This is a genomic window from Ruminococcus sp. OA3 (assembly GCF_022440845.1).
In the GTDB taxonomy this organism is placed as follows: Bacteria; Bacillota; Clostridia; order Lachnospirales; family Lachnospiraceae; genus Ruminococcus_G.
This window is the reverse complement of record NZ_JAKNTO010000001.1, coordinates 1,151,818-1,209,488: the sequence shown is the minus strand read 5'-3', so window position 1 is coordinate 1,209,488 and position 57,671 is coordinate 1,151,818. Positions and strand designations below refer to the sequence as shown.

Here is a 57,671-nt window from a genome sequence, read left to right as displayed (position 1 = left end):
CTGAACACCGATGTCCTTTTTCGCTTCGTATGAGATTATTGTTCTCGACCCTGTCCCTGTTGTGTTCACGGGAAGGCCGAAAGGTATCTGGGATTTTTAAAAATGTGAGCAGCATAGACAAAAAGCTTTTAGAAACCTGTGATCAGCATTACCCCGGAGAAGTCGCATTCTTTGCAGTCAGCGCAGAATACCGGGGAAAAGGAATCGGCAAAGCGCTCTTCGGCCGTCTGACAGAATATATGAAAAGAGAGGGGATTCATACCTTTTACCTGTTTACTGATACGAGCTGCAACTATCAGTTTTATGAGCATCAGGGCATGGTACGAAAATGCCAGAAGAAGTCTTCCTTTACAGTCAATGGGTGGAAGCAGGATATGCAGTTCTTCCTTTATGAATATCAATAAAGTTAAGCATAGGATCACCTGAGCTGATGGTCTTCTACTCATTTTTCTGTGCCTTTTCTTCTTCATCAAATTTCGCCCACAAAATGCGATTGATCACGAAAATAATGCCCAGTATGCCCGCCTCCAGTAACGCAAACGGACTCTGCAGGAACAGCACCAGCTTCCCGGCAAACGGAATATGCATCACGTACGTTCCCAGGATGTCTTCCCGGTAGGTCGCATAGTCGTCATAGCGGTCGGCTCCCTCCGCCTGAGTGTAGTACCGCTCCCTGCCGGTTTCATCAACTTCTTTTTTCCGGTAATAATGTGTGAACACCGAGTCCTCGCCGAGGCGGTCCACGCGAAACGAGATGATAGTCCCCTCCTGTATCTCCTGGCCATCCCCGATATTTTTGGCAACCACAAGAGAGCCCACGGGAATCGTCGGCACCATACTGTCAGTCAGAATCACGAAGGACTGATACCCGACTGCATTTTTCAATTGCTCCGGAAAGAATTTCATTCCGATTATGTAGGCGACCAATGTCACTGCGATGATTGCAGTGAGGATGTTGCCTGTGATTTTCAGGGCTTTTTTCATTTGGGTTCTCCATGGATATATAATATAAACTTTACAACTTTTTAAAGAAAAAATACCATCCGGGGATGGTATTTTTTTCTTTACCGTATGCCGTTCTGTTAATTTTACGGCGTTGTCTGTTTAGATAATTTCCCTGTAACTTCAACCGTTAAAGGTGACCCAGCCTTTGCCAGAGCTGTTGCTGCCGCCATATTAGCTGTATCACTCTTTGGGGTTATGGTCAATTTATACACATTGGTTCCTTCAACTACTTTATCCGTTGTTCCCTCAAGAGGAGCCGTGCCATCTCCGGTGCTCTCTAACGTAATATCAAAATTACCGGTTACATCAGCATCTCCGTTCTTAATAGCACTGTTCAAATCCAACTGTAAAGTATCTCCACTCGTTACATCATCAACATTAACATTGAATGTAACATTCTGAGTGTATACCGGTGCTGCATCGTATTCTTTTTCCTCAGTAAATTCTCCCATTGCAACTGCCTGTACCTCAATCGGTTTCGCCAATGTCAACGCTCCATTCGAAGTCGCCGTCAGCGAATCCCACACCGCAAACGATCCCACCGTCGTCACAACAACCGCTGCCACTGTCAGCAGACTCAATAAACCTTTTTTTCCAAGTTTCTTAAACATACTAATTCCTCCTTATTCATGACAATAAACGTCTCATTTAATTTATTCTCATTATAACCAGGGAATCTGGTTTTGGATAATGCTTATTCCTGATGCCTCTGTGATAAATAAATGTTATCACCAGTTCTTTAATCACTGTAGTTCTCCATGATAATTTCCAGAAATTCCTCCGCCTGGACAGACAGAATTTCTTTTTTGCGTTTCACCCACAACAGTTTTTTCGTGATATCGCAGTCTTCGACACGGCAGCTTCCGATATGGCCCTTGTGAAGTTCCTCTATCTGCCATTTGCAGCCGAATATAAACGAGTCCGTGCGCTTTATCATATTGACAATGGCATGGTAATTGTTGATCACGATCGTCTTTTTGAAATCCATCAGCCGGATACTGCCCAGCATAATCATCTGGTTGATATTTGAGAAATAATCAGAAGGCAGATGAATATATGCATATGGCAGCAGTTCCTGGGGTTTTATGCTCTCCCTGGCATACAGAGGATTTTGCTGGCTCACATGGACGTACAATGGACTCTCTGCAATTTCTGAGGCTGCCAGCCCTTTGATATCCAGGATCTTTTTTACCGCCGGAAACTGTCGCGAATTCACAACGATAATCCCGATTTCCGATTCCAGTTTTGAAACATGCTCCAGTACCCGTTCCGAAGACGTCTCAAAAATCGAGATATTCGCATGCAGGGTATGCATATTTTCATGGAAGTTCAGCATAATTTCATCTTTCAGGATGATATTCCCCACAGAAAGCGCCAGTTTATTCTGCATGTATTCCCGTTCGTTTCTTTTCAGCGCCTCAATCTCATGAAGCTGACTGATCACTGACTGCGCATAGTAATACAGGCTTTCCCCGGTCGTCGTCAGGCTGACACCGTGGTTAGACCGGATCAGAAGCTGCTCCCCCATCTCCTCTTCCAGGTTCTGCATCGCTCTGGTCAAATTGGGCTGTGTCACATACAGCATGTCCGCTGCTTTCCGCATGCTCTTTTGCTCCACAATTTCTACAAAATACTGTAAATATTTCAGTTCCATTATGATGTCCTTTTTCACTGTTTTAAGATATTTTATTAAGTATACCATATGAATCTGGAATGGTGTAAAATAGTGTTGAACTTTATGTAAGAAAAATTAACCATTCAACATGAGGAGAAATATATGGCATGGTATAAAAAAATAGAACAGCGCGCGGCACAGTTACAGCCCGATCTGGAAATTCTCAGAATGGACTTACACCGTCACCCTGAACTGGGTTGGGAAGAGCGGCGTACGTGTAAAAAGATAGCCGGACTGCTGTCCGGATGGGGATATGATGTGATATCCGGTGCAGCGGTGAGCGGCCATGAGACCGGCGTTATCGGCATCCTTCGGTGCGGTGCGGGACCTGTCACTGCGCTCCGCTTCGACATCGACGCCCTCCCGGTCTCTGAAGTAGAGAAACCTGGACACCTTCCGTTTCTCAATGGCTTCCAGTCACAGAACCACGGCGTTATGCACGCCTGCGGACACGACGGACACACTGCCATTGGACTTGGCTGTGCACAGCTGCTGTCCGAAATCCGGACGCAGCTGCACGGCACGCTGAAGCTTATCTTTCAGCCTGCGGAAGAGGGTGCCCGCGGCGCATACCCTATTACACAGAGGGGTTGGCTCGATGATGCCGATTATTTTCTGGCGGGACATATTATCGGGCATGAGCTGGCACGGGGTGAGGATGCCAATGTCATCCCCGGCGTCTCGTCTTCCCTCGCCACCACAAAAGCAGACGCCGTATTCCATGGGGTCTCGGCACATGCCGCTCATCCGGAACTCGGATGTGATGTGATTCCTGCAATTTCTGCTGCCGTGTGTGCCATGCACGCTTTCAAGGGTCCCGGGTTCATTCACACCGGAACCATTCACGCAGGAAGCGGGCGCAACATCATCGCGGATTTCGGAAAGCTTGAACTGGAAACCCGCGCACAGACAACGCAGCAGAACGAACATCTGGAAACCAGGATGCGTTCAGCCCTTCAGGCGGCCGCTGAAAAATACGGCGTTACCTGTGAAACAGATATTCTGGGAAGGGCGCCTTCCCTGGTGAGTACCCCGCAGTTCTCCGAGTTTCTACAAAAGCTCTATTCGGAAGAACTTACACTGGTAAAGCCTGCCTCTTTTTCCTGCACAGCGTTTCCCGCCAGTGAGGATGCGGCTCATATGATGAACCGTGTAAAATCTCATGGCGGACAGGCAGCTTTCCTGCTATTTCCAGCCCGCCTCGCCTCAGGGTTACATAATTCTGACTTCGACTTTCCGATGGAGCTGCTCTCAGTCGGTACAGCCGCATTTACGTCCGCGGTTTACGCAGTTATGCATCCATAGCGCAGCTGGCTCCCCTGTTCTTCGAAGAACGTCCTGGGCATCCACGGCCCGGGGTTCTGAGAGGTCTGTCCCATCCAATATAATTTCGTACAGTGCGACAGACTGTGATAATAAATTACATTGGTTTCCTCTGGATTGATTGCTAAAATTTAATTCATGGTTTGCCCTTCTTTATTCATATAGAATCAGGCCAAAGTGATTCTGCATTTCGCCTTTTTCCCTGAGCGTATGTATTTCTAATCCATTTGCATGGACAGTTGCAAACACATCGATACCGCAAGCCTCCATGGATGGAACTGTTTCTCCCGGAAACCTGCAGTGATCCATATTACATTTTGTACATTTCCTGCACCCGCCGTCTCCAAATGCAATTACTTTATAGTAACCGTCCAAAAACATTTCCTTTGCAAGGTCTACTGCTGCCGGCGTCACTGTATCCACTTCATGTGTGCGAAATAAAATAGCCTTTGAATAGGAATCCAGTATATCCTGTGTTTCCTTATAAGTCGGCGCATTAGGCGGGCAGCATAGATTCTTCCCATATGCCTGGCACCCATATCGGCACTTATAGACTGTCCAGGGTGCTGTAACTACGGAACCCGCCTCAATCACAATAGCCAGGTCCGACCCTCTGCTTTTTAATAATTCTATGTATTTTTTCATATGCTTACTTTCTTAAACCCCCTTTCCAGTCAGTTCACTTCGTCAATAATATTCAATAGAAAAAAATCACAATCTTTATAAGGGTAATCGAATTGAACCGGCAAATCTTCTCTGCTGATTTTTTTAAATCCTGCCTTATCATAAAATATATGTGCGCGGATGGTATTTTTCGGTGTATCAAGCACAAGTTTTTTTATATGATTTTTTTTAGCAAACAAAAGTAATTCAGCATATAGTTTCAGCCCTAAATGATATGGTTCTCCACGATATTCCGGATACAAAAAAAACTTTTTCATTACCCCGATACCATTTCTACAGTTCATCAATCCGATACTTCCAATTACGTTCCCATTATCTTTTGCTACCCAGAAACATCCTCCTGATTCCAAATATTTTTCTCGTATGCAAAGCAGTTCTGGCTGATCATCTACACTGACAATTGGCCTGGTCCCATCATTTTGACATTGAAGAACCAATTTAATGACTTCTTCTTTATCTGTTTCTTCATATAATTTGATTTCAATCATAGCATTATCCCCCTCATTAACACCCTTTTCATATCTGTTCTTCTCTGCTATAATAACAGATGATAATACTTCTAACAATTTGGAATGTTAAAAGTATTAATTAAATTCTATTGAACAATCTACAGGAGAATATATGGAGCTCAGATATTTAAATACATTTCGCACCATCGTGGCGGAAGGCAGTTTTACAAAAGCGGCTAAAAAGCTGAACTATACACAGTCTACGATTACATTTCAAATCGGACAGTTAGAAAATGAACTCTCAACAAAACTATTTGAAAAAATCGGCAGACGTATGTTGCTGACGAAAGCGGGGGAACAGTTAATTCCATATATTGATGAGGTCCTTACATCCGTTGATAAAATGCGTTGTTTTGGTACCGGTACAGCAGAGTATCAGGGGGATTTACATATTGGGGTGGGCGAAACGCTTCTCTGCTATCAGCTGCCGCATATCTTAAAAGAATTTCACAGGAAAGCCCCCAAAATCAGATTGTTTCTCCAGTCTATGAACTGTTGTGATATCCGTGATCAGTTATTAAACGGAACAATTGATCTTGGTATTTTTTATGAAGATATCGGTGGTTTTGGCGCTAATCTCACCACTTATCCCCTGGGCTGCTATCCTGTGTCTCTCATCGCTTCACCGGATACCGCAAAAACATATCCGGACTTCATTACACCAAACCAAAATATACCTTTGCCGTTTATCATTAATGAGCCAACCTGTATTTTCCGTCAGATATTTGAGCAATACCTTCGGGAAAAATACATTTTATTGGATTATACAATCGAGTTATGGAGTATTCCTACAATAAAAAACCTGCTCAAAAACAATATGGGGATTTCTTTTCTCCCCGAATTTGCAGTTGAAGAAGAATTACAGAAAGGCGAACTCGCAAAGATACCAACAGATTTGGCTGACCCGCATATTTCCGCTGTGTGTGGTCACCACAAAAACAAATGGATCAGCCCCGCAATGGAATTGTTTATTCAGCTTATTCAAAAACGGTAAGGTCTGTCTCTTTTTCTTTTATGCGTTCGTGCAGAGCTGTTGCAGGTGCAATATACGAGGCAAACTCCTGCTCTGTGACACAAACCGGAGTATCCGGGAAACCTCAGCAGATAAAGTTGTTCTTCAGGCAGATCGTGGGAAAACTTTGAAGGATTCCCGGAAAAGGAGCACTTTTAAAAGCAAAAGAGGTACCTCCTACGGCGTAGGAGATACCTCTTTTTGGTTGTCACGCTGAACCTACTACAATGCGGTTCCGTCTCGCCAGAGCTATTTCTATATGAAACCGCTCTACGCATGCACAGATTTTATCCGCACAAGATATGATCCAGGCCTCTTTACTGCTGGGAAGAGGACCCAGTGGAAACATATGAGTCAGAATCGCCTTTTGCTCTTTTTCACTGACCTCAAAATGCTCCTGACTTTTTTTTGCAGCAGCTTTGGGATGATGGAATACCTGAGCTTCCCCTGATTCCGATTTTCTGTCAAAATCAAACAGGCAGAAATCATGCAGCATACCTGCACGCGCTGCCGCCCTGGCGTCGCATCCCGTCTTTTTCGCTATTACCCATGAAATATAAGAAACATTTATACTGTGCATCAACCTTGTTGTATTCTTATGCTGTATATATCTGGACAACTTTTTAAACTCGCTGTCTTTCAGGATACATTCCACATCTTCCAAAAACTCTGCGTCAATATCTTCCGAGACTGTTATGTCCATTGGAATCACCCGCTTTCTATATTGGATACTTATATTATGAATTCATAATACAGGTTTGGCAAGTGATTTTATGAAAATAATTAAACTGGTTGTATCTCATCAAAACGTGATATCAGAAAGTCCTTCATATCTCCCTTTTCTTTTCCCAACGCAAGCGCAAGCTCTGCATACAGATTGTCTTCCGCTATATGGAAGTATTTCTCATCCATCACCGTAATTTTCTTTCCCTGAGCCAGACGTTCCTGCTGTCTCAGATACAGCGCCTTTATAATCCTGACCCACTGCCTGCAGTCACAGCTTCTGACTGCCTCTTTATACTGACCTTCCCGCACCTTATCCTGCGGAACCCAGAGCTGTTCAATATCCGGAATTTCATCCACCAGTTTCAGGGCTTCCTTCTCCGTAAGTGCCTTTCTCACAGTGATTTTCTGATTATCAACAGGTGAATAGACCCTGCTGTCCACAGCACTCAAAGGAATCAATACGTAATACAGTTTTTTACTGTCTGTGCCCTGCATATCAAGGTGTGTAACTGCGTCCACCTGACATATTCCATTATGACCGTGTATGATATATTCACCTTTTTTAAACATTTGTTACCTCCTTCGGCATTGCAAGAAACCTTGTTCCTTTTTTAGTATAACAGAATTTTGCCCACTTTGTAAGAAGATTTTACCAATTTCCATTATTTTTGTAACTTTTGTGCATAAACCGGTCTTTATACCTTGTACATTTTTAAAGCCGGCTGCCGCGTATCCTTACGGTTTCACGCGGCAGCCGGCTTTTCTAAACCGATCTGTTATGACTGAAATTCAGCTATATTTTCCTTATTCGCAGGCTCAAATGGGATCCAGATAATGTATGGGGATATTCCCGTTTCATCCAGTTCTTTATCTATACCCTCATTGAATCTATGGTCCCTTTCCAGATTTATCGCTGCCTCAACTGCGGTCTGTGCCTGGCCCTCCACATCCTGGAATACACTCATCAACATCTCGCCTGACGCGATCGCCTCTTTTGCATCTGCAAGCAGGTCAATGCCGACCACCGGTATACTTTCCGGATTTATATCCAGGTTTTCCATAGCCTGTATCGTGCCAAGAGCCATCGCATCATTATTCGCAATGATACAATCGATATCTTTAGTGCTCTGAAGCACCGCCGTCATTTTTTCCTGTGCAGTCTGTCTGCTGAAACCGCATTCCTGTGCCTTTGCAGCTTCTACAGTCCGTATCCCCTGATCTGCAAGTGCCTTCAAAGCCCCTTCGGAACGCTGTTTGGTGTGTTCCATTCCGCCGGTTCCCTGAACCATCAGATAACGCACCTGTGTTTTGCCGAGTGCCTTAAAATATTCAGCAAGAGCTATCCCCTGATAGTAACCGGATTCACGTTCATCAGAGCCCACATAGACTACATTCTCATTTAACAGGCTGCTGTCCTGCGGCATTCTGTTGACAAACACAACTTTCGTATCCCCTGCGGCGCTTACAATCTCATTCGCAAGCTCATTTCTTGTCAGATTCACGATCAGTACTTCTGCCCCGCTCTCACAGGCCATTCTGACGCAGTCCAGCTGTTTTTCATTGTTGTCTCCCGCGTCATAACATTTGAGGTCGTATCCCTTATCAGCCGCCGCTTTGACTGCGGCATCCTCAAACTCCGATAACCACTCATCCCGCTGCGCCATAAGCAGTGCGATCGTCTGCTTATAAGGCTCCTGTCCCGACTTGGCGGAAACCTTTGCGGTTCCGTATCCCGCACCAAATCCCAGAGTGATCATTACCACCATTACCAGCACCATACTTTTCTTCAACATACTAACGCCTCCCTTTTCTTAAAAAAATCTTACGATTTATGGTTGTATATTCTTTAGCTCTGACATTATTATACGTCTGGCAGAGCTCCGTTTGAATGGGAGAACTTGTTGATTTGAACCCTTATTTCGCTGATAAATTGGTTTTCCATCATATTCCATATGAACTTTTTTGCGATTTCTATAAAACGTTTAAGTTTTTCGTGTCCTTTTATTTCGATATTCAGACGGAGACATCCCGGCATACTTAGAAAAAAGCCTTGAAAAATGACCTGCATCCTCAAAGCCTACTCGTTCTGCAATATCTGTCACACTAATTTTCGTATCCATAAGAAGACTCTGCGCTTCACCGATGCGCCGTCTGATAATATACTGTTTCAATGTATACCCTGTCTGCTCCTTAAACAAATGTGCAAGATAATATGAACTGATATGAAACTCCCTGCCCAGAATTTCCAGCGTCAGATCTTCACTGTAATGCCGCCCAATATAATCTTCCACCTCGATACACAGGGAACGTTCTTTCGGTATTGTCTGTTCCTGGCGTTCCCCGATCATCTGGTAAATTAAAGACATACAGGAGAGCATCAGGTTCTGACAGAATTCCTGGTCTCCGGGCTGCATGTTTCCGGCATGGCGGTCCATCATTTTCATCAGTGTACAGATGTCCTGGAACTGGACCGGCTGATGAAAAACGGGGCATTGACGTTCATCGATCAGGTGATTGGAGGGCAGCCCCGGCATATGCAGATTGGTTATGGCAAAACAGAGGGTCTGATATCCCTGCCATGTCTTGGGGACTTCCTCATGCACCGTATTACTGTTGCAAAGTATAATATCTCCTTCACAGACTTCATACTGGTGATATCCCAGAGTATACAATCCTCTCCCTTTGTGGATCAGCAACACCTCAAAGCAGTCGCTGTGCTGATGCATCAGGTGAAGATGACCGCTTTCCATCCATTCATTGTCATTGATATGCATCAGATGCGGAACATCCGGCGGCAGCATCCGCCTCTCCTCTTCATTGTACACAATATGTTTCATCATTTCCGCCATAGACGTTTTAACCTTCCTTTTCCAACTGAACACTTCCCCCGAAAATTCTCTGACGGATAGCCGTCTGAGACAGTGAAAACACCAAGAACAGAAGACACAATATCAGGCCATCGGCCGTGATAGCCGCTGCAAGACCCACACGTTCCCCGATAGCTCCGATCATATAGGGAACCAGTGAATTGCCGATATAACTGAATAAGAATGCAATCGAAATGGTGGTTCCGCTGTCATATCTTTCATCATCCACCAGCTTTGATGCGGTGAGCGGCCAGATACCCGACATACTGAGCCCCAACACAACTGCAGCCACACACACAGCCGGACCCTGAAGATGTACAATGGCAAGCACACAGGCTGCACTTATGGGAATCATACTCATCACAATAACTGCAGGCCGGATTCTCCTGGTCAGTTTCGCGCAGACCAGCCTGCCGACAAATACACCGCCCCAGATAGTTCCCGTTACAGCGGAAGCCTCCAGCGAGGCAAAGCCCAGGCTTTCCGTCAGATATGTCACCAGCCAGCTGCAGATTGCCGTTTCGGCTCCCGCGTACAGAAACAGACAGAGAAATGTCGGCTGAAAGCTTTTATTCTTCAACAGCCCTCTCATCTCACGAAATCCCCCTGAACCAGAACATGGAAGTACCGGAAACTTAACGCCCAGTATATAGATCGTAGCTGCCAGCGATACCGCAGCAAACGACAGGTAGCTCATCCTCCAGGAAACCCCCAGGGCAAGCACGATACCAGACCACAATAAGCCTGCCAGTGCACCAAAACCACAGAATGCCTGCACCCCGCTCACCGCGGAGGCCGTATCTCCGACGGCTATATCGGCAGGTATGGAAACTGCAGTCACCTGCATGATCAGGGTCGCAAATCCCAGCAGAAACAATGCGGTACATACTGCCCAGAATGACGGGGCCGCCCCGATAATACCGCAAAGGACCGTCATGCATACCAGACTGCCGTAAAACACTATGACTTTTCCGAATCGTCCCACCAGCCATCCGCTGACGGTGCACGCTGCAAAATTACCGGCAAAAAAAGCCAGGAACATCCCCCCGCTTTTCTGTAGCCCTATTCCGAATTCCCTGCCAATCGAGACCAGCAGAGGTGCAAGAATATTGGTACAAAGGCTATATAAAAATGCGGCCAGTTTGCACGCACTCAGGACACGTTTATTTTCCATTATGAGTCCTCCTTCTTTCATCTTATACTCATTATAAAACAGAAGGCTTTTCCGGCGATATGGAAAACTTTGTGTATTTTCAATACGTTTTTATCGCATTCTGCCGCCTCTCCCGGCTGAATATGGACTTTCTTGCGAAAACACCCGGATTTCAGTTCCCGTTGAAATGTACCGTAATCTGGCAGACTTCTGCGATCGTGCCCACTCTCATATTCGGACCAAACAGCCCGACTCCCGATGTGACGATATTATGCATCTTCCCCTTTTGCAGGTACCCGCAGGCGTTTTCCCACATCAGTTCAATCGTAAGGTTTCCGGGAAACATCTGTCCATCATGTGTATGCCCGCACAGATCCAGATCCACCCCGGCATCTGCCAGTTCCTGAAGTTCCTTTGGCTCATGGTCCATCACGATGATAGGTTTGGAATGATCCATATTTTCTGTAATCTCTTCAGGGGTCTTTCGGACTGCAATCCCCCGCCCGGGCTTCGCCAGGTCCGGGCGTCCGTAAAGATAAAAGCTGTCATCAATCAGCACTTCCTCATCCATTAACAGCTGAATCCCTGCTTTCTCCAGAAACCCGTCCATTCGAATATCGCTCACTTTCTTATCACCTTTTTTGTGAAATGTAAATCCTGCAAGAATCTTTTCCTCGATATCATGATTGCCATAACAGGCATATACCCCATATCGGCTCTTGATGCCTTTCAATATGCTTATCAGCCTGTCGGGATCGTCCAGCGCTTCGTATTCATTATCAAAGATATCTCCTGCGAAAACTACAAGATCCGGGTTTTCCGCATTAATCTTCCTGACCATCCGTTCCATCTGGCGGCATCCGATATTATACCCCAGATGCAGATCTGCCGCCAGCACGATATTCAGTGACTTCAGATCACCCGCACTCTTATCTACCGTCACATCGTATCTGGTAGTCCGTACAATCCTGGCATTCGCAGCCCCCCAGAGGCTGACCGCCGTAATTAGCACAATACAAAACGTCCCGGTGATCACAAAAGTTCTCCTCGACCGCAGCTTTCTCTTGTCAACGCGCGGTATTCTGAGCAGGATCACCCTGATCATATCCGCTATGATAACCGTCAGAATCACATAGAGCAGTACGCCCAGCCAGTAATTCCCGATCAGTTTCATAAAGCGCTGGGGCTTTCCGACCGGCAGCAAAAAGCCTATGACCAGCGAGAGCGCAAAAAACGAATAGGTCACAACAACCGCCGCGCGCACCCATTTTTTCTTAAAATGTCTGCTGCAGGCACTCATCCACCAGATCAGCCACCGTATAATATAGAGATTCAGCAGAATATATATCGGTGATAAATAGATTGCCAGCATATACCAAGCTCCTTCTTTTTATATGATTGTCCGCCTGCATCCGGGTATCAGCCACTCTCCACAGCAGGCCTCATAATCCGTGATTCCCCTGCCCGTATTCGGATGTTTTGAGGAATACACCTGATCTGTGATAAACGCAGCCAAAAGCACTGCACAGACAGGAATCATAATCCTGTATTGAACTTTCTTAAATACATTGTCCAGAAGCGGCGCCAGGATATACACGAATGCCACTCCTCCCATGCCGAACACCAGGAGCCCCTCCGCACAGATCCTCCCGTGCAGATTCAGGAAATAACCGCTGTAATCCCACCACTTCTTGCCGTTATGGGTCACTTCCAGGTAATATGACGTGCCATACTCCACGATCCCGCACAGGACAACAGCGCACAGGAACTCCAGAGCCGGGTATCTGCGCACTTTGTTCAGCAGTACCAGGATCAGAATTGCTCCGGAACCATAGATCGGCAGCCATGGTCCGTGCAGTACCCCGCGGTTCACAAACTCTCCGTCAGAGATCAGATGCAGACTGACCTCCCAGAGCCACCCCACAAATGAAAAGCTGAAAAACAGCATCACAAGCGACCAGACCGAATAGTGGCGCATATAGTTCAGTGTTTCCACCCTGGTACGCTTCATGGCCTCCGGGATGGGGGAAAGCCTGCCCGGATATACTTTGCCTTCCACTACATATGTCAATGCATGGAATTGGATTTTCCGTGCCTGATGTTTTTCATACTCTTTTTCTTCTCTTGTATTCAGCAGTATAATGCCCAGGTAATTGACAAAAAAGCCGCGGAGCCCCCCTAGTTTTTCCATCTCTGCCGGCGGCTCCTTTATGACCGCAAGCACGTCTGCATATTTTTCTTCCAAAAGACTTTCATCTGGTTTCTCGAACAGATAAGCGTCATCTAAATATGTAGTGCCTTCCATATTTGCCGCCTTCGCCTGACTGCGCAGCTGTGTATAGTATTCACTGAACGCAGCCACTTTATATGGATTAGAATACAAAATACCGCATAAGCCAAAGGAGACAAGGTCCAGAATATTCCACCCGATAAACGACAGTTCAAAGATAAAACATTCCCACTTGTGCCCTTTCATCATTTTTCTGGAAAGGGTGATCGCCCGTAGTGCAGGGATATCCGGATTCTCCGCCACAATATACGGTACCAGATAGTAGGAATATCGCTTTATCACCCAGCCTGCGATCGTCAGGCACCAGAGGGTATACAGTACATAGGTGACCAGCATTGTCCAGGATGCCCTGAGCCATTTTTTAACCCGGAGCAAAAACATGAAACGCTGCACGGGGACTTTATCGTAGCATCGTCCTTCCAGGAAGATTCGTCTGGAGATGACCGTATATACATTGTTTATGAAAAACCATACTCCAAATGACAGCAGCAGACTGGCAATGATCAAAATTGCAATCGCGATACTCTCTGAGCCGATCACAGAATTTAAAGCCGAGATGATCGTGACAAAAATTGAACCGGAACTGACAGCATTGACAGCCTGTGCCAGTACACCCCTGCTTCTTCCGAGCGCAGGGTTTCCTTTTTCTGCCTGTTCAATCTGCTGCCTGGTAAGCTCATCAGACAGCTTTTTCCCCTCTTCCTCTCTGCCGCTTAGAATCTCGTCCAGCACATCCGACATTCCCCTGCCCCCGCTCAGTGCACCTGTGGAAGCGGCTTTCTCATTGCCGGAAATCTGTATATTCTCCTCTGAATAAGATCTGATCATATTGAGGGAATTCGTGAATTCCGCCCCTAAAAATCCGGCAATCATGCAGACCGCCACGAACATCAGATAGTGTTTCTTTAAAGAATGTCTTCCTCTTTTTTTCATATCCTTTCTGGATAACATCTTGTTTCCTCCCGCATCAAATTACTTATGATGTTCCTTTACTCCTACCCCATTTTTCATATTGTTCACACTGTGTTCATTGTATCATAAATAGTGCATATTTTTTTCTTTTTTCTTCAAAATCTCTTCAGAAATCATTTATTTCTCTGTCACACTCTGCACACATTTTTCGGTTATACTGATTTTACCAGTAAAAATCATTTTACTTTTATCATATAGTTTCTTTTTCATACCTGCCGGGGTTATCACCCCGGCCCTCCTTTTTTAAGCGAAAGAAACTCCCCCTGCCCGGCCGATTTCCAAACGGCCCGCTGCAGGGGGAGCTTTTTATTTATGTAATATTAGTTTTTTTATCAGCATTCTTCCATGATTGCTTTTACAGCGGCTGCCGTGTCTGTCAGCGGGAATAATTCGTATCCCACCAGACCCTGATAACCGCATGCTTCCAGATGTCTCAGCACTTTTTTGTAGTTGATCTCACCTGTTCCCGGCTCATGACGTCCCGGTGCATCCGCTACATGGATATGACCGAACTGATCGACATAGTTCGTGATGGTATCACAGATGCATCCTTCATTGATCTGCATATGGTAAACATCGTACAGAAGTTTCAGTCTCGGAGAACCGATCAGATGGCATATCTCAGCCCCCATCTGTGTGTATTTCAGGAAGTTTCCAACATGGTCTGTGGTAATGTTCAAAGCTTCCAGATTCAGGTTGATCTCTTCCTCCTCTGCAATCTTCGCACATTCCAGCAGCATGTCATACATGGAGCAAAGCTTCACCGTATCAGACAGATCATCATAGTGGTTCACTACAACGCCGCCGTCACCCAGCGCATTGGAATGGATGGTGACACTTTTCGCACCAACTGTTTTTGCCGCCTGAACAGACTGTCTCAGATAGTCAATATATTTTTCTTTATGTGTCGGGTCCACCAGAGAATAATCAGCATCTCCGTTGAATCCGCTGATCATGATACCTGCCGCCTCGGCTGCCTTTCTGGTCGCTTCCAGATCACGGATTCTCCAGTCCCAGAATTCTACCGCTTCAAAACCGTCATTTTTCGCTGCCGCAAATCGCTCTTCCCATGGAAGCTCTGTATACAGCGTGTCAATACATGCACATTTTTTTACACCCATCTTATTCTACCTCCGAAATTTTTACTGGTCTTCCCTCTTTCAGGGACCTGGTTGCCGCTGCTGCCATCAGTACCGGGTATAACCCATCGATACCGGTTACAGGGGTTTCTTTATCATTTACGATCGCATCCACAAAAGCCTGGATTTCGGAAACGAAAGCTCCTGTGTAGCGGTCCCACATGATCTTGTAAGTATTCTCATAGCTGGTCCTGCACTCATCTGATAATACCACGGTGTTCGGCACATCATTTTCATTGCGCACACAGCCTTTTGATCCGAATACTTCCACCCTCTGATCATAACCATAAACGGCTTTCCGGCTGTTGTCAATAGTTGCGATGATACCATTTTCAAATTTCAGCATAACGACCGCTGTATCTACATCTCCAGCCTCTCCGATGGCAGGATCAATCATGACGGAACCTGCTGCGGTCACCTCTGTCACCTCTGCCCCTGCCAGAAAACGTGCCATGTCAAAGTCATGGATCATCATATCATAGAAGATCCCGCCGGATACTTTCACATAGTCGATCGACGGCGGCTCCGGGTCTCTGGAGCTGATCTTGATCATCTGAACATCTCCGACTTTTCCTGCCCTGACCATGTCATACACGCCTCTGTGATTGTGGTCAAAACGGCGGCAGAATCCGATCTGCAGCTTTACGCCGGCTTCTTTTGCCGTGTTGATCGCTTCATGTACTTTTGCCAGATCATAATCAACCGGTTTTTCACAGAAGATATGTTTTCCGGCTTTTGCCGCTTCTATTATGTATTTGGAATGTGTGTCTGTTGAAGAACAGATCAGCACAGCCTCTATTTCCTGGTCATTCAGAATGTCTTCCGCATCTTTTGTCACATTTAAAACTCTGCAGGTTGTCTTCAGGTATTTTTCTGTCTCATCATTCATAAATGGATCAGCAACCGTCTTGATCTCAACCTCCGGCACGAACATTGCAATATTCTTTGCATGTACCTTACCGATTCTTCCCGCTCCGATAATTCCCGCTTTCATGGCAAATCCTCCCGATAATCCTTGATTCCCAGTAACAATTTTCATTTCCTGTCTCAACTTTTTGTGCTTTTGTAACATTTGTGCTTTTGCACTTATGATTATATCTGCTCAATCATCGGATGTCAATATGCGTTATTTTTTTATCATATATTTTGTTGATTTTGCATATATCTATTTTCAAAAATCCTTATTTTACGCGGGTTCCCCTGTGTTTTAATTAGTGAAATTACCGAACGTACTATTTACAAATACTCTGTGCCTGTGTTAAAATCCAACTATATAAAACCATTTGTTTTGTTGTTTGTCATGTGCTTTTGCACACGCCCAATGTCTGTGGACTGCATTATGAAAGGAATATCCACATTATGATAAATAAAAAACCTACCATCCAGATGGTGGCAGATATGGCCGGTGTCTCACGCGGTACCGTGGACCGCGTGCTGAACAGCCGTGCCCATGTCAGTCCGGAAGTCTATGAACGGGTCATGGATGCCATCCAGAAGACCGGATACCTCTCACCCAGAAATGCCTATCAGAAAACACTGCTGAATCAGAATTTCACACCGCTTAAGATTGGTGTGCTGCTGCCCAACTGGTCCGGACATTTCAAATGGGAAGTCTCAGACGGCATCGAGGCGGCTCGCTCAGAACTGTCTGACTTCAATGTAACAGTCATCGTCGAGGAATGCCAGACCGATATACCCGAGGAAAATCTGGAAAAACTGGAAAATCTGATCCATCAGGATGTACAGGGCATTGCTCTGTGTACCGTCAATGACCCTGCTATCAAGGACAGAATCGCCCGGCTCACTGAACAGGGAATCCCGGTGATCACATTCAACTCCGATCTGCCCGACAGCCGGCGCCTCTGCTTCGTGGGACAGGACTATAAAAAAAGCGGGCGCATCGCCGCTGAACTGATAGGAAAATGTATTCCGCAGGAGGGTAAGATACTTGCCGCCGTAGGAAATCTGGAATTCGACGGACACCGCACCAGGCTTCAGGGTTTCTGTGACCGTATGGAGGAGATCGGTTTTTCAAATGAACAGATCGAAGTGATCGAGACTTACAATGACTATCAGATTACTTACAAAAAGATCCTGCAGGCCTTTGAGGATAGCGGTGATATAGCTGCCGTCTATATGGCAAACCGCAGCGTCTCCGCCTGTGTCAGGGCCGTGGAGGCGGCAGCGTGTACAGGGAAAACCCGAGTGATCTGCCACGATATCTCAGAACGCACACGTTCTCTGCTGCAAAGCGGAGAGATTGACTTTTCCATCTCACAGGATCTGTTCCAGCAGGGCTATCTGCCGCTTATCTACCTGCGTGATTACCTTCATAAGGATAAGATCATTACACATCAGGACACGGTAAATCAGATTTCTATTATCTGTTCACAGAATCTGTAAAGCCCCTGTTATCCATTGATCATATGGAACAGCAGTATCAGGAGCGGTTGCACAGAAAAAGCCGTAGATTTTACTCTACGGCTGATCTTTCAGAAGACCCCTGCATATCTTTTCATAAGACCCGATACCCCGCAGCTGAACAGAATCTACAACGGACATTGGTAACGCTCTTTACCGACACTGTTTTTTCCATATTCAATAGCTTCTGCCGGGCATTTACAGATGCATGCCATACAGTGGGTACAGTTCTTTCCCCATACGGGTTTATTATCTGCGATCCGGATGTTATTAAGCGGACATTCTTTTACACATTTTCCACACCCTGTACAGTTATCCAAAGCCCTGAATTTCTTTGCCTTAACTATAAACTGATAAAACACAGAATTTACCACGGAGCTGTTTAATCTGTCAGCAACTTTATACTTATATTCAGGAAATGCCATTCCCCTGTGGATTATCTCTGCTGCCGACATAATCAAAGGCTCTGCCTTTTCAACAATCTGTCTCGCTTTTGCTTTATCCGGCGCTTCGTAAAGGGCAATATAATTTTCCGGCATGATAATACCCGTAACTCCCATATAAGTCATCTTTTTTCGATCGCAGAGCTTCTTGATATACTTGCCGGCATTTCCGATATTGCCGCCGCAGTTCATAATAAAGTAAGCCTGCAGGTTCCCCCTGAAACGGGTTTTGTCAATCCATGCCTCCACAACCCGCGGAATTCTCCACGCATAGGCAGGTACTACAAAGACCAGACTGTTATCTGTTTCTATGTCTGTAAAATCATGTCCCTGAATCCTGTCATTCATCGAGATCAGACTGTCCCCGGTCAATTCAGCTACCCGTCTGGCAATATACGCGCTGTTTCCTGTTCCACTAAAATATAAAATCATGCAGCTTCCTCACTCCTTTTAGCCATGCCCCCTCTGACCGGCACAGATTTCGTTAAACAACCATAGTATAACATATATTTTCCCAGGCGGCTCATTGGTAAAGGAAGTCGCGACGATAACGAAAGAAACCTGCTCCACAGGTTATGTGCACCATCCTCCGCGGAAATGTAGCTTTTATTACAGACATAATATCCTCCTCATTGTAAAATGTAACCGTATTCCGCCGACATATCAGCGCAGCAGCGTTTCCTCGGAACAGTATTTTTCCAGTGCAGGCAGGTCAATAATCTCAATCCATTTCCGATGTGTGGCAATGATTTGTTCGTTTCTGAGACGCGCAAAGTGTCTGGCCAGATTTACACGGTTAACGGCGAGGATATCCGCAATTTCATCCTGTGTCAGCTGAATAATATATGCCGTACTTTCAGATACATTCCGGGCAAACAAATACAGCAGATTACACAGCTTGATAAACGAATGATTGTATTCCTGATGGGCAGCCTCATACAGCAGCAGATTTACATATGTAGAATACCACTCCACGACTGCCGCACTCAGCTGCGGATTGCTCTCAAACATTGTACGAAACTCTGCCTTCGTGAACTCCAGCACCTGCATGTCTGAGATCGCTTTCGTGACAAGCGCACTTTCAATTTTAAAATCCTGCTGATGGTATCCTGGAAACACGGTCCGAATGCTGTGAAATGAAATGATCTTTCGATGACCGTTCTCGTGCTCCAGGCAATTTTGTGCAATGCCGGAAAGAATATAATGAATTCTCTGAAACGGCTGTCCCGGCTCCCACAGGTATTCCCCCCTGGCAATCATCCGTTTCCTGTGCGGCTGTGAGAGGAAATACTCATCAAACCGGCTGAAATCATTTGTAAAAAAATAACGTGGTGTGAGCACAGAAAATCACCATCCTTCCGCTTTACAGATCAGTAACCATCATATTTGTATTTTATCACAGTTTTAAAAAAAATAAGAAGAAGGAGCAAAAAAACATGAAAAAAGTTAAAATCACAGTATTGAAAACTACCCTGGACAAGGAATTAGCCGAAGAGTACGGTGCAAGCGGACTGACCGCCTGTCCGATGCTGAAAGAAGGCCAGGAGTTCTACGCAGACTATGCAAAACCCGATGGCCTCTGTGACGAGGCGTGGAAAGCAATTTATCAGTATGTATTTGCCCTGTCACACGGCCTGAAAACAAAACTGTTTTACTACGGTGACTGGATCAGGAAGCCCGGTGTCGCTATCTGCAGCTGTAATGACGGTCTCCGGCCCGTTATCTTCAGGCTGGAAGCAACCGACGAAGAATCCACGCCGGACTATATCCCTGTACGCTGATCATACGACAGACAACCGTTGCCCCGCGCCCCTACCTGATAAGCCCTCCAAGGATACCTGTTGCCACGATAACCAGGATTGGATTTAATTTCCATTTTTTCAGGCAGAACAGGGAGACCATAAAAATCGCTGCCACAGTCCAGTCAATACTGCTCCTCCCCGTCCACTGTGCATCTCCGGTAAATGCCACCATCAGGATTGTAACCGCTGCAGATGCGATTAGTCCCGATGAAGCCGCTTTCAAACCACGGAAAATCTCCAGTACATAGACAGATTTCCGGTGTCTCTTCAGGAAGCTGTATAGTGCGGAAGATATGACAACCCCGGAGATAACGCATCCGAAGGTTGCCAGCACCGCTCCGGGGATGCCTGCCACCTGCAGCCCGATAAAAGTTGATGTATTGACCGCCAGGGGTCCGGGTGTCATCTGGGAAATAGTGATGATATCTGTAAACGTCTGCTGAGAAACCCACCCGTGGCTGGCCACCACCTGCTCCTGAATCAAAGGAATGACCGCGTAGCCTCCCCCGATGCTGAACAGACCAATCTGAAAAAATGCCATAAAAAGCTGCCAGATTCTCATCTCACCGCCCCCTTCCAATCCAGACCTGTGCCGCGCACAGGCAGCAGCAGACGATCAGGATCACCGCAACATTGATATTAAAAATGAAACATGCCACAAAACATGCCGGCATCATCAACGTCAGCATCAGAGATCTTTCTTTCAGTATCATTCCCGTCATGTCCACCACAAAATCTACAATCAGTGCGGCAACCCCTGCCTGCATACCATTTAAAACAGCTGCAATCGCGGTATTCGCGGCAAATGCCGCATACCAGGCGGAAATCACCGCCAGTATGACCAGCGGCGGGATCACCGCCGAGACGGCACTGATTATTATTCCAGGCACACCCGCCGTCCGATATCCCGCCAGTGCAGACAGATTGACAGCGATCGCCCCCGGGGATGACTGGGCGATCGCTGCCATATCCATCAATTCTTCCTCACTGAACAGTTTTTTTTGAAAAACATAGTATTTTCGAATCATCGGTACTACTACATATCCCCCGCCAAATGTGAATGCACTGATAAACAGGTTGATTCCTGAAAGCCACACCCACAGTTTCATTTTTTTCCGCATCTTCTTGTCATCTCCTGCTTTCTTTTTCGTTTCTCTGTTTTTCATTATATCACTTGCAACCCCATACTAAAAACGATATTATTTTATAATAATCATAAATTTTACTTATGGAACAGGAGGATTCTGCCATGATGTCTCTCCGGCATTTTCTGATATTTCAAACAGTCGCCGAAACCGGTAATTTTACAAAAGCGGCGTCTAAGCTGTTTATCACACAGCCGGCTGTTTCCCTGGCCATCCGTGAGCTTGAGGCACGCACAGGGACAGTCCTGTTTGACCGGTTAGGCAAGCGCGTACAGCTCACCAGAAGCGGCCGGCTTCTGCTCGAAGACGTGCTTCCCATTCTGGCCGCCTGCGAGGCACTGGAAGACCGCATGGACCGTCTGGAAGGTGAAGCTCCCATCCACATTGTCTCAAGTATCACCATCGCTGCCTTCTGGCTTCCGTCCCTGCTGAAAACCTTTCAGGCACAGTGGCCAAATGTCGAGGTCACAGTCGAGGTCGTAAGTGCAGCCAACGCGATGGATATCCTGCGTCTCGGAAAAGCTGATCTCGCACTGATCGAAGGCTCACGTCCCCAGGGATGTTTTTCCTGCCGCACATTTGCTGCCTATGCCCTGAATGCTGTGTGTGCCCCCGGTTATTTATGTACGTCAGCCCCAATGGATCTGGGATCATTTTGCAGTCAAAGCCTGTTGTTGCGCGAAAAAGGAAGTGCCATCCGTGATGTGCTTGACAGTATGCTTCTTCTCGCCGGACATACCGTCCGACCCTCATGGACCAGCGTCAATTCCCTTGCACTGATCGAAGCGGCAAAATCAGGGCTTGGCATCACCGTTCTTCCTGATCTCCTTATAGAAAATTCACTGAGGAACGGTGATCTTGTCCGCCTGTCCGTTGACGGACTTCCTTTACGCAGCGAACTGTCAGCAATATGGCACCGGGACAAATACCTTAACGCCCCCATGAAGGCTTTCCTCACTCTTCTCTGCGATGCGCAATAACAATAACGGAAAGACAGACGGGCAGGCCGATCATGCCTGCCAGGCCAAACAGCTTCAGCCCCATAAACATGGCGATCAGTGCTGCCAGCGGATGCAGCCCGATCTGCTTTCCTACCAATCCGGGTTCCAGGATATTTCTGACAGCAGTGGTGACAAGATACAGGATCAGCATCCCTGCCGCTGTCTTCAGATCCCCGCGGACTGCCATCACAATCCCCCACGGGATCAGAATTCCTCCGGTACCGAGGACCGGTAGCATGTCAAACACGGCGATCGCCAGCGCTATGAGCACGGCATGCGGCACACGCATCAGCAGGAGCCCTGCGCTGAGTTCCACAAATGTGATGGCCATCAGCAGAATATACGCCCGGATATACACGCCAATGACACTCAGACTGTACATTTTCATTTTTTTGTAGCAGCTTTTCCATTTTTCAGGGATTATCCCTTCCACAGCTCCCACAATCCTATCGTAATCCGCAGAAAAAAAGAAGGTCGCCACCACTGTAATGATAGTTTTAGCCACAAGACCAGGTATTCCCGCCACATAACCCGAAACGAATGATAATGCATTTACAGATACCTGAGAAACCCACTGGCCCAGATTTTGTGTGAGCTCATTCAGGCTCTTATCCAGCATGGATATTGTCGTCTTGTCCCCTCTGGCAAATATGGATATAATCTTATCTATCACTTCATTCAGCCAGGGCAGGATCTCGCGGATATAAACATCCGGTAATTTGACCAGCAGTCCTCCGAGTAAACCTGTGACTTTACTTCCAATTATGATCATCAGAAAAACCAAAAAAATATAAACTCCTGCTGTTAAAGAAACTGCTGCCGGTTTTTGAATCGCTGGTTTTTTTACTGAAACTTTTCTCACAGGGCGGTTGAGTATTCCCGCCACAAGAAAAGCGATCAGAAACGGCATTACCATTGGTAACAGATATTGAACGCCCCAGATTATCATCACAGAAATCGTCAGATAATATCCTACATTGACCATAAAGTTTATTTTTTTTTCCATTACACACTCCTGACCTGCCCGCCCACAGTACATACACTGAGAAATTATATGCTGAAACCGGTTGACAGATATCTTCTTGCACAATGAAAACTTTTTCTGCTTCTATCTTCCTGACATCACTGCGGGAGATCGCCCACGCCCCGGGCAGACAGCTTCAGCCAGATTTCCATATTCTTCGTATCCCGGCTGTGGCTCGCATAACGTTCCGCGCAGAAGGGTTCTGTCTGCAGCTGACGCCTGGGAAGCCACGTGCCGAATACATACTGCTGCACTTTATAGAGGGTATCCATGACCAATGTCTCAAAATTTTCAGCCTCGAACGAACAGATGAGATATTCGCCCGGGGAAAGCTGCCAGCTTTTGTATCCGTCTCTCCCCTCACTGTCCTTTGCCTCGCCGCCTGCAAAATAAGTGAAATACCCCTCCTCGCAGCATGGATATGCCACACCAATTTCATCCCCCTCATTGACCAGAATATCCAGTTCTCTTTTTTGGTCATGAAACGTACGCCACAGAGTGTCCAGCGGATCAACTCCCGACTCCACTCCGAGTCCGTCGAGAAACTGGACCGGCATCTTTTTCTCCATGCCGATAAAATATTCCGGTGTCTTCAGTGTACGTCTGCTGATCTCCAGGACAATACCATCAGTGACCAGCGGTATTCCCTCGTCCAGAAACACATAGTTCAGCAGAAGCTGCGGTTTTGTCATCCGGTTCAAAGGTATGGGATTGCCGCGGTATTCGTCCGGTGTCATGCCAAAGGTCTCTTTAAAAGTCCTCGTGAAATGTTCATGTGACTGGAAACCAAGGTCCAGCGCAATATCTATGATCCTGTTGTCGTTGTCCGCCAGCACCTCGGTTGCTCTGGCAAGCCTCCGCAGCCTGATATATTCCATCACGGGCTTTTTCACAAGGCGACCAAAAAGCCGCTGATAGTAGAACGGCGACAACGCCGCTATCTCAGAAAGCTGCTTAATCTTCAGCGGTTCCCCAAGGTTTTCATCGATATAGTCCAGTGTTTTCTGGATTTGCTCCCATGCATACATTTGTTGTACCTCCTTCTTTCAGGAAAGAATAACATGACGCGGGATATTCCCGCTTGACTGTCAATGCTCTGCATATCACTGCTCCTCACTTCTGCGCAGCCTGTCAATCATACTCTCTTTTTGGGTCTTACGGTATATCAATGCCGGCATGATCATACACAGACACGCGATCACTGTAAATAAAAACAGATTCTCCCGCCATGGAATCGTATAGGGGATACGGTAAATATTCATATTCTGAAAAACTACGTAACTGAACGGAATGCCGGTCAGGATTGCTGCCATAATTGAAATCAATGCATAACCTGCTCCTTCGAGCGTCAGCATTTTTCTGATCTGTCCGGAAGTCATGCCAATGCTTTCCAGAATAGCAAACTCGTGCATCCTGTTCTGGATACCGGCTGCCATCATATTCAGATAATTCAGCACTGCCAGAACCGCCATGATGATCCCGATGCTGTTCCCCAGCACTTTAACCTGCATCTCAGAATTTTTCATGTCGTCATACCGCTCCAGTTTCGACTCCCAGGAGATCTTTTTGTCTCCGGCGAAAACTTCTTTTACTTTTTGTTCTGTTTCTTTTGAATAGGCTCTCTGATACTCTATATCGATCAGCTCAGCAAATGTCTCCCCCAGCAGTTTTTTCGCATATTTTTCACTGACAATAATATCCGGTATATAACCTCCTGCAAAGTACGCCGGATTGATGGTCCCATCGCCGACCGCTGCGATCCGGACAGAATATTCTTTTTCAGGCTCCCGCCCTTCTGGCAGTGAGAAGCGGACCGTCTTTCCCGTTAAACCACTGTCCCCGTCCGTAAAATAACTGACCAACACAGCTGTCTCTCCATTTTCAAACTCCGTTTTATCCAGCACATTTCCCAGCGATTCATTCAGTACTTCAAATCCCGCCTCATCAATGCCGATAAAACGCGGCATAAAACGGCCATTTTCCGGATTTTTCTGATACGATACCATATCCTCCTCGTAATTTCCCGGGCTGTATCTCGACTCATACAATTCTCTTAGATATGTCCCGTATATCTCTTCCTGATACGGAACAACAGCTGCGGTTGATGATACCCTGCGCACACGCTTCACCCCCGGGACCGCCTCTGTCCGGGCAATCCTGTCGTCCGTGATCAGCTGCTGCCTGTCGTCCTCCAGCGTGGTTTCATTTTTAAATTCAATATCCCGGGAGCAGATCGTATCCAATATTAACTTCGCGTCATTCTCCCTGATATATACATTCACGATGAGAAACACGGATACCGCTATGATCAGAGAGAGAAAGATTACGACCGCCTGCTTTTTATTCCGGAACATATTCTGAAATGCCATAAAGACAATGCCTCCGCCTTCTCTCTCCCGCGCTTTGCCGCTCCCCAAACCTCCTGTATACCTGATGGCCTCAATCGGAGAGCATTCCCCGGTCATCTTTGCCGGTTTTCTGCTGCTCACTATATTGGTCAAAAATGCAAATGCCCCCGCTGTTATAAAAACCCACGGCTGTGCCTGCACGACCTCCCCTGTGCCCAGTGACGCGTTGAGCAGATGCAGGATCTCAGGAATCACGGCCCTGCCAAGCAACGCTGCTGCCGCAAGCCCCGGCGGCGCTCCGATCAGAAAATTCCCAAGTGCCTGGCGGTAAATGATGCCTTTCAATTGAACTGAAGTCATACCGATCGTCTTCAACTGCCCGTAATACCGGATATTTTTTGAAATTGAAATGTACATGGTATTATAAATGAACAGATAGCCGCTTATAAAGATCATGGCCAGCATCCCCGCAAGCCCGATTGCAGTTTTACAAAAACTTTCTATCATATCGTAATCAGCCTCTATGATCTGATTATATCCCAGATCGATATTATTTTGCATCTTTACAATATCATCCTCTGAATACAATGCGTGATTCAACGAAATTTTCAGGCACCCCTGGGTAAAATCTGTCTGTTTCACCCCCGTCCGCTCAAAGAAAGTTCTGGATATATATCCGCTGTCTCTCCCGGTATAATCGACAAACCAGCCGGTCAGGATAAAATCCTGTTCCAGAATTTCTTCATTGGAGCCTTCCTCCAGCGTGAAGTAATCAAGCGGCAGAACCATGCCCTTTTTCGGATGCTCGATACCCATCGCTTTTAACACACTCCATGAGAGCATGATCTCATGTTCCTTCTCGGGATAACTGCCCTCATAACGCTCCAGCGCCGGGATTGTCTGCTTTTCCCAACAGGTCTCATCCAGCCAGTATAATCTCGTCTTGTCCAGCATTCTGCCCAGATACTGCTCCAGTACAGCACATTTAACAGCCACTCCTGCATATCTGACTTCGTCCATCGAACGGATTTTTTTGATCTGATCTTCTCTGGGTTCCGTCAGCTCAATATCATAGTCCATCCCGTTCATCCTCACCTGTCTGAGCGAGACAGTGTTCCAGTAGCTGACGCCGAGTGCCAGTACGACAGCTATCAGAAACGTCGTCAGTAAAATGGCAAACGCTGCGAGCAGATTCTGTTTTCTGTTTGCTCTGCAGGTAGTACGTGCCACTTCAGCCACAACTTTTTTATTCCGCACTCTGATCATAACCGCTGTCACCTCCGCAGATTCTTCCGTCCTCAAGCCGTACGATTCGCCCCGCCATCTGGGCAATCTCATCATTGTGCGTGATCATCACAATGGTCTGGCCCAGGCGCTCACTCGTTGTCCTGATCAGCCCCAGAACATCCTGACTGGTATGGCTGTCCAGATTCCCGGTCGGCTCATCGGCAAGAATGATCGCAGGCTTGGACGCCAGTGCCCTGGCCAGCGCTACCCGCTGCTGCTGTCCTCCTGAGAGCTGATTTGGCATCACGTATTTTTTTTCCGTAAGCCCCAAAAGTTCTATAATTCTTCCGATATACCTCTGGTCGGGCCTGATGCCGTCCAGTCTGACTGGCAGCACAATATTCTCGTACACATTCATAAGCGGAAGCAGGTTATAGCTTTGAAATACAAACCCTATCTTTCTCCTGCGGAATATGGTCAGTTCATCCTTCGACATTTCAGAAATATCTTTTCCCTCCACAATTACTTTGCCGGATGTAGGAATGTCCAGTCCTCCAAGCATATGCAAAAGTGTTGATTTGCCGCTTCCAGACTTCCCGACGATAGCAAGGAACTCACCCTTTTCGACTGTCAGGTCAATTCCGTCCAGTGCGCGGACCACATTTTCTCCCATTTCATAATACTTTTTCAGTTGTTTTGTAACTAAAATATTCATTATGCACCTCCTCTTCTCTGACGTTGAACTATTATTGTAACTGTTCAGGGCAGCTACATCATAGCAAAGTATTCTTTCTCAAACCTTTCTCAAAGGTGACATATCTGACACAATTGAAAATGCAGTCACTATATGATAATGACTGCATTCTTCACACTTTTGTCCGCGCTAAATATACTTCCACCGTCGTCCCTTCTCCAGGCTTAGACTTAATCCTCGCATATCCTCCCTGCTTTGAAAGCACAGCGCGCACCAGATAAAGACCGATCCCGAAACCAGGCTCATTTTTGACAACATCCGATCGGTAGAACCGCTCGAATACCCTTCCCTGCTCTTCCTCCCTGATCCCGATACCCTCATCCCGCACCCTAACGCAGACAAAAGACTCATACAGAACAGTTGTGATCTGAACAGCGGATTGCTCCGGGGAATATTTCACTGCATTTTCCAAAACATTCCCAAGCGCTTCTGTGGTCCACTTTTTATCCGCATAGCAAAACGCCTCTGTCTTTTCTATCTTCAAATCGATGTTCTTTTTCATGGCGGCCAATTCTGTCATCTGGCATGCCGTATCTATGACTTCTTCCACATTTATCATCTCCGGGCTTACGGAAATCATCGCCTGCTCTGTATAGGACGATTTTACGAGCTCTCTCATGAAAAAATCCAGCTTTTCTGTCTGCCGGTCAATCTTGTCAGTGAGCGCGGCAGCCCCCTCTTCCAGGCTCTGTTCTTTTAAGAGTCCCGTATAGAGCATGATATTCGTAAGCGGTGTCCTCACCTGATGAGAGATATCAGAAATCAGGGATTTGATAACATCGCGCTCCTCCCTGGCTATATCACTTTGCATTCTGGTGATCTGCACCACACGGTTCAGCCTCTCTCTGACCGCCCCGTCCAGCGATTCATCACAGGATGCGGCAGGCAGTTCTCCGCCGACAGCCCCATCCAGTGCCTGAAGAAGACTGTCTAGCGTGTTCTCCGTTTTCCTGCGGTAACGTATTATGACAGCCCCGCACAGGAAAGCACTCAGACCGAGCGTGATCAATGCAGTCAAAATATAGCCGTTCACAGACCTCTCTCCCACATATAGCCTTTACCATAGACCGTTTTAATAAAAACAGGTTTTGAAGATGTATCTTCCAGCTTGTCCCTCAGCCTCCGAATGCCCACCGACAGGGCATTGTCTTCAACATATTCTGTACCTTCCGGCCATACCCATTCAAGCAGCTGTTCTCTCGTCAGTATTTTTCCTTCATTAAAGACGAGCAGATATAAAATTCTCTGCTCTGTTTTGCTCAGTTCTGTCAGACATCCGTTTTTATAGAATTCCATCTTATCAAAATAAAAACGGAAAACACCATCTCTGTATTCCGACTTCTGTTCTTCTACATTCCGCCTGAGCAGAGCGCGTATTCTTGCTCGAAGCACCATAAGGCTGAACGGCTTTGTGATATAATCGTCCGCCCCGCACTCAAATCCTGTCACAATATCCAGCTCCATATCTTTTGCCGTCAGAAGTGCAATCGGCGTCCGGCTGGTTCTGCGGATTTCACGGCAGAATTTCAGACCGCTTCCGTCTGGCAGGTTGATATCCAGGATCAGCAGGTCAAACATTCTGTTTTTCAGCATTTCCCTGGCATCGGCTATCGTCTGACAGCGGACAAATTCCAGTTTGGGGCTGTTCAGGGATAACGTAATCCCCTCCGCCAGATCTTCATCATCCTCAAGTATCATAATAAACTGCTTCATCTTTCAAGACTCCCCACTTCATGATTGTTTCTTTCATATTGTATCAAACTGCCGCCCGAATAGCCAGTATCATTGGAAACATACGGTTAACGCTTGCACATTTCCCAATGATACTCTACAATAGAAACATCTATCCAAGGAGTGTGTAAACAGACATGACGATCAACAGGAATTTAAATAAATATTTTGAAATCATTGGTTTGCTGTACAGCAGTACACACCCGGAAGGCCTGGCAAAGGAAGTTTGGGATAAAGCAGCTGCTGAGCACGGGATCAACGGCGATGAGCTTTACCAGAAGGCCGGTGCCACATATAAGAAATATCTAACTGCATTTCAGAAGAACATGACCGCAGAAAATCTGGAGGATTTTGATTTTTTCTTTTCAGACGAGGCCGATGATTTTATATTGTTTCTTCAGACTGTCTGTGCCGAACACACCGAATGGTTTGAGGGTGATCCGGGCGGCATTACGGAAGATGCTGTTGTTCTGGCTTTTGCAAACAGGCTCACTGCGGACGACGCAGAGTCTTTCGCAGCACCGCCTTCCACGGACGAACTGATCCAGTTACTTCAGGCTGTCGGTTTTTCCTCCGAAATTTGCTGGAAGCTTATGCTGATCATGCAGTCGCCAAAAAAGAAGCTTGAAAATCTCACAGCCATTGTAGTTAACAGCATCCCAGCTTACGAAAAAGCTGTCACCGCTATCCGAAAGCCCTTGGATAAACTTCTGGCAAACTTCCCATCAGGCGAATATATAAGTTCGGCTATGAAAGAAGATGCTGTGCTGACGCCAGTCATGATTTTCCCAACAGGCGAACTAATCGATACAAATGAAACCACCAGCAATGCCTATATCGGTCTGTTTGTGGCCGATGTGTATCAAATGATGAAGAAACCGCAAAACTTTCGTGGCAATCTGCTCCCGGTCCTGAAAGCATTGAGTGACGGCAGTAAATTCGACATCCTGCTTTCGCTGATGACTTCTCCAAAATATAATCTGGAATTAGCCGAGGAACTGAATCTGACAGCAGCGACGGTCTCCCACCATATGAGTGTATTGTTGACTTATCAGCTTGTAAACGTTGAGAAAAGAGACGGGCGGGTATATTACACACTCTCTAAGGATACCCTCAGAGATCTTCTCTCTAAGCTGCACTCCATTTTTTCTATATAAAAAATTTTGTCTGAACCAAAAAAGGGAGCAATTCTGCTCCCTTTAAAGCTTTATCGACACAAAAGTTCCATCTGCCGCCTCCACATGGACAGCCTCCAGGCCTTTATTCTCTCTCAGAATATCCAGGCATTCACTCAGTATCATACTGATATTATCTTTTGTGATCAGACAGCGGTAAGGATCCGGTGTATGAACTCTTATATCCTCAAACACCCTGTCAGGAATCATTTTTACGACGAACCCGATCATGCTGACGGGCACAGGCATCGAGAACCGAAAATCTTTTGTCCTGATTTTTACTTTCATACACTTACCCTCTATTTGTCAACAAATATCCTGACCGTAGTTCCGTCTGCCGCCTCCACGTTGACAAAATCGCCTTCTATCTCGTCTTCCAGGCATTCAGAGATAGCGTCCATCATGCTGGACAGGTCGATGCCCTCCAGATCTTTTTCAGGAATCGGAAGTTTGCCCGTCACCCTCAGTATTTTTTTGATAGCCCCTACCGGAAATTGTATATTTACCTTATCGCCTGAGACACTGTCTACGATAACGCGGAACATTTTTTTATCATAACTGTTCTTTACAATAGCTGTCTGCTGTACCGGCAGTTCCACGTTCATGGCTGCCATCAGTTCTGACGCCTGTTCTGCTGTAATTGTCCCTTCTTCTACCATTTTTAAAATCCTCATTTTTTCGTCCATCATGAACCTCCATATTTTATGAATCCTATTTTAGCTGTGCTATCGCCTGTTCTGCGGTTATCTCTCCGTTCTCCAGTGCTTTTAAAATTTCTTCTTTTTTAACTGCCTGTTCGTCAGGTTCCGTTTCATAACCAAGTTTTTTAATCACTGCGTCCAGTTTTGAACGAACTGTGGGGTAAGAAATTCCCAGTTCCTTTTCCACCTCTTTGATATTTCCCCTGCATCGGATAAAAGTCTCTGTAAAATACAGTTCTCCCTCTGACAGGTAATCAAATTTTCCGAGCCGAAAATTATTTTCTATGACTGTGTCACATGCATCACATTTGAGTCTTGCCACAGTCAGCTCGTGATCACACACCGGGCAGCGGCTAATGACCTTATTCATACCGTCACTTCCTTTCTGTTTGATAATAATATAACCTCGTTCATCATAAAAGTCAATACGGAAATTAATATTTTTAATTTATATATTAATTTTCTTAATTTTCACATTCACTTTATATGTGCTTCGTTTTAATATTTTAATCTGGTTTTTCAAATGAGGCGGCGCCGATAAGTGATCACTTCAGTGTTGATATAAGTCCAATATATTTGACTTACATCTAATAATATGTTATATATTTTATATACATCTAACAAAAGGTGTTTTTGTATGTCGTATCATTAGATGGATATCTAACTAATTAGATTTATTTCAGGAGGCGTTATGAAAAACAAACTATTTACAAAAAATTTTACATTACTCGTCGCAGGGCAGGCAAGTTCTCTGTTCGGCAATTGCATCCTTGATTTTGCAATGTCAATGTATGTCCTGGAAGTGACGGGCTCTGCGGCTGTTTTTGCCGGTTTTCTGGCTGCTGCCATGCTGCCTGCCATTCTCTTATCCCCTCTTGCCGGTGTACTTGCCGACCGTGCAAACAAACGCAGTATCATGGTCGCTCTGGATTTTATATCGGGTGTCGTCACACTGCTGGCGGCACTTATGATGGGGCGCGTCAGCGACCTTACCGTGATATGTACGGCTCTTATCGCCCTGTCAGTTTTAGGAACCTTTGAGAGCCCCACGGTGCAGGCATGTATTCCTCAGATGCAGACGGGTGATAACATCGTCCGCGGAAATGCAGTTGTCAACCAGATCGCCGCCGTTTCTACCCTGGCCGCCCCCTTCATCGGAAGCATGCTTTACTCTTCTTTTGGTTTAAAACCGGTCATGTATGCGGGCGTTATCTGTTTCTTTATAACATCCATATTCGAATATTTTATCCGGCTTGACTACATACCTCAACAGACAAACGGACACATTTTGCAAATTGTTAAACATGACCTGAAGGCCAGTACACATTTTATATCCCGGGTAAGGCCTTCTATTCTTAAAACTCTGCTTCTGGTATCGGTCACTGCGTTTTTTGTTCAGGGGGTTGCTCTGGTGGGGCTTCCGTTTATCATACGGTCAGTTCTCGGGCTGAGCGCCAGTTACTACGGTGCAGCCGAAAGTATCCTGGGTTTTGCCGGTCTCGCCGGCAGTGTGATCGCCGGGCTGGCCGCAGCAAGATTCAGGACCGGAAATCTGAACCTTCCCATATTGTGCATTGGTTTGTTTCTGCTTCCTGCAGGGCTGATCTTTTATATTCCCATCGGCACTTTTCCGAGATATGTAACACTGATCGCCTTTTTCGCTTTGATTCAGATTGCAGCCTGCGTGTTTTCTATTTTCTGCCTGTCCATCATTCAGCAGCTGACACCGGAACGTATGATTGGGAAAGTCATGGCTTATACCGCAACGATTTCCTTATGTGCACAGCCTCTGGGACAGATTATCTACGGTATACTGTTTGACGTTTTTTCAAATAATATTTATTTTGTACTGCTCCCTTCCGCAGTCATCCTGTGCGTAACCGGCCTTGCGGCAAAACATTTTTTCAGAAAAACAGAAGAACAGCTAAAACAACACTGAGCGCAAAAAAGGAGGGGAATCCCTCCTCGTATTATATAGTCATAGCTTTTCTTTACCTTTTCTTAGGTATACGCTATGCTGATTTTAGATACTGTGGATTAGTGAATCCCTCCTACCACTTGATGGTTTTAAAAAGGCTCTAACCACAGTCTCTTTGTTCATTTGTTAATCAGTTAGATACCGCATGACGGTTTATTTAGAACGAGGTTACAATTGCAGAGAGATCCCGTGGTCTAAAAACAGTATCAAATACTTTAAAAGGAGTTTTGTCATGATATACGCAGGCATTGATGTTGCCAAGGATAAGCATGATTGCTTTATCACGAATTCAGATGGTGAAGTGCTTTTCAAAGCATTTACCATTCCAAACAACCGCATTGGTTTTGATGTACTTTATCAGAAAATAGAATCCGTTACAGATGAGTTAACCAATGTAAAAGTAGGGCTTGAAGCCACTGGACACTACAGTTATAACATCTTGGGATATCTTCTTGATAAAGGTCTGACCACCTTTGTTATCAACCCGTTACATACCAATCTTTACAGAAAAAGTCTAAGCCTTAGAAAGACGAAAACGGATAAAGCTGATGCCCATACGATTGCTACAATGCTCATGTCTGATGTGAACTTAAAGTCCTACTCAGACACATCTTATCACAACGAAGAACTCAAGTCACTAACCCGTTACCGTTTTGATAAAGTCAAAGAGCGGGCAAAACTGAAAACTTCTGTTTCACGGCTGGTTACGATTCTCTTCCCTGAACTGGAGAAATTAGTACCCACACTCCATATGGCATCTGTTTCTGCTTTGCTTAGCGAATTCCCCGGTGCTTTCCATATTTCCTACGCTCATCTTACCAAACTGACCCACCTGCTTCACGAAGCCTCCAACGGACGTTATGGACGGGATACCGCCCTCTTGTTTCGGGAGGCTGCCAGAACCTCAATCGGGTCAAATATGCCGGCCAAATCGCTCGAACTCAAGCACACCTTGAAATTAATTGGTGAGCTAAATGCCGAGATTGATGAAATCGAACAGGGAATAAAGCTTATCATGGATGGCATTCATTCTCCGATTCTTACCATTCCAGGAATCAGTTACCGGATGGGTGCTATGATTTTGGCTGAAGTCGGCGATTTTTCCCGGTTTGATTCTCCTGATAAAATTTTGGCTTATGCAGGATTATCCCCATCAACCTATCAGTCCGGTCAGTTGGAATCCTGTTATTCCCATATGGAGAAACGCGGTTCAAGGTATCTACGCTATGCGCTTTTTAATGCGGCTAAATTTGTCTGCCATTGGGATCCGACATTCGCTGCCTACCTCGCCAAAAAGAGGGCCGAGGGTAAGCACTATAATGTTGCAGTATCTCATGCAGCAAAAAAACTTGTCAGAGTGATTTATCAGTTAGAAAAATCCGGGCTGCCATACATCCCAACCGCTTAACTTTTTTGCTTTCCGATCTCCTTTTTGAGCACCTGTAAAGATGCTCTGTTTGTCATGCAGTTTTCAAAGTTTAAATATATCTGAAATGCATTTCTGCAATTCATTCAAAAATTTAGTTTAGGACTTGACTTTTAATAGTTAGTCTTTTTATTCACCCATCAATTTTCTCAGGGGATCGATGATCTTATTCAGTGTTCGGATCGTCTCGTTTAAACTGTCAACCTCGATCCCCTGCACCGTCTCCATCACATCCTCGAGCTGTACCTGAGTCTCCTCCAGCTTTCCGGCGAGCTGCCGTAATTTTATACTCCCCGCCGCAACCACACACCAAAAACTGATCAGAATTGCTACTGCAACAACATAGATGCGCCCAAGCAATGTTCTGTTTTCTTCTATCACCGCTACCGTTCCCCACTTTCGTACTGCTTTTTAAACCATATGTGCAAAACGTCCGCTTTAGACTTGATTCCCATTTGTTTATAGCGTACATGACGGTTCATAATAGAAAATCCCGTCTGTCTCCTGTTGCAGCCTGAGGAGCCCCGGCGTATATTTCAAATCCAATCTATGCCGTTTTTCACTGCACTGTGAATATCTTATCTCTGCAAAACAGTACACTCCATTCACCTTCAGGCTTTGCAGCTGTCTCACCAGAATCCGTATAATATCCCTCTCACGGATTGGAATTTCCCTGATATATCGGTAGGCAAACTGCGGAAGGTGCCGGTTGCTGTTCAGTACCCTTATCAGATACTCCGTATATCCGTCCGGGAACATATCTGTATAAGCGATACCCAACCGGTCTGTCGTTCTCATTCCTGCCAGCAATTGCCGCATCAATTTCACGGGGACAATGATAAACTCATCGCTGCAGTCAAAACAGACTCTGTAAAATTGTCTTCTTCTGTCCATACCGGCTGATCAGTTTAATTTGAGCAGTGCGCATACTTTTTTCACTGACACCCTGTATATCAGATATTGGTACAGTGCTGCCGTCAGACCGAGTCCAGCCAGGATAAACATGAGCTTTATATCCTGAACCGAAAATTGCTTATCATTTGTATAGAGCATCATCGCTTCATATATCAGCAGCAGGACGATGCCCACTGCCGTGGGAAGCACAAATACTTTCTGAATCTGATGCTTCATCAGATGGATTCTGTAGACTCTGTCTGCTCCCAACCGCTTGATATCCTCAAATATCTGTGCATTGGTGATTCCCGTGCTCTGACTCCTCGTAAATCCTATAATTCCCACAGCTGCAAAACATATCAGGAAGACATATCCAAACAACAGCAGCCTGTTTGCCAGTGCCATGATCGTCTGCTGTTTTACAAGCGGACTCATAAGCGGATCATATTGCCAGTCGGTTTCTTTCAAAGGATTCTCCGGATCCACCACGGCCTCTCCCATCATATCAATATAATCACTTTCGCGTCTCTTTTCCTCCATGGAGTTATAGTACCCCATTACATTCATATCTCCGGACATCCCCTCCACAAAAGATTGATAAAACGCTTTTGAGAAATCTGCCATCTTCTTTACTTCCCCGCTCGTTTTAAACAGAACCTGAGTCTCCCGTTTTTCCCTGGGAAGACCGCGTTTCAACCGTGCGAAATCTCCGTCATTTAATACAAAGCGGCTTCCCTGGTCCATACCATTGTCTGAACCAATGACAAGAGCATGATACGTGACGTTTCCCAGATACTGCATAGGTAAAAACCGTTCTTCATTTCGGTTATACAGCTTATCCATATCACCAAAATGATACCAGATATTTTCATATGCTCCTCGGCCCTCAATTTGATAATATCCACCCTCAGGAATATGGAGCTTCGTTCCCGTCATCTTCTCATACTCCGAAGCACTGGTGCAGTCATACTCTGCATATTCATCATAATAAATTTCCAGCAGCTTTTTGTCGTCCCCCATATCCCGCTCTGTACCGCTGCCTGCGACCCGGATAAATTCACCTTCCCGGTAATTCTCCACCGATATCCCATAATCTTCTGCCAGCTGCATCACTTCAGATTCTGTCATCTCATCCGCATCATTTAAGTACCGGTAAGAGAAATCATCTTCCAGTTCGCTCCCCGCTCCCAGATTGGACGGGATATAAGAGATCGCATATAATGCGCCAAAGATCAGAAGCGTAATGACCAGCATGTTTTTTACGACTGATGCGCCCTGGAATCTTACCATTCCGTAGCCGATCAGATTATCATAGTACTTTTGTGGATTTTTCCCTTTTTTATGGCTGGATACCGCATATACCAGCATCCGATATACCCCCAGCACAATCAGCAGATAACATGCATTTGTCCAGCCTCCCAGCCATGTCCCAAAAGCATACACCGCTATCTGTTCCAAAAAAATGGCTCCGAAAAGGCCGGCTGCTGTCAGAATAACCCCGCTGATCACATACTTTTTTGATACCGACTTTTTCATCGGCTCCTGTTTTCTCTGTTCGTTGATAACATCTATCACATTTGTTCTCTTCATCGCCCGCCGTGCCAGAAACTGAATGATCAGGAACAGAAACGCCGCATACAAAACAGAGAGCAGTAAGCCGGAAACTGTAAATTTAAATCCCGCCTCCCGGACATCGGCTGTCAGTATCTCCATCACCTTACCGACGATAAGCGCAATCACAGCCCCCAGCACAATACCTGCCGCCGTGCACATTCCAATGATCTTCCCCAGTTCCAGTGTTAATGCTTTCGACAGCACATTTCTTTGGGCGCCCAGTGCCATGAAGATTCCGATTTCCCGGCTCTTATAGCGAAGAAACAGCCTCGCCGCATATGCTGAAAAGATAAAGCAGCCCACAACAGCGATACCGCAGATAAGATATGCCTGTTTTCCACTGTCTCCTCCTGCCGGCAGAGAGTTCTGGACCAGCGGAGAGCATATCATCATCAGAAGAGAGGTCATCAGCAGTACTGAGAAGGTCATACAGAACTCAAACTGACGGTAATCCCCCTTGTTTCTTTTTCTGAGCATGCTCCATATTGTCCCAAGCGTCATCTCACTCACCTCCATTCAGCTCCCTTAATACGCCAAGCAGTTCCTCCATAAACATCCGCCTGTCGCCTTTGTTTAACAGTTCCCTGTAGATATGGCCGTCTTTCATCACGATCACACGGTCACAGTAACTCGCAGAAAAGCTGTCATGGGTTACCATGAATATGGTGGCGCCAAGTTTCTTCTGCGCATCCAGAAACGCCCTGATGACCGCCTCGCCGGAACGGCTGTCCAGATTACCTGTAGGTTCGTCTGCAAGGATTAAAAGCGGATCATTCATCAATGCCCTGGCAACTGCAGTCCTCTGCTTTTGACCGCCCGAAATCTCAGCCGGATACTTGCCGGCTATATCCCTGATCCCAAACATCTCCAGAAGCTTTCCGGCCTTTTCTTCCATTTTTTCATACGGCTCTTTTCTGATGGATTTCGGTACGCAAACATTTTCAAATACTGTCAGACCGTCCAACAGCATAAAGTCCTGGAAAACAAAACCCAGTTTGTCATTTCGAACCTTCGCAATTTCCTTCTCGTTCAATTTTGACAGGGCGTCATCTCTCAGGCTGATCGTCCCCTCTTCAAAAGGGATAAAACATGAAATGCAGTTTAAAAGTGTGGTTTTCCCAGAACCGGAAGGTCCCATCACCGCAACAAACTCGCTCTCACCAACTTCAAATGATACATCCTTTAACACTTCATAGGTTTCTTTTCCCGTCTGATAGCTCTTACACAGATGCTCTACTTTTAACATTCTAATTTCCTCCCGTATGTCTCTTTCTGACATTTATTTTATAAAAAAACGTACTTTATTGCGAGAGAGCGACATGCTAAGTTTGACACTTTTTATGTAAAATTCTGCAACTTATGTTATAATGTGAACACAAATCATACTGTTTGTAATTCAAAGTATTACCGGAGGGTTAGATATGTTGAAATTGGCTGTCTGTGATGATGAAAGAGTGTTTAGAAATGATCTGAAAAGAATCGTTCGTACAGAGCTTGATCTGTGCGGTATCGATCATGATATTTCAGAATTCACCTGCGGTGAAGAGCTGCTCGATTCTCTGGAGCATTCAGACTTTCAGATTATATTTTTAGATGTAGAAATGAAGGAACTGGATGGTATAGAAACTGCCAGAAGAATACGAAAGTATAATAAGCAGTCAGAAATCATATTCGTGACTTCCCACCCGGATTTCGTGTTTCAGGGCTATGAAGTACGTGCCCTGAATTACATCATAAAGCCTTACGAGCAGAGTAAAATCGTTTCAGTACTGCATACAGCACTGGAATCACTGGATCTTTCACTCGAAAAATATTACGTCATTGAACAGCGCAGCGGCAGTATCCGTCTACCGCTCTCTTCTGTAACATATTTTGTCAGTGACAAACGCATCATCCATGCCGTTACATCAGAAAAAAGTTATGACTTTTATCAAAAGCTAAACGATGTGGAACTTCAGCTTGGAGGCGGCTTTGTCCGCATACACAACCGGTACCTGGTCAACCTGAAATACCTGCAGGAAATAAAGGGAAACACCGCGGTCGTAGCCGGGGAAATTCTGCCCGTCAGCCGAACCTGTAAGCAGGCTCTTTCCATCGCTTTTGCAAAATATATGCTGCACCAGGAGGATATGTCATGCTGAATACCATTGAATTTATTGTAAACTGGATATTATCCATGACGTACGGGACACTGCTTTTTTTAATCCTCAGGCAGTTCATTCCCCTTCGCAGGGATAACAGATTTCTGGTGCTTATCGAAATTTTTCTGATCACATATCTTTCCAATGCAATAATATACCCTGGAGAGATCACAGGAACCTTCGGTGCCTTTGCTGCGCTGATCATTATTTTATTTCTTTTTCACAGGAGTGATCTGTATCTGAAGCTTTCCGTCGCTGTTCTGCTGTTCCCCATCATCGCCGCTGTCTCTTATATCCTGCAGGACATAGGTTCTCTGATCTGGATGTACGGCTTCAACAGACACATGTCCCCGGCAGGCCAGACGATTCTCCATTCCTTTACCATGATGCTGCGGATTCCGGTCTGGTTCGTCATCTGGTATTTCATGAAGAAGTGGATCCCCTGTGCCGTTTGCGACCTGACCAGAAAGATATGGTTTCTGATCGATCTGGTCTCACTGGCTTCTTTTATTGGTATCATTACGGTAATTTACAATTCCACTTCACAGACATCCTACATCGCTTATCCCGCATGTATTGCCAGCCTGATCACGAATCTGGGATGCTGTTGTCTGTGCACCCACATGGCAAAAACAGTACGGACTGAGATGCAGCTGGAATCTTATCAGTATCAGCAGGCATACTATCAGGAAATGGAATCCAACCAGCAGGCCATCAGGGGACTGCGCCATGACATGAAAAATCACCTGAACATCGTCAGCACATTGCTACAGAATGAGAGCTATGATAAAGCAGGTCAATATCTGAACAGGCTCAATCAGGAATTCATCACGACGGCAAAAAATTTTTGTCCCAACAGTACCGTCAATGCCGTGTTGAGTACAAAGGAACAGTTTGCAAAAGATCATGGGATCCACTGCCATCTGCAGGTTGATCTGGACGAGAATCTGCCCATCGATGATATTGACCTGTGTTCCCTGTTCGCCAATACGCTGGATAATGCAATTGAGTCCTGCCTGAAGATACAGGATGTTTCCAAACGGTTCCTCAATGTTAAAACACGCTGTAACAATAACTATTTCAGTTACGAGATCGTGAACTCTAAGGAAAATGAAATAAGGGAAACTTCCACCGGATTTCAAACAGATAAAAAAGATCCGGAATTACATGGCATAGGAACCGTCAATATCAGGCGGATCGTTGAAAAATACCATGGGGCAATTGACATTCAGTACACACAGGACAGATTCACCGTTGTAATTTTGATTCAGACAGGGGAGCTATCCTTCAAACAGCACGCCAGCAGAGGTTCCGTGTACTTTTTATCCGAGTGATCAAAAGATGTTCCAAGCGCATTCGCCATATATTGTTCCTGAGGGTTTTTGTTTTCCTTTTTAGCAGCTGATCTTTTCAATATTTTCAGCATTCTCCGTGTCATAAAATTCAGCTGCTCAAAACGAAATCCCCCGGGCATATAGAAAAACGGGGTATCCCCAAGATGATTCAGCTCCTTTATCTCAACCGTATCTACAATGTCATCCGGAGTTGAGCCGACTGCAAACACATACAGGTGCCCCGGATTCATTTTATTTATTTTATCCAGACCCCGAATCATATTTCCCATGATCCAGCCGCCAAAGATCACCTGCTCATGCTCTCTTATCATATTTTCTGTTGTCTGTTTTAAATCCACCGCCCTGCAGCTCAATGCATCTGCGATCCACATGGCATACTGCCTGGTGAAACCGGTCCCGCTCTGATACACTACTAATCTTTTCATTCTCAGTCTCCTCCTGCTCATACTTTCATACGTTTCAGCTGTTCATCAAGTTTCATGATCGTCTTTACCGTGATTTCCAGATTTTCTCTCTCAACGTTCTGAAACAGCTGCTCCATAAACGCCGAACTGGGTGCATCATGTTCCTCGGTAAAGCGGTGTGTTTTTTCTGTGAGAACTATCCTGCGCTTTCTCTTGTCAGATTCATCAGGAATAAACTCTATATATCCTGCCCTCTCCAGTTTAAGTAGCATCTGCTTGATGTTCTGATGTGAACTCCCCATCAGTTCCGACAGCTCTTTAAGCGTCGGCGGATTTTCAAAGAAACGGATACAGATCAGTACAAAGCACTGTTTCCAGCTGATATCCTTAAAAAAACGGTCCCCTGCTACCTGAAACCGGTTTACAAACTGATTCAGTAGCCCGATCAGGAAAAAGCTGTTATCCATCTCACCGAAATCTACCGGGTTCTTCTGCATATCTTCGTATATATATTTCATAGGCTTCTCCCCTCCGCTTAGTTTCCACACAAAAAGGTAATACATTACATTTATAAGTAATATATTACCTTTTCTTGTATTTGTCAATGATTTATTTTATTTTCTTTAGTCATCAGTATTATCACACAGCCGGGAAAGCATGGTGCAAAGCTGTCCCATATCAAGCGGCTTACTGATATGGGCATTCATCCCTGCAGCCAGCACAATGGAAACGTCCTCAGCGAAGGCATTGGCTGTTGTTGCGATGATCGGAATACTAATTGCGTCTGCGCGTGCACAGTTTCGGATACATCTGGCTGCCTCACAGCCATCCATGACCGGCATCTGAACATCCATCAAAATAGCATCGAAATAGCCCGGTTCTGTCTGCAGAAAACGTTCCACAGCTTCCGCACCATTCACAACCCCTTCCACTGCTGCCCCATTCATTTCCAGCAGTGTCACGGCAATTTCCATATTCAGCGCGTTATCCTCCGCCAGCAAAAGCCGCTTTCCAGAAAGAAAGTCTCCCATTGTTTTTTCATTTGACTCTGCCATGCCAAAAGCTCCGTTTGTGACCCCTACGATCACGTTGTAGATCGAGGACTGGAACAGAGGTTTGGAGATAAAAGCATCAGCTCCAGCCGCACGCGCCTCTTCTTCAATGTCAGTCCAGTCGTACGCTGAGATGATAATAATGGGAGTATTCCACCCTACCTTTTCCCTGATAAGCCGTGTAGTCTCCACACCGTCCAGGTCCGGCATCTTCCAGTCAATGAAGCAGACGTCAAACCCCTGTCCCGACTCCTGAGCTGAAATCACCAGCTCAACCGCTTCGTTTCCGCTGAGGACCCACTCCGCATTAATCTTCATCTTGTTCAGCAGTAATATCGTATGCTCACAGATGTCCTGTTCATCGTCAGCCACAAGGGCATGAAGAGATTCCAGTGTTTTCTCATGAAACGGCTGTAGATCGACTTCACTTTGCTCAAATGGCAATTCCACAGTAAATGTTGTACCCTCATCAGGCCTGCTCTTAACGTCAATGTATCCACCCATCAGCGATACCAGATTCTGCGTAATGGGCATGCCAAGTCCGGTACCTCCGTATTTTTGTGCAATCGATGCATCTGCCTGTTCGAACGGTGTATAAAGACGCCCCAGCGCGTCTTTACTCATCCCGATTCCGGTATCCGATACAACAAAACGAATCCAGCTTTTCCTGCCGCGGGATGGCAGACGTTTCACTTCCAGGTTTACTTTTCCTCCGCCGGGCGTAAATTTGACGGCATTTGAAACCAGATTCAAAAGAATCTGATTGAGCCTCAGGGCATCTCCAAGATACGTTGTATGTTCTGTAAAATCAGTTGTTTTTTCAATAAATTCCAGCCCCTTGCTGCTTGCCTGTGGAAAAATAACAGAGACGAAAGAATTAAGGAACTGGTATAGTTCAAATGGTTCTTTTCTAATCTTTATGCGGTTGCTCTCAATTCTTGACATATCCAGCACATCGTTAATGAGCATGAGCAGATGCTTGGAAGAATAACTGATTTTCTCCAGGCAGTCCTCCACCCTGCGGGGGGTCTGAGTAGATGCGGCAGCGATTGTCGTCATACCTATGATCGCATTCATCGGTGTACGAATCTCATGGCTCATGTGGGAAAGAAAATCACGCTTTGCGTTATTGGCATTCTGTGCATTTACCAGCGCATCCTGCAGGACGAGATTTGCACGATGTTCTTCCGTACGGTCAGTCAGGGTCATAATATATTTTATTTCTGTTTGACTGCTGATCCGATAGAAGCACACCTGCAGCCAATGAGGTTCTGTACTACGCGGATCATAATATTCGATCACCTTATCCCAGGATTCTTTCATCCCTGAATATATTTCCCTGTGTATTTCCTCTGCTGTTTCTTTACTCATATACTGGTAGATCAGTGTACGGTCTTTCCGCAGTCGGTCAGCAGACAGACCCAAAACTTTACCTGTTCTGTTTGAAACAAAATCACATTCTATCTCCTCCGTCCCAAAGATCAGAAATGCCTCATCTACCGTATCAGAAAGAATCTCGAACTGGCAGTTTTTCTGGTAAAGCCGAAGATTAATCTTTCTGACTGATGACTGAAAAAAGAGCAGTGCTATTGACATCACAAAGAAAATGACAAATGCCCACACAACCGTTAACTTACTCATGTGATCCGCAGAAGTGAAAATACTCTGCTGTGTATTTCGTACATATGTCAATATCCTCTCTGCACTCTTTTCAAATTTTTCGTAGAGAGGGTAGAGATGTTCCTCTTCATATTCAGCAATCGTATCATTCGTAGAATCCGGCAGTGCAGCAAATCGAAGGAGATGCCTCTGCCCCTCACTGATAGCCTTATAAGTGTCACTGAGCTCGTCTATGTCTTCGTCCGGCCCCAGGTATAAAGCGTCAATCTCACTGATCAATCCCTCTATGTCTGTATAGAGGTCATTCAGTGCCGCCTCAACAATTTTTATGTCCGCAGCCTGATTATAGGACTGCAGCCGTTCCGTTCGGATACGCATAAGCGCCAGATCAGTCTTTACATCGCTGATGTCTCCATTTACAGTAAATGGATGCTCCGTAAGCAGCCTGATCTGTGATGCCAATTTGTTGTTGCTGAAAAGCATAACAATCAAAAAAAGCAGTAACAGTCCAAGTAATATGACCGTGCCTGACCAGTATATCTTTTTGCTTACCGCATCCTCCTGTTCTACTTCCCGTCCATTCATTTTAACCCCGTTCTTTTGCCGTAAAAAATTTATATGCTTATCAATTCCAGTGCTTTCATCATTCCTGTAATCTTTCTCATACAACCTTGTTCATATTATATAACATTTGATAATATCAATTATAGCAAAAAGCATTTTTTATTACAACCAAATTACCAAATTGATAAATTCAAGAATTTATATAAAAATCACTCGGGCAAAATCGCCCGGGTGATTTTTCATGTTTGATATCGTACAATATCTAATGTTCTGTCAGATTATTGTCAGTTTTTCTATAATGGAAAAAAAATATGTGGTATGATATAGATGTTAGCCCCCGGTCATCACAAACTGATCTTAGAAAGGATATTACGAAATGACAAATTCAAACAGCCAGGAGCAGACAATCTACCGTGATCTTGCTACACAGATACAGATTGGCTTTTTTGACGATGCGGAACCGTTTCCTTCAGTCATGGAAATCGCACAGTTATATGATGTTTCGTATTGCCCTGCTCAGCGCGCTCTTAAGATGCTTGAACAAGCGGGACTCATCAAAATAAACCGCAAAAAATCTTCTGATATTATAAGTAAACCTTATCCTGATTATCTTAAATCAGATATATTCAGGGAGCGAATGACAGCGTTGAAAGACCTGAACAAAACACTGGAGCTTATCTCCCCTGCACTCTGTTTCTATAGTTTTTCACATCTGGATGACAGCTTAGTGGAAGCCGCAGCGCCCGGTCGGAAAAACACATATTATGTCAAACGCCTTTACGATTCTTTCTTTCAATCAATCAGGGCATCTGGCAGCCAGGCCTTACTAAGCCTTTTTTATGATATTCTGTCGTTTTCCGGCAGCGCTTTCTTAGACATACTTCAGGCTCTTGACGGAGAAAAAACGACCAGTCAATTCATACAGCATGTGTTGTCAGGATTCCAACAGTGCATGCAGGAGTATCGAGATGGAAATCTACGTTTATCGAAACAGCACTTAATTCAGCTCAGCCTGGCGTTTCACAACAAGATCGATCAGTATTTTGAAAATGTATTGCCTCCCTCCAGTAATACCCCGGCAACACCATTTATCTGGGAACCGAACAAAGGACGGATTCGATATATTGATATGATCGCAACGGATATCATCTGCAAAATCAATCAGGGACGTTATCAGCCGGGAACTTTTCTGCCTCCCTATCATCATTTGGCATCTACTTACCATGTCTCTGTCAGTACGATGCGGCGCACGATTCGTATGCTGAATGAACTCGGCATCTTACAGACCTTAAACGGCAGAGGAAGTATGGTTATTTCCAGCTGCGGTACAGAAGTTCTTCAAAAACCGGGGAGTTTTATGTCTGACGGCTATTTCAAAGATTTCTTAGAAATCCTTCAGATGCTTGCGGCTTTCAATGATCCTGTCATCAACTATACGTTCCCATATTTTGATTCTGAAACTCTGGAATCTATCCGCGATGCCGCCACCCGGGAAGATGATAAGGAAGCCCTCGAGGCAGTACTCAGCAATACCTTGCAGGCGGTCGTACGGCATTGCCCATTATATGCTTTGCAGGAAATCTACGGAAAGATAACTCTCCAGCTGTTAAACGGAAGCATACTGCGCTTCGAAAATGCCGAATCCCGGCATCTTACCGGCTGGCATGAAATTGCACAGGACATAGTAAAAAGCTGTAAGAACCGTAATGCTTCTCAGTTTGCCTGCTCCTTCTACCGTCTGGTAGAAGTCGCTTTCATGATCACAAAACAGATTTTGTCAGCGGGCGGCATAACGAACCTTGAGAACATCGTATTGTACGGACCTTAACATTTCTTTAAAGGATCCAAAAACCGGATAAAATCGTCCAGCGGAAGCGGCCTGCTGTAATGATATCCCTGGTAAATCTCACATCCCAGGTGTTCAAGCATATTGACCTGTTCCTCAGTCTCAACACACTCAGCCACCGTATCCACCCGCAGTATCTGAGACATGTTCATAATATTTCCCACCAGTTCACAGGTCTGCGCATGATCCGGGAGGCGTTTGATCAGGGCCCCGTCTATTTTGACTTCGTCAAAGTGGGTTGAATTCAGATAGTTCAGTGAACCATGCCCCATTCCAAAGTCGTCCATGCTGATGCGGATACCGGCATCTTTTAATGCTTCCAGTTCTTTTTCCAGAACTGGCCCCGGATTCAGTGCAACCTGTTCTGTCAGTTCAATCGTCATATATTTGCTGTCAACTTCTGTCTCCTTCATGATCTCACTGACACTCCGGGCAAAACCGGGGGTCTCAAGCTGAAGCGGCAGAATATTGACAGAAAATGTTATGGGATACCCAAGTTCCCTCTCTGCCTGTTTCATATCCTTGCAAGCCAGACGAATAATCGAAAGCCCCAGGGAATCGATGAACCCCGACTGCACAGCAAGGGCGATGATCAGAGGCGGATAAATATACGAGTGCCCCATATAGTTCCAGCGCAGCAGTGCTTCACATCCATACAGTGTACCATCATGGTGGATCTGAGGCTGATAATACAGCTGCAGTTCCCCTTTCGACAGCGCGTACTGCAGATCCGCAGTGAGCAGTTTTGCAGTCTGCCGATTCTCATATGTCTTCCAATGAAAATTCTGCATCCATACTGAATGCTGTTCCTGGTTCATTGCAGTTTCCAGTTTCTTAATCTTACTCAGAAATTCTTTTTCCTGAATATCCTCACTCTTTTTAATAAAGGGAATATAGATGAGTGTACCCACTGCGAGGTTCACAAGCTGCAGCAGACTCCCCCTCACCGATCCTGTCGCCATATATCCGCTGAATAACACCGGAACGGTCCACTCCACGCTTTGCGCTGCAACAGGTACCAGGTTAAGATACATGGACAGACTGCTAATCCCGGTCAGCACCACAGGCGTCAGGATAAACGGAAGAATCATATCCGCACTGAATATGATAGGGAAACCGAACAATACCAGTTCATTAATATTAAAAACAACGGCTGGAAGTGAGAGCTTTGCAAGACGCCGGTTGTTCTTCTTCCTGGCTACCAGAAACAATGCCAGTATCATGCAAAGAGTACTGCCGCATCCCCCTATGAATACAAAGGTGTCCAGGAACGTCTTGCTGAAAATGTGTGTGGGAATCAGCCCCTGTGCCAGCATGTCCTGATTCATAAGTATCTCAGACTCAAACAGTCTTCTTGAGACGGCTTCCAGTGTATTCGTTCCATGAATCCCGAAAAACCACAGTACGTGAGACAGGACGATGTAGAGCAGCATGGATGCCAGGCCGTTCCCCATGCTTCCAAACAGGCGCATAAACAGATAAGAACCAAAGTTCATAATATTAGTATCATCAAAAATCAGAAACAGAATGACACCGCATACACCGCAGGCAGCTACCGTCAGTACTGCAGGAACCAGGCTCTGCATGGATGCATTAAAATTATATGCCACACCGACAGTGTAAAGCCGCTGATGCAGAGAAACCAGACGGTAAAAAACCGTGAGCAGCCAGCAGCTGACAATCGTAATACAAATAGCGGTAAAACTCCACTCTGGACCCCAGATCGACAGTCCGCCGCTGGGATAACAAAATGCAATGAAGGAGCACAGGGTGACTGCCGGAAAGAACACGTGTGTATTCTCATAAACCCTTTGTTCCTCCCCGTATGCAAAGGATATCATCAGGGCAAAGATAAACGACAGGGAACCAAATGTTGCCTGATACATGCCCATCAGAAACATGTGGATCGTACCCCCGGCCACAGACGACAGATATTCCTGCCACGCACTGACTGGAAAATTCATAATGACCAGCGAGAAAGAACCAATCATCAAAAAAGGTATGGTCAGTAAAAGACCCTGCCTTACAGAAAAGATAAATATATTATTATTAAGAATCTTTCGGAATCGTTCCATATTTCTCCTGCCCCCAGATACCCCTGAACTTTTAGATTATTATACAGGTTTTTGCAGGTTTTGTTAACCCAGAACACCGTTTAAATTTTTATCTTCCAGATAATTCCAGATTCTAAGAAGCCTCCCGGATTACCCGGGAGGCTCCTATTTATTTCACTATTTATTTTTTCTTCTGCGCCTGCTGCACAGAACAGCCGCCAGTGCACCTGAGCCCATCATAAACGCCATAAGCATCCATACGGACATTGACGCATCTCCTGTCTTCGGACTCCTGACTGTGGTGGTCTTATTGCCTGTGTCTCCAGTTCCTCCCGTACCTGAAGTTTTATTCTTATAGGTCGCGGTTACTGTGGCATCTCCCTCGCCCATGGTGAACGTTGTCTGCTGCCTGGTTGTGCTCGTAATCTTACCTGAACTGTCTTTTCCCAGAACCCACTTGTCAAATACTTTTCCTGCCGGCGCTGTGTCCGCCTTAATGGTGACTTTTTCACCTGCAGGGTATACGCCTGATCCGGTTCCGTTTTCTACCGTAAGGGTATATTCTGAAGTTTTCTCTTCCGCTTTTACCGTAAATGCAACAGGAATCACAAAACCTCCCTCCGGTCCCTCACCCGTGTCACCCCATCCGAAGTTGCCCGTTTCAGAACTCAGTTCTCCAAACATCTGCTGACTGAACGTGACCGAAAGTGTATGTTCCCCGATACTCAGTTTTGACATATCGATCTCTGAAGTATACGGCTTCTGTCCCCAGGTACCCGCAAGTATTTTGCCGTTGTCAACCTGCCATGCTGCCGGGATATACCTCACATCACCCATTACCGGTTCCTGATTATCCATGCCTGCCCCAACCGCCGTAATTACAGGCTTTTCATTCTGTCTGTAAGCTCCGTTTTCGAGGCCTTTTACCGATGAATCTTCAAAATTCGGCCGGTCTGGTTCAATGCCTGCCCTGACTTTGTAAGTATTCTCCGAACCATCCTCCGCCTGTATCGTCATATACGCAGGATTTTCATATACGTGCGTACCAAAACTCAGTGCCAGAGGCACATTTTCCTTTACCCGGGCAGCAGGATCATTCAGAGTTCCATCGAGAGAAATCCTGGCGTCCGGTGAAACTGTTCTCGGCAGAACAAGGGTGTATTCAGTTGTTGAAGGCGCAAAACCGGGTACTTCGATCGGTTCTCCGCCGTCTATGCGGTAAGTAAAACCTGACAAAGTGGCATCACCGGAATAGACTCTGGCCGACAGCCAGGCGTTCTGAGCTGTTACAGGGAGGATAAATCCTCCCGCACCGTCGGATTCCAGCGGTACGTCATCCAATCCATTCGTATTGTTGCGTATTTCTGCTGGTACGGTCGGTGTCAGCCTCACATCTTCGCCGTACACGCCGTATACACCATCATAGGAATCGGTTCTCCCGTATACATTACCTATTCCGCCCAAAGCAACTGTATTCTCCTGGCCTATCTGTATCAGATCAGCAGTATCGGGCTGTTTCTCAATCTTGTAATAAAGACTTCCTATCGCACCCGCATCCGGTGAATCATCCGTAATGCCTGTCAGCCAGTGGGTATAGCCGGAAGGCACATTCGCATACAGGCTGCCTATACTTGCCTCACCCAGATTATCCACCGTCACCTCTCCGAACAGATAGAGTTCTTCTATCGTTCCCGACTTTGTTGTATTTGTGTTTTGGTTGGTATAGGTACGGTTGGATACCACACTCTTATTACCCATAAATGCCTGTCCGATACTGGCACCGTAATTATTCACAAGTTCAGGTTTGGCGCCGCCTTCCCCTCTGGCATATACCTTGTCGATCCGACCGTTATAGTCGTTGTAAACCCAGTAATATCCCGGATCCATATACAGCTCTCTGATAACGGGTACACCACCGCTCTCGGCGTTACGATTATAGATGTTGTATCCCGCATCACCGGATACTGTCAATTTCTCTACGATTCCGCCTTTATAATTGTCAAAAACAATATTATTGTTTTGAGATTGGCTCTGGACTGCTATATTATTGATGGTCCCTCCCGCACAGTTATACAGCGTTCCCCCTGTCTGCACAACATCCTCAATTACAGATCCGTCCTGATCATTGGACAGCCATCCGTCCGTCATAAGGACACTGTTTATGCTGGCACCATCATAATTGATAAATTCTGTCGCGGCGCCGGTGATTTCAACACGGCCCACAGACCCCCCCTTGTTGTGCAGCCGACCAGATTTCAGCGTTATACTTTCAAGGTTTGCCATTGGATTTACGTAAGAAACACAAGGCTCATATGCAGACTCCAGAATAATCTCTCCCCCTGCACACTGTACGCTTCCCAACAGACTGAATTCGCCCTGTTCCTGGAGAATCCAGCTCCCCTCTACTCTCAGTACGGCATTCTCCCCGATAATAACCAAACCCTTTGTCGTTACCGTCTTGCCTTTTGGAATGTAATAAATCCCGCTGGATAAATCCGTCAGCGTGCCATCCCATTCCATCTCCTGGGCAGCTTCTACCACTGCCGGATATGCTGCCGCAGATATCATGGTAACTGCCATACACAGGCACAACGCCACGGATAGCAGCTTTCTAAAAACCATTTTTGTTCTGTCCATACTATTCTCCCTCCGATATGTCTTTTTGCATGAGGTTTCATTGCCTCATACATTATTCAAATACATTATTTTTATTATAATTGGTAGCTTCTTCCCAAACAATCGGTCCGGTATTAGGTTTTCTTAATATTTTTACTGTATGTTTTCCTTCCACTTCTGTTTTAATCCCAGATGTTTACCTGTCTGAGCAGCAAAAAAACCGTAACGACGGCGGCGGTCGATGCCACTTTGTCAGCTCCCCGATAATCTTCTTTCCCCAAAAGCCTGGATATACATGGCTCCAGACATCATACCAAGTCTGATCACCAGCTGTACAATGGGAAACACGACCGAAACCGCCCCCATCTGGCTGATCCCAAGCCCGCCGACAAAGTATGCATCGATTGCATTGTACAAAACGGATACTAACATCCCGATCATGGTGGGAATCCTCAATTTTACCAGGGCACGGAGCACTCTTTCCTCACCCAGCAGTTCCATTTTTGTCTTCTTTTCATTCATGTTTTAAAATCTCCTGTTTTTTAATTTATCTGAACAGATAATTCAATCTGTACAAACCTTTCATATCATATTGAATATAAGTTCAATATTGTTTAATAAAAAAAGGAGCCGCCTCTTATAAGACGATTCCGTACAGATACATCTGTATTAACTTTTCCATTGTTCTCAAAGCATGCTCATCATTATTACAATGGTACATAACCTGTAACAGTCCTTTTCATTTGAAAACCTGGTATTTCCGCTCTTATCCATCATAATAATGAATTCCTGTCTGTGCGCAGCAGATTTTTAATACCGTCCATCTCCCGTTTATTTAAGCGGCCAAAGTTCTCGCCATGCCCATGCAGGTGCATTCCCTCAACATTATATCTGTCAGCATGAATTATCAAGAAGGTGATCTCCTGTTCTACGAAGGAAGTCACCCACAATACGGTTGAAGGTCCCCGAATTTTTATCTGCAATAAAATGATCTCCGGGAATAACTGCAATCTCCGCATTCGGCAGACTTTCATAAATTAATCTTGTATGTTCATACTTAATCATATCTTTCTGCCCCGCTATGACCAGCACCGGAACATCCAGTACTTTCAGCTCGTCGGGATTAATATCGGGATCATTGACCATCAGACCCAGCATTTCGGCATTTCTTTTAGCCTGTACACTTATGCCGGCAAACAAAGAAGCTATTTTATAGCCTGCCACAATTGGAACCTGTACAGAAGCTTTCACACCTTTTGTATCCAAATTCGCCCCATTCAGAATCAGGCATTTAACTTTTTCAGGATGTTTCAACGCGAATATAAGCGCAATATTCCCACCGTCAGAGAACCCCAGCAAATTTGCTTTCTCTATTAGATGCACATCCATAAACTCCATTAAATCTTCCGCAAATTGCCGGATTGTAAAAGGCATCTCTCCCCTTGGCGACTTTCCATGTCCCCGTGTGTCGATGGCGATTACCCGAAACTTGTCTGAAAAGTAATTGATCTGATGAACGAAATATGCGCTGCTTTCCCCGTTTCCGTGCAGAAGTATCAGCGGCTCCCCCGCGCCATGCTCTGTATAATGAAGCTTCATATCCATTTTGCCACCTCCTCCGGACGTTCTTGTTCTTATACTCTAAACCCGAAAATAAAATCTGTCAATTTGAGTTCCATAACTTTTACAAATATATTCAGTTTATTGTTTTAAAACCTCCATTTTTATTGTAAAATTAACATAGGGAGAAACCTATACAAAGCTTGAGGTACACCATTTCGTGAGTTAAAAAAGATTGGGGGAAATATGAGCAGGATAAAAAACGAACCAAGCATCAAGAACAAATTGATCGCAGCTATCAGAGAACAGCTTGAGCACAGGGCTTTATGGCTTTATCTGCTGTGTGATGAGGCAGGTAAGAGAGGGCTTGACTGGCGGGACTTCGGCTCGGCAGCCGTTAGAAGATGCGGGATAACCCAGGGAAAAGGGCTGGTCCGTAAAAGTCGGACAAAAAGCCTGAAGGGACTAAAAAAAACGTTATTTACAAAACCTGCACAATGGGTATTTGAGATGAAAGTACTAAAAAGCACGGACGAAGAACTCTTCCTTAATTTTCATTACTGCCCCCTTGTCAAGGCGTGGCAGAAGGCAGGCTGCACAGATGATGAAATTGCTGTCTTATGTGACATCGCCATGTGCGGCGACCATGGCATCGGTGCATGTTATGACAGTGTACTGAAGTTGCCTGAATGCATAGCGAAAGGCGACGATATCTGCGCACTTCGTTATATAAAGAAAAAACGGAAAACAGAAAAAAACGATTGATTGGGAGGAAGCATTATGTTAAACAGCACTGACATCCGAAAGTTATGTGACGACAATGGAATCAGGATGATTGATTTTAAGATGACGGATCTCGACGGAAGGTGGAGACATATCACCATTCCTGTAGAGAGATTCAATGATGATATCTTCCTATACGGTATCGGCTTTGACGGTTCAAACTACGGCTACGCTCCGGTAGAAAAAAGTGATATGGTTTTTATACCCGACCCGGGCACTGCAGTGATTGACCCCTTTACAGAGATTCCCACACTCACCATGTGCGGAAACGTCTGCGTGATCGGTAAAGAAAATCTCCCCTTTGATCAGTATCCCCGGAACGTCAGTCTTCGGGCGCTGGAATATATGAAATCTGAAGGCATCGCCGATGAAATGCTGATCGGGCCGGAATTTGAATTTCATTTATTTGACAATGTAAGTTACATGACTGAGCCTCAGAAGACTTCATTTACCGTGGATACAAAACAGGCAGCCTGGAACAGCGGTACAGAATCTCCTGAAAATGCGGGCTACCAGGTACCAAAAAGCGGAGGCTATCATATCTCAGCACCTCATGATATTGCGTACAGTCTGAGAAGCCGGATGTGCATGTACATGCAGGACTGGGGCATTGATGTCAAATACCACCATCATGAAGTGGGTGGTTCCGGACAGATGGAAATCGAGGTAGAGTTGGGTAATATGGTTGATATGGCAGATAAAACCATGATCACAAAGTATATCATCAAGAATGCGGCCGTACAGGCAGGCAAAACTGCAACTTTCATGCCAAAACCAATTTATAAAGAGGCCGGCAATGGAATGCATGTACATATGCTTCTGATGAAAGAAGGGGAACCCGTCTTCTATGATGAAAATGGATATTCCGGACTGAGTAAGACAGCACATTATTTTATCGGCGGTCTGCTGAAACACATCGCTTCTCTTTGTGCCTTTACCAATCCCTCCACAAACTCCTTTAAACGCCTTGTTCCCGGATATGAAGCGCCCGTCACGATCGGATACGCAACCTCAAACCGTAGCGCTGTCATCCGCATTCCTGCTTATGCAAAGTCTCCGAAGGCAAAACGTTTTGAACTCCGGAACCCGGATGCGACAGCAAATCCCTATTATGCATATGCTGCAATTTTGATGGCGGGGCTGGACGGAATTAAGAATCAGATAGATCCATCTGAAAATGGCTGGGGACCTTATGACTGCAATCTGTATGATTTATCAGAGGAAGAAAAGGCCAAAATACAGGCTCTTCCCAAAACGCTCGATGAATCCCTGGATGCCCTGGAAGCTGACCATGACTACCTGACGGCTGGCGGGGTATTTCCCGAACGCCTGATCGAAATCTGGCTGAAGAGAAAACGCGGGGAATGCCTGGAAATTTCACAGATTCCCCACCCAGTAGAATTTGAAAAGTATTATGATCTGTAAGTAATACGACGGCTTTTGGGATAATCAAACCCGAGCAGGCAGATGATACTTTGAGCGTATCTTCTGCCTGTTCTACCCATTTCACAAGAAAACCTGATATGACCCGAGGATAGGAGATCTGCAATCTGAGCAGCTTTATCATGTTTAGTTTCATCAAAAAATTTCTAAGGCTTTTATCGCACTCATTATCCAGAAACAAACAATATGTCAAACTATCTGTTTCCCTATGCTTGATTACGCGAGCACATCATTTCCCTTTATTAGGCCACGCCTTTTTGGGACAAGCACATGCTTTGACATTCGGGCAACTCACTTTGTAAATCACCGCCTTGCTTTTTGCAAGATTTTCATTACTTCCTCAACCTTGAGTACCTTTCCATAAGATACGACTTTTCCGTCAACGACAAGGGCAGGGGTAGTCATTACGCCATAAGCCGCTATCTGTGTAAAGTCAGTGATATGGTCGATAGCTGCATCCATGTTAAGGTGTTCTAACGCCGTTCTTGTGGCGTTTTCAAGCTGATTGCATTTTGCGCAGCCACTTCCTAAAATTTTAACGCTTGCGCCCTCTTCTTTTGCCTGTTCTGCTTTTGCCATACTTTCAGCATTACAATTACCTCCACAACAGCAAGAGGATGTTTCTTCTTTTTTGCTTTTCTTTCCAAATAGTAACATAAAGATAATCTCCTTTCATTAAATAAGAAAATGGTGAAATATGTTAAACAGATAACCAACAATGATAATACCACCTGTGCAGATACCAATGAACAGGGCAAGCAATTTCGGCTTTACCGCCTTTCGTAACATAATAAGGGACGGTAAGGACAGAGTGGTTACTGCCATCATAAAAGATAAAATTGCGCCAAGTTGTGCGCCTTTGGCAAATAGGGCTTCGGCAACAGGGATTGTTCCAAAAATATCCGCATACATCGGTACGCCTACAAGCGTAGCCAAAATTACAGAAAATGGATTATTGCTTCCGAGCGCAGCTTCAATCCATGCTTGCGGTATCCAGTTATGAATGAACGCACCGATGCCAACGCCCATCAGAATATAAGGAAATACTTTTTTGAAAGTTGCTGCAACCTGTTCCCACGAATATTTGAACCTATCTCGTTTTGTCAAATCTGGGGCTTCAATATCTACACTTCCCGCCGTTTTAATATAATGCTCAACGTATTTTTCCATGTGTAGCTTTTCAATGATTGTGCCGCCGACAACCGCGATAACCAAACCTACTAGAACATAGATAAAAGCGATTTTTGAACCAAATATACTCATTAGCAGGACAAGAGAACCGAGGTCAACCATAGGAGACGAGATAAGAAAAGAAAATGTCACACCTAAAGGCAAGCCCGCACTTGTAAAGCCGATAAATAAAGGGATAGACGAACAGGAACAAAACGGGGTAACTGTTCCAAGTAAAGCCGCGACGATATTTGCACCTACACCATGAAAACGCCCCAATATTCGCTTGCTTCTTTCGGGTGGAAAATAGCTTTGAATATAGGAAATCAAATAAATCAAAACACAAAGCAAAACCGTGATTTTAATTGTGTCATAAAGAAAAAATTGAATACTTGCGCCTACTTGACTTTCAATGTTTAGGCCAACAGCAGATAAACCGCTGCCTATTACTTCACTGAGCCACTTCATACCCAATACTTGATTTTGAAAAAAGTCCCAAAATAATTTAATACCTCCCAAGAAAATGCCTCCATTTCATCTATATATTTCTATGTGTCGATATGATGTTGATATATAAGCCGCCGTTATTTTTGGCGGCTTATTGGTCTGTACCGTTGCATTTTGCATCGCTTGTTACGATTGTAATTTGATTCAGAAGTTCTTTTGCGCGGATAATCCCCTCTGTATTAAAAGAATAGTACGTCCATTTACCCTCTTTACGTCCAACAACTATTTCTGCGTCACACAATATTTTCATGTGATGTGATAAAGTCGGCTGTCCAATATTGAGTTCTTCCAGTAACTTACACGCACATTTTTCACCACTTTGTAACAAACCTAAAATTGTCAATCTATTTGCGTCGCAAAAGGCTTTGAATATCCTTGCGTTTTTTTCGTTCTCGGTCATTCCATACTCTCCTTTCTACCTGTTTTCATTTTATAATTATATACTTCACATTGATATTTGTCAATATGAAAATGAGGTGTTGCTGTCATTGCTTTTAGTTTGGTACATAACGGCTGCAATATTTTTTTACCTAAAATCAACTTCTTAAAGAGGATTGTTTAAGTTATCGTCCGTATGACAGAAGAAGAAAGGGCGTTAGTCGAAGAAAAGATGAATTAATTTTCGACGAAAAATCTCTCGGCTTTTGCCCGTAAAATACTCATTGACGGGTATATTATTCTGCCAGGCACGTCGGAGATAACAGGGCATACGGTGAACTTCAAGATCTATAAGTAATCCTACAAGCCCAAAAAGAAGTGCTACAATCCAGAAGAAAAGCATCTTGTGTTTGTGACACCCACAAAGCAACTATTGACCTCGATACATGGAAACGGGTACAGGAATTGTGTCGCAACAAACAAATAACCCCGGCAGCAACCAGGGACAGTAAATAATACTATACGGGTTAAGAGACGCCTACATATTACGAACACATATCTTCCGATCTTACTCGCAGCTTTCGGTCCGATGAGGCGCGGAGAGATCTGTGCCTTACACAGCAAAAACATTCACCGTAATATTGTCCATGTATGCGAAAACATGATCATACAGGAAAATGACAAGTGGATGATAAAAGCGAAGAAATGAACAGCGTTGCAAACAGTCATTTTGAAAAACTATGCAACACAAAATAAAACACAAAATAAAAAAGCACCGTAAATACGATGCTTTTCAAGAGGCGCAGACCGGATTTGAACCGGTGAATCGAGGTGTTGCAGACCTATGCCTTACCACTTGGCTACTGCGCCTTACTCTATTATTATATTAACACTTTTTGAAAATGATGCAAGTGTTTTTTAATGACTCCAAGGGGATTTGAACCCCTGTTACCGCCGTGAAAGGGCGGTGTCTTAACCGCTTGACCATGGAGCCGAAAAAAGCTCCCCGAGTTGGGCTCGAACCAACAACCCTTCGGTTAACAGCCGAATGCTCTACCATTGAGCTATCGAGGAACATCTTTTATCCTGCTTTTCAGCAGGTCTTTTTATTTGATGAAGGATATACCTTCAAAACCGCA

The 57,671-nt window shown here is 45.3% G+C and carries 55 protein-coding genes and 3 tRNA genes (1 of these 58 running past the window's edge); 14 read left to right on the top strand and 44 right to left on the bottom strand.

Translation table 11 applies throughout. The features are described 5' to 3' along the window. A protein-coding gene (locus MCG98_RS05545) for a GNAT family N-acetyltransferase (RefSeq protein ID WP_240300798.1) crosses the window boundary here: on the top strand, nt 1-404 show its 3' portion. 220 nt of this gene lie to the left of the window's left edge; the window shows 404 of its 624 coding nt (coding positions 221-624); its start codon lies beyond the left edge, outside the window; the stop codon is at nt 402-404. A gap of 34 nt (nt 405-438) precedes the next feature. Here the strand turns inward: MCG98_RS05545 and MCG98_RS05540 are convergent, their stop codons facing one another. The 3 genes from MCG98_RS05540 to MCG98_RS05530 form a co-directional block, all read right to left on the bottom strand. After that, a complete protein-coding gene (locus MCG98_RS05540) occupies nt 439-984 on the bottom strand; it encodes a S26 family signal peptidase (protein ID WP_240300797.1) in 546 nt (181 codons plus the stop codon). Between the two features lie 104 nt (nt 985-1,088). Next, nucleotides 1,089-1,616, bottom strand: a complete 528-nt coding sequence (locus MCG98_RS05535) for a hypothetical protein (RefSeq protein ID WP_240300796.1) — start codon at nt 1,614-1,616, stop codon at nt 1,089-1,091. A gap of 128 nt (nt 1,617-1,744) precedes the next feature. Continuing rightward, complete coding sequence (locus tag MCG98_RS05530; RefSeq protein WP_240300795.1) at nt 1,745-2,659, bottom strand: LysR family transcriptional regulator; 915 nt, start codon at nt 2,657-2,659, stop codon at nt 1,745-1,747. Nucleotides 2,660-2,782: 123 nt separating this feature from the next. Between MCG98_RS05530 and MCG98_RS05525 the strand changes: the two genes are divergently transcribed. Continuing rightward, nucleotides 2,783-3,985 (top strand): amidohydrolase, encoded by a 1,203-nt coding sequence (locus MCG98_RS05525; protein WP_240300794.1) that lies wholly within the window; start codon nt 2,783-2,785, stop codon nt 3,983-3,985. Between the two features lie 171 nt (nt 3,986-4,156). On the opposite strand, the gene MCG98_RS05520 is transcribed toward MCG98_RS05525, so the two are convergent. Both MCG98_RS05520 and MCG98_RS05515 read right to left on the bottom strand, forming a co-directional pair. Next, nucleotides 4,157-4,648, bottom strand: coding sequence for a DUF2284 domain-containing protein (locus tag MCG98_RS05520; RefSeq protein WP_240300793.1), 492 nt, complete (start codon nt 4,646-4,648; stop codon nt 4,157-4,159). Nucleotides 4,649-4,677: 29 nt separating this feature from the next. Continuing rightward, nucleotides 4,678-5,175: a GNAT family N-acetyltransferase gene (locus MCG98_RS05515; RefSeq protein ID WP_240300792.1), complete on the bottom strand. Its 498-nt coding sequence runs from the start codon at nt 5,173-5,175 to the stop codon at nt 4,678-4,680. A 133-nt stretch (nt 5,176-5,308) separates the two neighbouring features. On the opposite strand from MCG98_RS05515, the gene MCG98_RS05510 reads away from it, so the two are divergent. Continuing rightward, entirely contained in the window at nt 5,309-6,190 is an 882-nt protein-coding gene (locus MCG98_RS05510) for a LysR family transcriptional regulator (protein WP_240300791.1), read from the top strand. A 226-nt stretch (nt 6,191-6,416) separates the two neighbouring features. Here the strand turns inward: MCG98_RS05510 and MCG98_RS05505 are convergent, their stop codons facing one another. From MCG98_RS05505 to iolG, 9 genes are all read right to left on the bottom strand, one after another. Further along, nucleotides 6,417-6,911 (bottom strand): HD domain-containing protein, encoded by a 495-nt coding sequence (locus MCG98_RS05505; protein ID WP_240300790.1) that lies wholly within the window; start codon nt 6,909-6,911, stop codon nt 6,417-6,419. Nucleotides 6,912-6,991: 80 nt separating this feature from the next. Beyond that, the gene (locus MCG98_RS05500; protein WP_240300789.1) at nt 6,992-7,504 is read right to left on the bottom strand and encodes a CarD family transcriptional regulator; all 513 of its coding nucleotides are present in this window, start codon (nt 7,502-7,504) and stop codon (nt 6,992-6,994) included. Between the two features lie 206 nt (nt 7,505-7,710). Beyond that, entirely contained in the window at nt 7,711-8,727 is a 1,017-nt protein-coding gene (locus MCG98_RS05495; protein ID WP_240300788.1) for a substrate-binding domain-containing protein, read from the bottom strand. A 189-nt stretch (nt 8,728-8,916) separates the two neighbouring features. Next, nucleotides 8,917-9,783: an AraC family transcriptional regulator gene (locus MCG98_RS05490; RefSeq protein WP_240300787.1), complete on the bottom strand. Its 867-nt coding sequence runs from the start codon at nt 9,781-9,783 to the stop codon at nt 8,917-8,919. 7 nt (nt 9,784-9,790) lie between these two features. Next, nucleotides 9,791-10,975 (bottom strand): MFS transporter, encoded by a 1,185-nt coding sequence (locus MCG98_RS05485; RefSeq protein WP_240300786.1) that lies wholly within the window; start codon nt 10,973-10,975, stop codon nt 9,791-9,793. Nucleotides 10,976-11,126: 151 nt separating this feature from the next. Then, the gene (locus MCG98_RS05480; protein WP_240300785.1) at nt 11,127-12,326 is read right to left on the bottom strand and encodes a metallophosphoesterase; all 1,200 of its coding nucleotides are present in this window, start codon (nt 12,324-12,326) and stop codon (nt 11,127-11,129) included. Between the two features lie 18 nt (nt 12,327-12,344). Next, on the bottom strand, nt 12,345-14,195 hold the full coding sequence (locus tag MCG98_RS05475) for a DUF975 family protein (RefSeq protein ID WP_240300784.1): 1,851 nt from the start codon (nt 14,193-14,195) through the stop codon (nt 12,345-12,347). A 353-nt stretch (nt 14,196-14,548) separates the two neighbouring features. Next, a complete protein-coding gene (locus MCG98_RS05470; protein WP_240300783.1) occupies nt 14,549-15,337 on the bottom strand; it encodes a TIM barrel protein in 789 nt (262 codons plus the stop codon). 1 nt (nt 15,338) lies between these two features. Beyond that, a complete protein-coding gene (gene iolG, locus MCG98_RS05465; protein WP_240300782.1) occupies nt 15,339-16,349 on the bottom strand; it encodes an inositol 2-dehydrogenase in 1,011 nt (336 codons plus the stop codon). 365 nt (nt 16,350-16,714) lie between these two features. On the opposite strand from iolG, the gene MCG98_RS05460 reads away from it, so the two are divergent. Then, entirely contained in the window at nt 16,715-17,758 is a 1,044-nt protein-coding gene (locus MCG98_RS05460) for a LacI family DNA-binding transcriptional regulator (protein ID WP_240300781.1), read from the top strand. Between the two features lie 146 nt (nt 17,759-17,904). Here the strand turns inward: MCG98_RS05460 and MCG98_RS05455 are convergent, their stop codons facing one another. Beyond that, nucleotides 17,905-18,651, bottom strand: a complete 747-nt coding sequence (locus MCG98_RS05455) for an EFR1 family ferrodoxin (protein ID WP_240300780.1) — start codon at nt 18,649-18,651, stop codon at nt 17,905-17,907. A 231-nt stretch (nt 18,652-18,882) separates the two neighbouring features. Further along, a complete protein-coding gene (locus MCG98_RS05450; protein WP_240300779.1) occupies nt 18,883-19,560 on the bottom strand; it encodes a Crp/Fnr family transcriptional regulator in 678 nt (225 codons plus the stop codon). 95 nt (nt 19,561-19,655) lie between these two features. On the opposite strand from MCG98_RS05450, the gene MCG98_RS05445 reads away from it, so the two are divergent. Next, on the top strand, nt 19,656-20,000 hold the full coding sequence (locus MCG98_RS05445; RefSeq protein WP_240300778.1) for a TIGR04076 family protein: 345 nt from the start codon (nt 19,656-19,658) through the stop codon (nt 19,998-20,000). Nucleotides 20,001-20,031: 31 nt separating this feature from the next. Here MCG98_RS05445 and MCG98_RS05440 read toward each other — a convergent pair whose 3' ends face one another. Both MCG98_RS05440 and MCG98_RS05435 read right to left on the bottom strand, forming a co-directional pair. Beyond that, nucleotides 20,032-20,583, bottom strand: a complete 552-nt coding sequence (locus MCG98_RS05440; RefSeq protein ID WP_240300777.1) for a chromate transporter — start codon at nt 20,581-20,583, stop codon at nt 20,032-20,034. A 1-nt stretch (nt 20,584) separates the two neighbouring features. Continuing rightward, complete coding sequence (locus MCG98_RS05435; RefSeq protein WP_240300776.1) at nt 20,585-21,142, bottom strand: chromate transporter; 558 nt, start codon at nt 21,140-21,142, stop codon at nt 20,585-20,587. Nucleotides 21,143-21,270: 128 nt separating this feature from the next. Here MCG98_RS05435 and MCG98_RS05430 point away from each other — a divergent pair, with 128 nt between their 5' ends. After that, entirely contained in the window at nt 21,271-22,146 is an 876-nt protein-coding gene (locus MCG98_RS05430; RefSeq protein WP_240300775.1) for a LysR family transcriptional regulator, read from the top strand. Here the strand turns inward: MCG98_RS05430 and ytvI are convergent. The 6 genes from ytvI to MCG98_RS05400 all read right to left on the bottom strand — a co-directional run bounded on the left by ytvI (nt 22,121) and on the right by MCG98_RS05400 (nt 29,233). Then, nucleotides 22,121-23,173 carry a sporulation integral membrane protein YtvI gene (gene ytvI / locus MCG98_RS05425; RefSeq protein WP_240300774.1) on the bottom strand — a complete coding sequence of 351 codons (1,053 nt, stop codon included), beginning with the start codon at nt 23,171-23,173 and terminating at the stop codon, nt 22,121-22,123. The two genes, MCG98_RS05430 and ytvI, sit on opposite strands and share 26 nt — an antisense overlap. 116 nt (nt 23,174-23,289) lie before the next feature. Then, entirely contained in the window at nt 23,290-24,219 is a 930-nt protein-coding gene (locus tag MCG98_RS05420; RefSeq protein ID WP_240300773.1) for a helix-turn-helix domain-containing protein, read from the bottom strand. A 75-nt stretch (nt 24,220-24,294) separates the two neighbouring features. Next, nucleotides 24,295-26,805 carry an ABC transporter permease gene (locus MCG98_RS05415; protein ID WP_240300772.1) on the bottom strand — a complete coding sequence of 837 codons (2,511 nt, stop codon included), beginning with the start codon at nt 26,803-26,805 and terminating at the stop codon, nt 24,295-24,297. Continuing rightward, on the bottom strand, nt 26,786-27,481 hold the full coding sequence (locus MCG98_RS05410) for an ABC transporter ATP-binding protein (RefSeq protein WP_240300771.1): 696 nt from the start codon (nt 27,479-27,481) through the stop codon (nt 26,786-26,788). Before MCG98_RS05410 ends, MCG98_RS05415 begins: the two co-directional genes overlap by 20 nt. Before the next feature lie 151 nt (nt 27,482-27,632). Next, nucleotides 27,633-28,553, bottom strand: a complete 921-nt coding sequence (locus MCG98_RS05405) for a HAMP domain-containing sensor histidine kinase (protein WP_240300770.1) — start codon at nt 28,551-28,553, stop codon at nt 27,633-27,635. After that, nucleotides 28,550-29,233 carry a response regulator transcription factor gene (locus MCG98_RS05400; RefSeq protein WP_240300769.1) on the bottom strand — a complete coding sequence of 228 codons (684 nt, stop codon included), beginning with the start codon at nt 29,231-29,233 and terminating at the stop codon, nt 28,550-28,552. Before MCG98_RS05400 ends, MCG98_RS05405 begins: the two co-directional genes overlap by 4 nt. Nucleotides 29,234-29,388: 155 nt before the next feature. Here MCG98_RS05400 and MCG98_RS05395 point away from each other — a divergent pair, with 155 nt between their 5' ends. Further along, on the top strand, nt 29,389-30,408 hold the full coding sequence (locus tag MCG98_RS05395; RefSeq protein ID WP_240300768.1) for an ArsR family transcriptional regulator: 1,020 nt from the start codon (nt 29,389-29,391) through the stop codon (nt 30,406-30,408). Between the two features lie 42 nt (nt 30,409-30,450). On the opposite strand, the gene MCG98_RS05390 is transcribed toward MCG98_RS05395, so the two are convergent. Genes MCG98_RS05390 through MCG98_RS05380 form a run of 3 tightly spaced genes read right to left on the bottom strand, consistent with a single transcriptional unit; the run spans nt 30,451 to nt 31,497 of the window. Next, nucleotides 30,451-30,714 carry a hypothetical protein gene (locus MCG98_RS05390; protein ID WP_240300767.1) on the bottom strand — a complete coding sequence of 88 codons (264 nt, stop codon included), beginning with the start codon at nt 30,712-30,714 and terminating at the stop codon, nt 30,451-30,453. An 11-nt stretch (nt 30,715-30,725) separates the two neighbouring features. Beyond that, entirely contained in the window at nt 30,726-31,112 is a 387-nt protein-coding gene (locus MCG98_RS05385; RefSeq protein ID WP_240300766.1) for a hypothetical protein, read from the bottom strand. A 25-nt stretch (nt 31,113-31,137) separates the two neighbouring features. Beyond that, nucleotides 31,138-31,497, bottom strand: a complete 360-nt coding sequence (locus MCG98_RS05380; RefSeq protein ID WP_240300765.1) for a DUF2089 domain-containing protein — start codon at nt 31,495-31,497, stop codon at nt 31,138-31,140. Between the two features lie 321 nt (nt 31,498-31,818). On the opposite strand from MCG98_RS05380, the gene MCG98_RS05375 reads away from it, so the two are divergent. Together MCG98_RS05375 and MCG98_RS05370 are read left to right on the top strand one after the other, a co-directional pair. Continuing rightward, entirely contained in the window at nt 31,819-33,066 is a 1,248-nt protein-coding gene (locus tag MCG98_RS05375) for an MFS transporter (protein ID WP_240300764.1), read from the top strand. A gap of 271 nt (nt 33,067-33,337) precedes the next feature. Continuing rightward, complete coding sequence (locus tag MCG98_RS05370; protein ID WP_240300763.1) at nt 33,338-34,513, top strand: IS110 family transposase; 1,176 nt, start codon at nt 33,338-33,340, stop codon at nt 34,511-34,513. Between the two features lie 147 nt (nt 34,514-34,660). Here the strand turns inward: MCG98_RS05370 and MCG98_RS05365 are convergent, their stop codons facing one another. The 4 genes from MCG98_RS05365 to MCG98_RS05350 all read right to left on the bottom strand — a co-directional run bounded on the left by MCG98_RS05365 (nt 34,661) and on the right by MCG98_RS05350 (nt 38,285). Then, nucleotides 34,661-34,912, bottom strand: coding sequence for a hypothetical protein (locus MCG98_RS05365; RefSeq protein ID WP_240300762.1), 252 nt, complete (start codon nt 34,910-34,912; stop codon nt 34,661-34,663). Nucleotides 34,913-34,990: 78 nt separating this feature from the next. Further along, nucleotides 34,991-35,425: a hypothetical protein gene (locus tag MCG98_RS05360; RefSeq protein ID WP_240300761.1), complete on the bottom strand. Its 435-nt coding sequence runs from the start codon at nt 35,423-35,425 to the stop codon at nt 34,991-34,993. A gap of 9 nt (nt 35,426-35,434) precedes the next feature. Beyond that, nucleotides 35,435-37,540: an FtsX-like permease family protein gene (locus MCG98_RS05355; protein ID WP_240300760.1), complete on the bottom strand. Its 2,106-nt coding sequence runs from the start codon at nt 37,538-37,540 to the stop codon at nt 35,435-35,437. Nucleotide 37,541: 1 nt separating this feature from the next. After that, on the bottom strand, nt 37,542-38,285 hold the full coding sequence (locus MCG98_RS05350; RefSeq protein ID WP_240300759.1) for an ABC transporter ATP-binding protein: 744 nt from the start codon (nt 38,283-38,285) through the stop codon (nt 37,542-37,544). Nucleotides 38,286-38,460: 175 nt separating this feature from the next. Here MCG98_RS05350 and MCG98_RS05345 point away from each other — a divergent pair, with 175 nt between their 5' ends. Both MCG98_RS05345 and MCG98_RS05340 read left to right on the top strand, forming a co-directional pair. Then, the gene (locus MCG98_RS05345; RefSeq protein ID WP_240300758.1) at nt 38,461-39,180 is read left to right on the top strand and encodes a LytTR family DNA-binding domain-containing protein; all 720 of its coding nucleotides are present in this window, start codon (nt 38,461-38,463) and stop codon (nt 39,178-39,180) included. Beyond that, on the top strand, nt 39,174-40,514 hold the full coding sequence (locus MCG98_RS05340; RefSeq protein ID WP_240300757.1) for a sensor histidine kinase: 1,341 nt from the start codon (nt 39,174-39,176) through the stop codon (nt 40,512-40,514). The genes MCG98_RS05345 and MCG98_RS05340 overlap by 7 nt, the downstream gene beginning before the upstream one ends. Here the strand turns inward: MCG98_RS05340 and MCG98_RS05335 are convergent. The 3 genes from MCG98_RS05335 to MCG98_RS05325 form a co-directional block, all read right to left on the bottom strand. After that, nucleotides 40,448-40,960, bottom strand: coding sequence for a flavodoxin domain-containing protein (locus MCG98_RS05335; protein WP_240300756.1), 513 nt, complete (start codon nt 40,958-40,960; stop codon nt 40,448-40,450). The genes MCG98_RS05340 and MCG98_RS05335 overlap by 67 nt on opposite strands. Before the next feature lie 17 nt (nt 40,961-40,977). Then, nucleotides 40,978-41,457, bottom strand: coding sequence for a MarR family transcriptional regulator (locus MCG98_RS05330; RefSeq protein ID WP_240300755.1), 480 nt, complete (start codon nt 41,455-41,457; stop codon nt 40,978-40,980). A gap of 105 nt (nt 41,458-41,562) precedes the next feature. Beyond that, on the bottom strand, nt 41,563-44,196 hold the full coding sequence (locus tag MCG98_RS05325) for a response regulator (RefSeq protein WP_240300754.1): 2,634 nt from the start codon (nt 44,194-44,196) through the stop codon (nt 41,563-41,565). Nucleotides 44,197-44,551: 355 nt separating this feature from the next. Between MCG98_RS05325 and MCG98_RS05320 the strand changes: the two genes are divergently transcribed. Next, nucleotides 44,552-46,003, top strand: coding sequence for a GntR family transcriptional regulator (locus MCG98_RS05320; RefSeq protein ID WP_240300753.1), 1,452 nt, complete (start codon nt 44,552-44,554; stop codon nt 46,001-46,003). Here MCG98_RS05320 and MCG98_RS05315 read toward each other — a convergent pair. The 4 genes from MCG98_RS05315 to MCG98_RS05300 all read right to left on the bottom strand — a co-directional run bounded on the left by MCG98_RS05315 (nt 46,000) and on the right by MCG98_RS05300 (nt 52,296). Further along, nucleotides 46,000-48,096 (bottom strand): EAL domain-containing protein, encoded by a 2,097-nt coding sequence (locus MCG98_RS05315; protein ID WP_240300752.1) that lies wholly within the window; start codon nt 48,094-48,096, stop codon nt 46,000-46,002. The two genes, MCG98_RS05320 and MCG98_RS05315, sit on opposite strands and share 4 nt — an antisense overlap. Before the next feature lie 156 nt (nt 48,097-48,252). Then, nucleotides 48,253-50,712, bottom strand: a complete 2,460-nt coding sequence (locus tag MCG98_RS05310; protein WP_240300751.1) for an LPXTG cell wall anchor domain-containing protein — start codon at nt 50,710-50,712, stop codon at nt 48,253-48,255. Between the two features lie 231 nt (nt 50,713-50,943). Next, a complete protein-coding gene (locus MCG98_RS05305; protein WP_240300750.1) occupies nt 50,944-51,213 on the bottom strand; it encodes an MATE family efflux transporter in 270 nt (89 codons plus the stop codon). Between the two features lie 372 nt (nt 51,214-51,585). After that, entirely contained in the window at nt 51,586-52,296 is a 711-nt protein-coding gene (locus MCG98_RS05300; RefSeq protein ID WP_240300749.1) for an alpha/beta hydrolase, read from the bottom strand. A gap of 201 nt (nt 52,297-52,497) precedes the next feature. Between MCG98_RS05300 and MCG98_RS05295 the strand changes: the two genes are divergently transcribed. Together MCG98_RS05295 and glnA are read left to right on the top strand one after the other, a co-directional pair. Then, nucleotides 52,498-53,016, top strand: coding sequence for an L-2-amino-thiazoline-4-carboxylic acid hydrolase (locus MCG98_RS05295; RefSeq protein ID WP_240300748.1), 519 nt, complete (start codon nt 52,498-52,500; stop codon nt 53,014-53,016). 15 nt (nt 53,017-53,031) lie between these two features. Continuing rightward, nucleotides 53,032-54,459 carry a type I glutamate--ammonia ligase gene (gene glnA / locus MCG98_RS05290; protein WP_240300747.1) on the top strand — a complete coding sequence of 476 codons (1,428 nt, stop codon included), beginning with the start codon at nt 53,032-53,034 and terminating at the stop codon, nt 54,457-54,459. A gap of 321 nt (nt 54,460-54,780) precedes the next feature. Here glnA and MCG98_RS05285 read toward each other — a convergent pair whose 3' ends face one another. The 6 genes from MCG98_RS05285 to MCG98_RS05260 form a co-directional block, all read right to left on the bottom strand. After that, entirely contained in the window at nt 54,781-55,134 is a 354-nt protein-coding gene (locus MCG98_RS05285) for an MTH895/ArsE family thioredoxin-like protein (protein WP_240300746.1), read from the bottom strand. An 18-nt stretch (nt 55,135-55,152) separates the two neighbouring features. Then, a complete protein-coding gene (locus MCG98_RS05280; RefSeq protein ID WP_345891624.1) occupies nt 55,153-56,166 on the bottom strand; it encodes a permease in 1,014 nt (337 codons plus the stop codon). 79 nt (nt 56,167-56,245) lie between these two features. Further along, complete coding sequence (locus MCG98_RS05275; RefSeq protein ID WP_240300745.1) at nt 56,246-56,554, bottom strand: metalloregulator ArsR/SmtB family transcription factor; 309 nt, start codon at nt 56,552-56,554, stop codon at nt 56,246-56,248. 776 nt (nt 56,555-57,330) lie between these two features. Further along, nucleotides 57,331-57,402: transfer RNA gene (locus MCG98_RS05270), tRNA-Cys, on the bottom strand. Nucleotides 57,403-57,454: 52 nt separating this feature from the next. Beyond that, nucleotides 57,455-57,526: transfer RNA gene (locus tag MCG98_RS05265), tRNA-Glu, on the bottom strand. Nucleotides 57,527-57,534: 8 nt separating this feature from the next. Then, a tRNA-Asn gene (locus MCG98_RS05260) sits at nt 57,535-57,606 on the bottom strand. Nucleotides 57,607-57,671 lie beyond the last annotated feature (65 nt).

Coding starts and splice junctions, on each gene's coding strand:
- MCG98_RS05540 (WP_240300797.1), bottom strand. CDS start 984: ATGAAAAAAGCCCTGAAAATCACAGGCAACATCCTCACTGCAATCATC.
- MCG98_RS05535 (WP_240300796.1), bottom strand. CDS start 1,616: ATGTTTAAGAAACTTGGAAAAAAAGGTTTATTGAGTCTGCTGACAGTG.
- MCG98_RS05530 (WP_240300795.1), bottom strand. CDS start 2,659: ATGGAACTGAAATATTTACAGTATTTTGTAGAAATTGTGGAGCAAAAG.
- MCG98_RS05525 (WP_240300794.1), top strand. CDS start 2,783: ATGGCATGGTATAAAAAAATAGAACAGCGCGCGGCACAGTTACAGCCC.
- MCG98_RS05520 (WP_240300793.1), bottom strand. CDS start 4,648: ATGAAAAAATACATAGAATTATTAAAAAGCAGAGGGTCGGACCTGGCT.
- MCG98_RS05515 (WP_240300792.1), bottom strand. CDS start 5,175: ATGATTGAAATCAAATTATATGAAGAAACAGATAAAGAAGAAGTCATT.
- MCG98_RS05510 (WP_240300791.1), top strand. CDS start 5,309: ATGGAGCTCAGATATTTAAATACATTTCGCACCATCGTGGCGGAAGGC.
- MCG98_RS05505 (WP_240300790.1), bottom strand. CDS start 6,911: ATGGACATAACAGTCTCGGAAGATATTGACGCAGAGTTTTTGGAAGAT.
- MCG98_RS05500 (WP_240300789.1), bottom strand. CDS start 7,504: ATGTTTAAAAAAGGTGAATATATCATACACGGTCATAATGGAATATGT.
- MCG98_RS05495 (WP_240300788.1), bottom strand. CDS start 8,727: ATGTTGAAGAAAAGTATGGTGCTGGTAATGGTGGTAATGATCACTCTG.
- MCG98_RS05490 (WP_240300787.1), bottom strand. CDS start 9,783: ATGGCGGAAATGATGAAACATATTGTGTACAATGAAGAGGAGAGGCGG.
- MCG98_RS05485 (WP_240300786.1), bottom strand. CDS start 10,975: ATGGAAAATAAACGTGTCCTGAGTGCGTGCAAACTGGCCGCATTTTTA.
- MCG98_RS05480 (WP_240300785.1), bottom strand. CDS start 12,326: ATGCTGGCAATCTATTTATCACCGATATATATTCTGCTGAATCTCTAT.
- MCG98_RS05475 (WP_240300784.1), bottom strand. CDS start 14,195: ATGTTATCCAGAAAGGATATGAAAAAAAGAGGAAGACATTCTTTAAAG.
- MCG98_RS05470 (WP_240300783.1), bottom strand. CDS start 15,337: ATGGGTGTAAAAAAATGTGCATGTATTGACACGCTGTATACAGAGCTT.
- iolG (WP_240300782.1), bottom strand. CDS start 16,349: ATGAAAGCGGGAATTATCGGAGCGGGAAGAATCGGTAAGGTACATGCA.
- MCG98_RS05460 (WP_240300781.1), top strand. CDS start 16,715: ATGATAAATAAAAAACCTACCATCCAGATGGTGGCAGATATGGCCGGT.
- MCG98_RS05455 (WP_240300780.1), bottom strand. CDS start 18,651: ATGATTTTATATTTTAGTGGAACAGGAAACAGCGCGTATATTGCCAGA.
- MCG98_RS05445 (WP_240300778.1), top strand. CDS start 19,656: ATGAAAAAAGTTAAAATCACAGTATTGAAAACTACCCTGGACAAGGAA.
- MCG98_RS05440 (WP_240300777.1), bottom strand. CDS start 20,583: ATGAGAATCTGGCAGCTTTTTATGGCATTTTTTCAGATTGGTCTGTTC.
- MCG98_RS05435 (WP_240300776.1), bottom strand. CDS start 21,142: ATGCGGAAAAAAATGAAACTGTGGGTGTGGCTTTCAGGAATCAACCTG.
- MCG98_RS05430 (WP_240300775.1), top strand. CDS start 21,271: ATGATGTCTCTCCGGCATTTTCTGATATTTCAAACAGTCGCCGAAACC.
- ytvI (WP_240300774.1), bottom strand. CDS start 23,173: ATGGAAAAAAAAATAAACTTTATGGTCAATGTAGGATATTATCTGACG.
- MCG98_RS05420 (WP_240300773.1), bottom strand. CDS start 24,219: ATGTATGCATGGGAGCAAATCCAGAAAACACTGGACTATATCGATGAA.
- MCG98_RS05415 (WP_240300772.1), bottom strand. CDS start 26,805: ATGATCAGAGTGCGGAATAAAAAAGTTGTGGCTGAAGTGGCACGTACT.
- MCG98_RS05410 (WP_240300771.1), bottom strand. CDS start 27,481: ATGAATATTTTAGTTACAAAACAACTGAAAAAGTATTATGAAATGGGA.
- MCG98_RS05400 (WP_240300769.1), bottom strand. CDS start 29,233: ATGAAGCAGTTTATTATGATACTTGAGGATGATGAAGATCTGGCGGAG.
- MCG98_RS05395 (WP_240300768.1), top strand. CDS start 29,389: ATGACGATCAACAGGAATTTAAATAAATATTTTGAAATCATTGGTTTG.
- MCG98_RS05390 (WP_240300767.1), bottom strand. CDS start 30,714: ATGAAAGTAAAAATCAGGACAAAAGATTTTCGGTTCTCGATGCCTGTG.
- MCG98_RS05385 (WP_240300766.1), bottom strand. CDS start 31,112: ATGGACGAAAAAATGAGGATTTTAAAAATGGTAGAAGAAGGGACAATT.
- MCG98_RS05380 (WP_240300765.1), bottom strand. CDS start 31,497: ATGAATAAGGTCATTAGCCGCTGCCCGGTGTGTGATCACGAGCTGACT.
- MCG98_RS05375 (WP_240300764.1), top strand. CDS start 31,819: ATGAAAAACAAACTATTTACAAAAAATTTTACATTACTCGTCGCAGGG.
- MCG98_RS05370 (WP_240300763.1), top strand. CDS start 33,338: ATGATATACGCAGGCATTGATGTTGCCAAGGATAAGCATGATTGCTTT.
- MCG98_RS05360 (WP_240300761.1), bottom strand. CDS start 35,425: ATGGACAGAAGAAGACAATTTTACAGAGTCTGTTTTGACTGCAGCGAT.
- MCG98_RS05355 (WP_240300760.1), bottom strand. CDS start 37,540: ATGACGCTTGGGACAATATGGAGCATGCTCAGAAAAAGAAACAAGGGG.
- MCG98_RS05350 (WP_240300759.1), bottom strand. CDS start 38,285: ATGTTAAAAGTAGAGCATCTGTGTAAGAGCTATCAGACGGGAAAAGAA.
- MCG98_RS05345 (WP_240300758.1), top strand. CDS start 38,461: ATGTTGAAATTGGCTGTCTGTGATGATGAAAGAGTGTTTAGAAATGAT.
- MCG98_RS05340 (WP_240300757.1), top strand. CDS start 39,174: ATGCTGAATACCATTGAATTTATTGTAAACTGGATATTATCCATGACG.
- MCG98_RS05335 (WP_240300756.1), bottom strand. CDS start 40,960: ATGAAAAGATTAGTAGTGTATCAGAGCGGGACCGGTTTCACCAGGCAG.
- MCG98_RS05330 (WP_240300755.1), bottom strand. CDS start 41,457: ATGAAATATATATACGAAGATATGCAGAAGAACCCGGTAGATTTCGGT.
- MCG98_RS05325 (WP_240300754.1), bottom strand. CDS start 44,196: ATGAATGGACGGGAAGTAGAACAGGAGGATGCGGTAAGCAAAAAGATA.
- MCG98_RS05320 (WP_240300753.1), top strand. CDS start 44,552: ATGACAAATTCAAACAGCCAGGAGCAGACAATCTACCGTGATCTTGCT.
- MCG98_RS05315 (WP_240300752.1), bottom strand. CDS start 48,096: ATGGAACGATTCCGAAAGATTCTTAATAATAATATATTTATCTTTTCT.
- MCG98_RS05310 (WP_240300751.1), bottom strand. CDS start 50,712: ATGGACAGAACAAAAATGGTTTTTAGAAAGCTGCTATCCGTGGCGTTG.
- MCG98_RS05305 (WP_240300750.1), bottom strand. CDS start 51,213: ATGAATGAAAAGAAGACAAAAATGGAACTGCTGGGTGAGGAAAGAGTG.
- MCG98_RS05300 (WP_240300749.1), bottom strand. CDS start 52,296: ATGGATATGAAGCTTCATTATACAGAGCATGGCGCGGGGGAGCCGCTG.
- MCG98_RS05295 (WP_240300748.1), top strand. CDS start 52,498: ATGAGCAGGATAAAAAACGAACCAAGCATCAAGAACAAATTGATCGCA.
- glnA (WP_240300747.1), top strand. CDS start 53,032: ATGTTAAACAGCACTGACATCCGAAAGTTATGTGACGACAATGGAATC.
- MCG98_RS05285 (WP_240300746.1), bottom strand. CDS start 55,134: ATGTTACTATTTGGAAAGAAAAGCAAAAAAGAAGAAACATCCTCTTGC.
- MCG98_RS05275 (WP_240300745.1), bottom strand. CDS start 56,554: ATGACCGAGAACGAAAAAAACGCAAGGATATTCAAAGCCTTTTGCGAC.